Source organism: Thauera aromatica (genome assembly GCF_023093595.1).
Classification (GTDB): domain Bacteria; phylum Pseudomonadota; class Gammaproteobacteria; order Burkholderiales; family Rhodocyclaceae; genus Thauera; species Thauera aromatica_A.
In genome coordinates, this window is the sequence record NZ_JALLIK010000092.1 from 1 (window position 1) to 57,671 (window position 57,671).

The window sequence follows — 57,671 nt, forward strand, 5'->3', positions numbered from 1 at the left end:
CGCCACCACCGTCGAACACTTCGAGGCTCTCCTGCCCTGGAATCTCAAGGCTGAGCAGTTGATCACAGCGTAGCGAGCCCAGGAAGGATGGGGTTCGTGGAGCGCTTACAGTCATGTGGGCCGAACTTGGCGAGTGACTTCCCTTCCTTCTGCGCCAGCCGATACGTCAGCGTCAGCACCTGGTTGAGCGTGGCGCTGCTCATGGGTAAGTCCGAGTCATACCGCGATGGCAGCACGTAGTCCGATCCACCCGCGAACGTTTTCAGGGCAATGAAGATGTCCAGCGCCTGCCGGGACAGGAACACCAGGTGCGGATTGCGTCGCTTCATCCGCTCCTTCGGGATCGTCCAAAGCGCATCACTGAAATTGATCTCGCTCCAGGTCGCATTGGTCAGCTCGCTCTTGCGCACCATCGTCAGCAACAACAGCTTGGCCGCCGCCCGGATGGATGGCGTCGTGCCGATGCGTTCCATGTACTGGTACATCAAGCCGATTTCGTCCGGGGTCAGCGCACGGTCGCGCGGCTCGAACTTGGCAATGCTCGTCGGGCGCACCAGCTCTGCCGGGTTCTCAACCTTCTGGCCGCGCTCGATGGCCCACCGATAGACCTGCAACACCACTTCACGGGCATGCACCGCGGTTGCCGGTGCGCCTCGCTCCACGATGGCATCGGTCAGCGCGCGCAAGTCCTCGTGGGTAATCTCCACCAGCTTCTGATTGCCGAATTTCGGCTTCAGCTCGCGCTCGTAGACTGAGCGGCGCATGTCGCGGGTGGAATCGGCCATCTGGTAGCCGCGCAGCCACTTTTCCGCCCAAGCCCCGAACGTCTCCGCGTCCTTGACACGGGCCTTGTCCCGCGCCTTCTCCTTGGCTGGCGACTTCCCGGCCGCGATCATCTTCTTGGCCTCGCCCAGCCGCTCGCGGGCTTCCGCCAGGCTGATGCCCCCAACACCGTAGCGGCCGAAAGTGATGGTCTCCTGCCGGCCGTGGATTGAGTAGTTGTAGCGGAATGAGATCGCCCCGGCGGGCGTGACGGCCACATAGAGGCCATCGCGATCGTTTTCCTTGTAGAGCTTATCCCTCGGCTTGAGGTTGCGCAGCTTGGTATCGGTCAGCATGGTTCTAGCCCTGGTTCGGCTCAAATACCATGATCTAAAAGCAGCCCCATCTTTGAGAAAAAACACAATAAAATCATTGCATTACATCATATTGATACCATGACAACCAGAAAGATAGCTACATGGTATCGATGGAACCTCATGGCATCGAAGCATTCAATGCCATTCATCATGCCATGAAAAATCAGTGCTTGGCGATACCGAAGATTGCCAGACAGTGCCAGACGAAATCACAAAAAAGCCCGCAGTGACGCGGGCTTAGGTGTGTTCTAGTGCTACTAGGTGCCAGCCGATGCCAGACGCCCAATCACTCCCACTCGATCGTCGCCGGCGGTTTGCCCGAGATGTCGTACACGACGCGGTTGATGCCGTGGACTTCATTGATGATCCGGTTGCTGACCTTACCCAGCAGGCTGTGCGGCAGTTCTGCCCAGTGCGCGGTCATGAAGTCCTGGGTTTCCACCGCACGCAGCGCGACGACGTATTCGTAGGTGCGACCGTCGCCCATCACGCCCACGCTCTTGACCGGCAGGAACACGGCGAAGGCCTGGCTGGTCTTGTCGTACCAGTCGGCGGCGCGCAACTCGTCGATGAAGATCGCATCGGCGCGGCGCAGCAGATCGGCGTATTCCTGCTTCACTTCGCCGAGGATGCGCACGCCCAGGCCAGGGCCGGGGAAGGGATGGCGATAGACCATGTCGTGCGGCAGGCCGAGCGCCACGCCGAGTTCCCGGACTTCGTCCTTGAACAGGTCGCGCAGCGGTTCGAGCAGGTTCAGGCCGAGAGTCTCGGGCAGACCGCCGACGTTGTGGTGGCTCTTGATCGTGTGCGCCTTCTTGCTCTTGGCGCCGCCGGACTCGATCACATCGGGGTAGATCGTGCCCTGGGCGAGCCACTTCGCGTTCGGGAGCTTCTTGGCCTCGGCCTGGAAGACCTCGACGAACTCGCGGCCGATGATCTTGCGCTTCTGCTCGGGGTCGGTGACGCCCTTCAGATGCCCCATGAACTGTCCGGAGGCATCGACATGGACCACCTTGGCGTGGAGCCGGCCGGCGAACATCTCCATGACCATCCGGCCTTCATTCAGGCGCAGCAGGCCGTGATCGACGAACACGCAGGTGAGCTGGTCGCCGATCGCGCGGTGGATCAGTGCGGCCGCCACGGAAGAATCGACCCCGCCCGACAGGCCAAGAATCACCTCTTCGTCACCGACCTGCTCGCGGATCTTCTCCACCGCCTCCTCGATGTAGTCGGGCATGTTCCAGTCGTAACCGCAGCCGCAGATGTCGTGCACGAAGCGCGCGATCATCTCCTTGCCCTTGATCGTGTGCGTGACCTCGGGGTGGAACTGCACGCCGTAGAAGCGGCGCGCCTCGTCGGCCATCGCCGCGATCGGAGTGGATTCGTTGCTGCCGATCACCTTGAAGCCAGGCGGCAGCCCGGTGACCTTGTCGCCGTGGCTCATCCACACGTCGAGCAGTCCGTGGCCTTCGGCATTGGTCCGATCCTCGATACCCTCGAACAGCTTCGAATGGCCGCGGGCGCGCATCTCGGCATAGCCGAACTCGCGCGTGGCCGAGCTTTCGACCTTGCCGCCGAGCTGCGAGGCCATGGTCTGCATGCCGTAGCAGATGCCCAGCACCGGCACGCCGAGTTCGAACACCGCCTGCGGGGCGCGCCAATCTTCGGCTTCATAGACCGAGTTCGGCCCGCCGGACAGGATCACCCCCTGGGCGCCGAAGCCACGCACGAACTCGTCCGACACGTCGAAGGGATGCAGTTCGCAATACACCTGCTGCTCGCGCACCCGGCGGGCGATGAGCTGGGAGACCTGGGAGCCGAAGTCGAGGATGAGGATTTTCTGGTGAGCCATGAGCGCAAAGGTCTCCAGCGTCGAAAAAAGGAAAGGCGGCCTGTGACAGCCGCCCGTCGTTGCGGTCAGCGCCGATCAGCTGATCTGGTAGTTGGGCGCTTCCTTGGTGATCTGCACGTCATGAACGTGGGATTCGCGCATGCCTGCCGAGCTGATTTCGACGAACTGTGCCTTGGCGTGCAGGGTCGGGATGTCGGCACTGCCGAGATAGCCCATGGAGGCGCGCAGCCCGCCGATAAGCTGATGGATCACGGCAGTGACCGGCCCCTTGTAGGGGACCCGGCCCTCGATGCCCTCGGGCACGAGCTTGTCGATGTTGCCGGTGTTCTCGTCCTGGAAGTAACGGTCGGCCGCCCCTTTCTGCATCGCCCCGAGCGAACCCATGCCGCGGTAGGCCTTGTAGGAACGCCCCTGGAACAGCACGGTCTCGCCCGGTGCCTCTTCAGTACCGGCGAACAGGCCGCCGAGCATGACCACGTCAGCCCCGGCCGCGATCGCCTTGGCGATGTCGCCCGAGAAGCGGATACCGCCGTCGGCAATCATCGGCACACCGGTGCCGGCCAGCGCATTGGCCACGTTGTCGATCGCGGTGATCTGCGGCACGCCGACCCCGGCGACGATGCGCGTGGTGCAGATCGAACCCGGGCCGATGCCGACCTTGACGCCGTCGGCCCCGGCATCGACGAGCGCGCGCGCGGCATCCGCAGTGGCGATGTTGCCGCCGACCACCTCGATCTGGGGGAAGCGCTTCTTCACCCAGTTCACGCGGTCGAGCACGCCCTGCGAGTGCCCGTGCGCGGTATCGACCACGATCATGTCGACGCCCGCGTCAGCGAGGCGTTCGGCGCGTTCTTCGGTGCCTTCGCCAACGCCGATCGCGGCCGCCACCCGCAGCCGGCCTTGCTCGTCCTTGGCCGCGAGCGGGTGCTCGGTGGCCTTCATCATGTCCTTTACGGTGATCAGCCCGCACAGCTCTCCGGCATCGTTCAGGACCAGCACACGCTCGAGGCGATGCACGCGCAGCAGTTCCCGCGCTTCATCCAGGCTCGCTCCTTCGCGCACGGTGACCAGGCGGTCCTGCGGCGTCATGACCGCCGACACCTGCTGGTCGAGCCGGGTCTCGAAGCGGGTGTCGCGGTTGGTCACGATTCCCACCACCTTTCCCCCGGCTACCACCGGCACGCCGGAAAAACGGTGCTGGCGCTGCAGCGCGATCGCCTCGCCGACCGTCATCGTCGGGGCGATCGTGATCGGATCCTTGAGAATCCCGGACTCGTGGCGCTTGACCTTGTGTACCTCAGCGGCCTGCTCGGCCGGAGTCAGGTTCTTGTGCACCACCCCGATGCCTCCTTCCTGCGCTAGCGCGATCGCAAGGCGGCTTTCGGTGACGGTGTCCATCGCAGCGGACACCAGCGGAATGTTGAGACGGATACGGCGCGTAACCTGGCTCTGCAGGCTGACATCGCGCGGAAGAACCGTGGAGTGGGCAGGAACGAGAAGGACGTCGTCGAAGGTCAGCGCCTTCTGAATCACTCGCATGGCTTTTTTCCTTTCGGCCAAATCCGCATTATACAGAGCCCCCTACCACCATGTAAGCGGCCCCATCCGGAGATCGCCGACGATCCGAGCACACGCTTCCCGGCGCTGTCTTGCGCGCTGGTGCGCAGAGCCAGGACGGGAAAGGCAGCGGAACCCGCCTGTAGCAGCAGGAGGGCGAACTCTACCCATGGCGAAGGCCAGGCATGTCCTTCAGCACTCGCCCTCGGCGGAGCCGCCGCCTTTTTTCATCACTTTGCCTTCGTCCGCCCGCTTCTTGCGCACCGCCTTGGGGTCGGCGATCAGCGGCCGGTAGATCTCGACCCGGTCGCGGTCGCGCACTTCCGCATCCGCTCTAACCAGGCGGGAGAAAATACCCAGCTTGTTCCGCCGCTCCAGCTCGATGTCGGAATATTTGTCGAGCAGACCGGAAGCCGCGATCGCATCCCGCACGGTCGCGCCTTCGGGCACACGGACCTGCACCAGTTCCTGGCGCTGCGGCAGCGCATACACCACCTCGACGTGGATCATCGCGCTCATCTTCATCCCCTTCCGTAGACCTGCCCGGCACGCTTCACGAAAGAATCGACGAAGGTATTGGCGATGTGGTTGAACACCGGCCCCAGCACTTTTTCCAGCAGCTTGCTGGAAAACTGGTAGTGCAGGCTGAACTCGATCTTGCAGGCCGTATCGCCGAGCGCAGTGAATAGCCAGTGCCCATCAAGGTGGGTGAACGGCCCGTCGGTGAGGCGCAGCTTCATTTCGGTCGGGTAACGCTTGGTGTTTTCTGTGCTGAAATGCGCCTTGATGCCGTGGTAGTTGATGTGGATGGTGGCCGCGGTCAGCGTATCGGTTCGCACGTGGACCTCGGCACCGCCGCACCAAGGCAGAAACGAGGGGTAGTCCTCGCAGCGATCGACGAGCCCGAACATCTGCGCGGGAGTGAATTCGATCAGTACCAGCTTCTTGACGTCGGCCATGGAACAATCGCGGAGCGGTGCGCGCATCGGGCAGAACGAGAGCGCATCCGAGCTGTTAAAATGCGCGATTCTACCGCATGCAGGCATACCCGTCCGCGAGGCGTGCGCTGGGTCCGAAGGATTTCCACATCATGAGCATCATCGACAACCGCAAGGCCCACCACGATTACTTCATCGAGGAAAGGCACGAGGCCGGCATCGTCCTCGAGGGCTGGGAAGTCAAGGCCATCCGTGCCGGCCGTGCGAACATCAAGGAATCCTACGTCGTCATCCGCAGCGAGGAAATCTTCCTGTTCGGCATGCACATCGCGCCGCTCACCACGGCATCGAGCCACGTCGGCCACGATCCGACGCGAACCCGCAAGCTGCTGCTGCACAAAAAGGAAATTGCCCGCCTGATCGGCAAGGTCGAACGGGCGGGCTACACCCTGGTCCCGCTCGACCTGCACTACGTCAAGGGCCGCATCAAGCTGGAGATCGGCCTTGCCAAGGGCAAGAAACTGCACGACAAGCGCGAAGACGAGAAGAAAAAGGACTGGGAACGCGAAAAGCAGCGCCTGATGCGGGTCAAGGCCTGAGCCTCACAGCAGCCACAGCGGCAGCACGCCGACGACGACGAGCAGCAGCCACGCCAGCACACCGAGGCTGGTCACCTGCACCGCCATATCGGTGGCATCGACATCCTCGCGCACCCGCAGCAGGCGCCGCACCCCGTGATGGATCAGCACGCCCGACGCCGCCAGCGCCAGCAGCGCGAACATCACCACCAACCAGGGCTGGTCCAGAAACAGCGCCAGCGACGACAACCACAGCGGCACCGGCGAGATCGACGCCACCATGTAGGCATCATGCAGATTTCCGCTCGCTCCCTTGGCGATCGAAGCCTGGCGGATCGAGCCGGCCATCAGGGGAACACTAAGATGCTCGGCGATAAAGAAAAACATCGCCGCCAGCAGCCAGTTTTCATGGCTGGCATCGGGAAACACGCTCGCACCGACGCCGGTGGATGCATACACGATCATCAGCGGCGGCAGCAGGGACAGCGGCAGCACCAAGCACAGGAACATCGTGCCCATCTCCGGCCGGAGACGCTCGACTTCATCCCAGCCGGCATGGGTCGAAACCAGCATCTGCGGAAATTGCATCAGGTTCATGGCCATCCCCTCCTTGCGTCGATCGACTCTTGATGTACCGGCGGAAACCCGGCAAGACACCGCCCGAGGCAGATACATCATACTTTGATGTTAGACTTCACTCCTGTAAATGCAAGGACAGCTTCGCAAGCCGGCCCCCTGCGATTAAAATTTCGGCATCATGGAAACCCAACTCGAAAAAGCAGAATTCGAGACACTCGCCGACTTCCGCTATCAACTGCGCAAGTTCCTGCGTTTTTCCGAACTACTGACCCGCCGCCACGGCATTACCAACCTGCAGTATCTTCTGCTGCTGCAGATCAAGGGCTTTCCCGGCCGCGACTGGGCCCAGGTCGGAGAATTGGCCGAGCGCCTCCAGGCCCACCAGCACGGCGTGGTGTCGCTGATCTCCCGCTGCGAAAAACTCGGTCTGGTAGAACGCCGGCCGGGGCGTGAAGATCGCCGCGCCGTCGAAGTCCACCTGACCGCCGCCGGAGAAGCCCTGGTGACCCGCATTGCCGATCGTCACCGCCAGGAGCTGAAGGAGCTCGAAGGCGTGTTCCACGAAGTGGTCACTCACCTGCACTGAAGACATCTGCGCCGGGGTGGCGCACCGCAGCCTACCGGGAGGACGTCAGGTGTCGGGCGTCTGTACCAGCCCGTTTTCCACCGCATAGACGGCAGCCTGCACCCGACTGCTCAGATTGAGCTTGCGCAGCATGTTCTGGACATGGATTTTGACTGTGCTTTCCGCCACATCGAGGGCACGGGCGATTTCCTTGTTGCTCTGGCCGCGGGCGATGTACTGCAGAATCTCGCGCTCGCGCGGCGACAACTTGTCGAGATCCCCGCCTTCGACCGCTGCCGCCGGCGCAGCACCTGCAGCGCCGCGCTCGATCCGTGCGCTCCCTCGCGCCTCCTGAGCAGCGGCGCCGCGCACTCCGTTGAGCAGTTTGCCCATCATCTGCGGCGACACCACCGACTCCCCCTGAGCCGCGGTATTGATCGCGGACACCAGTGTCTCGGCCTGGATGTTCTTCAGCAGATAGCCGCAGGCGCCGACGCGCAGGGTATCGATCAGGTCGTCCGCATCCTCGGACACGGTCAGCATCAGCACCCGCGACCCGGGGGACTCCTCGAGGATCAGCCGGGCCGCCTCGCATCCCGACAGGCCGGGCATGTTGAGATCGAGCAATACGACATCGGGCCGGAACTGTGCGGCCAGGTGGATGCCTTCGCGACCATCGCCCGCTTCGCCGACCACCTCGAATTCCGGATAGCTCTGCAGCAGCGAACGGATGCCGCTGCGGAAAAGCGTGTGGTCGTCGACCAGAAGGACACGAATCGAGCTTGCCTTCATGCTGCTACCTTGTTGTTGGTCCTGGGCAGCTGCAGGCGCAGCTCGGTTCCGCGCCCCGGCGACGAGCGCACGGCAAAGTGACCGCCGATCCGCAGCGCGCGCTCGCGCATGATCTGCAGGCCGATGTGCGCTTCGCCGCCATCATCGGCCGCCCGCCCTTCGACGAAACCAACCCCGTCATCGCGCACCGTCACCGACAGCCCGTGCCGCCCGCGACGCAGGCTGACCGACACCGAGCTCGCATTGGCGTGCTTGCGCACGTTGGACAGCGCTTCCTGGACGATGTACAGGACTTGGGTCTCGGCTTCGGGGTCGAGCGGCGCACCGTCGCCCTGGACCTCGAGATCGGTGGCAACGCCGGTCTGCTCGGCGAGCCGGCGCAGCGCCGCGGCGATCGCGGCATCCAGATCCTGCTGCTCGACGCGGGTGCGAAAATGCACCAGCAGCTCCCGCACGTCCTCGTAGCTCTCCTGGATTCCGCGCCGCAGCATGTCGACCGTATTGCGGACGTCCTGTTCCTTGTTTTCGGCCAGCGCGCGCTCGAGCATCTGCACCTGGAGGTTGAGGAAAGCCAGCCCCTGGGCGATCGAGTCGTGCAGTTCGCGTGCGAGCAGGTTGCGCTCTTCGGAGACCGCGAGTTCGCGCTCGCGCGCATGGAGGCGCTGGTTCTCGATCGCGATGCCCAGCTGCTGCCCGAGGGTTTCGAGGAGCTGCGAGTCCTGCTCACTGATCGAGGTTGGAGTCGCGAAAAACAGGTTGAACACGCCCAGCGGGCGCTTGTTTGCCGTGATCGACGTCGCCGAGACGGTCTGGAACCCGGCGCGAGCGCACGCGTCGCGTGTCATGTCGAGGCTCCCTTCGCGCACATCGAGCGCCAGCGAACGTCCCCCCTGCACCACTTCTCCACACACGCATTCACCGCACGCGAGCACTTCCTCGCGGTCGAGGAAATCATCGGCGAGACCATCGTGCACGATCATGCACAGGTTGCGCGACTCCAGATCGAGCAGGCGCGCCGAACCCGCCGTGGCCCTCATGGTTTTCTGGACGCGCTCAAGAAAGCCGCGGCACAACGAATCGACGTCGTTGGGCTCGCGCAGGAAGCCGACGATGTCGTACAGGATCCTGAGCTCGCGATTCCGGCTTTCGAGACTGCGGGTCTTCGCGTCCACGCGCTCTTCGAGCGTGGCATAGAGGTCCTGGAGGTGTGCCGCCATCTGGTTGAAGCCCGCGGACAACTCGCCGAATTCGTCATTGGCGAGCACCGGCACACGCGCATCGAAATCTTCCGTTTCCATCCGCTTGACGCCGACCTGCAGTTCGTAAAGCGGGCGGATCACGGTCAGGAAGAAAAACCGCAGCAAGACGAACGTGCCGATCACCGCCAACACCACCAGCACCACCTGGGAAGCGCGCAGGATGTTGGTGTTGCGGCCGTAGCTGTGTTCCATGCGCAGCACGATGTCGTCGATCGTGGCTACCGCGGCCGCGACCTGGGCGTCGAACTCGAGTGCCCGTGCATGGAGCATCGCCGGCGTCGGCGTATTCACGACCTCGTCGAGGATCGGGCGCAGGCGCGTTCGCCAGTCCTCATACAGGCGCTCGACATCCTCCGGAATACCGTCGTCGCGGGGCAGGAAGAGCGGGCGCTTGGGGTCGCCTGCGCGCAGATTGGCGAGTACGTTTTCGAACTCGTCTGCCCGCTGCCGTAGGTCGGCGGCAAACGTCGCCGAAGGAATCTGGCCGAGCTCGTCGGTACGGGCGAGGTGATGGGCGAGCCGGTACATGCGCATGCGCAGACTGCCCGCGTCGTTGATCGCCGCGGCGGCGCCTTCCAGGTGCCAGGAAATGAACAGCGTCAGCCCGATTGCGGTCAGCGCGGCCAGGAAGAAACCGAGCAGGATCGCCGTAATCTTGACCGACAGCCCGGAGCCGCGCAGCAACATCAAAGTGGATTGAGTCGAATTCATGCGCGCAAGCTAGGGCCAAACCGCCCGAAAGGCAAGACGCGCGACGGTAAATCCGCCGCACGCCCTGCCCTGCCTGCGCGAAAGATCAGGACTGGCGCGCTTCGATGCGACGCTTGGTCCGGACGATCTGGTAGGCACGGCCCAGATAGTTGAACGGCGCGGTCAGGATGTGAACCAGGCGGGTGAAGGGGAAGGCCAGGAACACCGTCATGCCGAAGAAGATGTGGGCGCGGAAGATCGGGTCCACCTGCTCCATCAGTTCGGGCTGCGGGTTCAGCAGCAGGACGCTCTTGACCCAGTCGGCCAGCGCCAGCATCACCGCCGGATCGCCGTTGTTGGCATGACCGATCGAGAACGGAATCGTGCTCAGCCCCAGGATCAGGGTGATCATCAGCCAGGTGATCACGAACACATCGCTACGACGGCTGTTGAGGCGGATGCGAGGATTGTACATGCGGCGGTACCACAGGAAGCTGCCGCCGAGCAGGCACATCGTACCGAACACCAGACCGGCCCAGATCGCGATCCACTGGTGGGTCAGGTCGGACACGCCGAGCGCCAGCCACAGGCCGTGCGGCAGCACCAGGCCGGCAAAGTGGCCGAGGAAGATCATCAGGATACCGACGTGGAACAGGTTGCTCGCCACCAGCATGCCCGACTTCGACAGCAGCATCGACGAGTCGGTCTTCCAGGTGTATTGCTCATTGTCGTAACGGATCCAGCTGCCGATCACGAACACGGTCAGACAGATGTAGGGGTAGACCCCGAAAATCAGTTTGGTCAAAGACATGTTGCTCTCCTCAGGCTGCCAGTTTGGCGAGCGAGCTGTGGTTTTCGATGACGCGGATGAGCGCGGCGTACGGGCTCTCCGCCTTTTCCAGGTTGGACGCGAGCACGTTGAAGACCTTGACGGCATCGGTCAGGAAGACCCGCGCCTCGGTTTCCTCGAGTTGCGAGACGAACTCCAGCATCATCGGCAGATAGTCCGGAATTTCGTGCTCGTCGTGCTGCAAACCGAACGACTTGTAGTACTCCGACAGGTCGATCAACGCCGGGCCACGGTTCTTGTCGTCGCCGAAAACGTGATGGGTCAGGTGCAGGCTGTGCTCGGGGGTCAGATCGAAGGTCTTGACGTAGCTGCCCTCGAGCTCGGTCTGATCCTGGGCCAGAGCCCAATCGATGAAGCCCGCAATGCGCGCGTGCTCATCGGCCGAGAACAGCCGATCGCGATCGATCGACTCGACCAGCCCGAGCGCGCCGCCCTTCTCGGCGGCGGCGCTGCGCAGGTCGTCGATGATCTCGCCGCCCGGGTAATCGAGCAGCACGGCCAGCAGTTTGTAGGTTTGCATCGCTGCAACTCCTTTCTCAGTAGTGCTCGCCGGTGACGTCGTGCTCGGTGGCATTGGGAGCCATCAGGCGCGACTCGACCGTATCCTTGCGGCGCTCGGGGAACAGCGAGTTCGGCGAGATACCGACCGACGACTCGTTGCCGAAGCTGAAGCCGACCTGGCCCTGGAAACCGTAGTAGTCGTCCAGACGCATCTCTTCCTTGGACGTCGGGATGACGAAGCGGTCTTCGTAGTTGGCGATCGCAAGGTAGCGATACATTTCCTTCGCCATGTCCTCGGTCATGCCGATGGCGCTGAGCGCACGGGTATCGGCCTTGCCTTCGACGTGAACCGAGCGCTGGTAGGAGCGCATCGCGATCATGCGGTTGAGCGCATCGACGATCGGCTTTTCCTCGCCAGCGGTCAGCAGGTTGGCCAGGTACTGCACCGGCAGGCGCATCGCCGAGGCTTTCGGGATGACCCCGTCGGCTTCGGTCGGCAGCGCTTTCTGGTCGATCTGCGACTGCACCGGAGACAGCGGCGGCACGTACCAGATCATCGGCAGGGTGCGGTACTCGGGGTGCAGCGGGAAGGCGATCTTCCACTGCACGGCCATCTTGTAGATGGGCGACTTCTGCGCGGCGAGGATCCAGTCTTCGCTGATCCCGTCCTTCTTCGCCTGCTCGATGACCTTCGGATCGAAGGGATCGACGAACATGCTCAGGTGCTGCTGGTAGAGATCGGTGGTCTTGTCCGTGCCGGCAGCGGCCGAGATCTTGTCTGCATCATAGAGGATGATGCCGTTGTAGCGGATGCGGCCGACGCAGGACTCCGAGCACACCGTCGGCAGACCGTTCTCGACGCGCGGATAGCAGCCCACGCACTTCTCGGCCTTGGACGATTCCCAGTTGAAGAACACCTTCTTGTACGGGCAGCCCGAAATGCACATCCGCCAGCCGCGGCAGCGGTCCTGGTCGGCGAGCACGATACCGTCTTCCTCGCGCTTGTAGAGCGCGCCCGACGGGCAGGAAGCGACACAGGCCGGGTTCATGCAGTGGTTGCAGATCCGCGGCAGGTACAGGTGGAAGGTATTCTCGAACTGCTTGTACATTTCCTTCTCCATGTTGGAGAAGTTCTTGTCACGCGCACGGGAAGCAAACTCGCCGGCGAGGTCGTCTTCCCAGTTCGGCCCCCAGGTGATCTTGTCCATCTTCTCGCCGGTAATCTGCGACACCGGACGCGCGGTCGGCGCTGCTTCGGACAGCGGCGCGTTCTGCAGGCGGGCGTAATCGTAGGTGAAGGGCTCGTAGTAGTCGTCGATCTGCGGCAGGTTGGGGTTGGCGAAGATCTGCACGATCTTCCTCAGCCGGCCGCCGGCCTTCAGTTCGAGCTTGCCGTTGACCTTGGTCCAGCCGCCCTTCCACTTTTCCTGGTTTTCCCATTCCTTCGGGTAACCGATGCCGGGCTTGGACTCGACGTTGTTGAACCAGGCGTATTCGACGCCCTTGCGGTTGGTCCACACGTTCTTGCAGGTCACCGAGCAGGTATGGCAACCAATGCACTTGTCGAGGTTGAACACCATCGCGAATTGCGCGCGGATTTTCATGTGTTTCTCCAGTCTGGGGCGAGCGTCCGGGCGCCGGGATTCCCCCTGCACGCCGACTCTCACCCGAAAGCTCTTACGTTTGCTGATTCCTGGAGGGGGGTGCGGCGGGATGTTCCCCGTCGCACCTCGACCCTTGTTCCTTATTTCTTGCCGATCCCCACCGGGTTGCGCTGGGCTTCGCGTTCAGGCGTCAGCGGACGCTCCAGCCAGTCGATGTCCTGGTCCTCGATCTTGTGGATCACCACGACTTCGTCACGCTGGCAACCAACGGTGCCGTAGTAGTTGAAGCTGTAGGACAGTTGCGCATAGCCGCCGACCATGTTGGTCGGCTTGACGATGACGCGGGTCACCGAGTTCAGGATGCCGCCACGCTTGCCGGTGGTGTTCGAGCCGGGCACGTTCACGTTCTTTTCCTGGGCGTGGTACATGATCGCCATGCCACGCGGAATTCGCTGCGACACCACCGCACGGCACACCGTCGCGCCGTTGCCGTTGATCGCCTCGACCCAGTCGTTGTCCTTGATGCCGATGCTCGCCGCCTCGTCCTCGGACAGCCAGACGTACGGGCCGCCGCGGAACAGGTTGAGCATGCGCAGGTTGTCCTGGTAGCTGGAGTGGATGCCCCACTTGGAGTGCGGGGTGATCCACGACAGGGTCAGGTGCGGCTTCTTCTTGACGCTGTCGGGCACCATCTCGTGCGCCTTCAGGTCGACCGGCGGCTTGTAGGCGCAGAAGCCTTCGCCGAAGTCGAGGAACCACTCGTGGTCCTGGTAGAAGTGAGCACGGCCGGTCAGGGTGCGGAACGGGATGTGCTCGTGGATGTTGGTGTAGCCGGCGGTGTAGGACACGGTCTCGGACTCGATCCCCGACCAGGTCGGCGCGGTGATGATCTTGCGCGGCTGGGCGACGATGTCGCGGAAGGTGATCTTGTCCTCGTGACGGCCGGCATACAGGTGGTGGTGGTCGATGCCGGTCTTCTTCGACAGCGCGCTCCACGACTTGTGCGCCACTTCACCGTTGGTTTCCGGCGCCATGCGCATCACCGAGTCGCAGACGTAGATGTCTTCCTCGAGCGAAGGCATGCCCTTCGAGACGCCTTCGACCTGCACCGGGTAGTTGCACTTCTTGAGCTCTTCGTATTCCTGGGTGGTATCCCAGTCGATGCCCTTGACATTGTTGCCGAGCTTGACCATCAGCGGGCCGAGCGCGATGTACTTGTTGTAGATCTGGCTGTAATCGCGCTCCACCAGCTTGAGCAGCGGCATCGTCTTGCCCGGGATCGGCTCGCACTCGCCGTGCTTCCAGTCCTTGCCCACGCCCATCGGGGTGGCCAGTTCCTGTGCCGAGTCGTGCTGCATCGGCAGCGCGACGATGTCCTTGCGCGTACCGAGGTGCTTCGCCGCGAGGCCGGTGAAGGTCTTCGCCAGGGTGCGGAAGATCTGCCAGTCGGACTTCGACTCCCAGCCCGGGGTCACCGCCTCACCCAGCGGGTGGATGAACGGGTGCATGTCGGTGGTGTTGAGGTCGTTCTTCTCGTACCAGGTCGCCGTCGGCAGGATGATGTCGGAGTAGGCGCCGGTCGAGTTGAGGCGGAAGTTGATGTCCACCATCAGGTCGAGCTTGCCGGTGGGGCCGTGCTCGCGCCACTTCACTTCCTTGCAGTTGTTGCCGGCGCCGCCTTCCTGCATGACGCCGTTCTGGGCGCCGAGGAGGTGCTTGAGGAAGTACTCGTGGCCCTTGGCCGAGGTGCCGATGAGGTTGGCGCGCCACACGATCAGGTTGCGCGGCCAGTTTTCCTCGGCGTCCGGGTCGGCGAAGGCGACGTCGAGCTTGCCCGACTTGAGCTGATCGACGACGTACTTCGACACGCTCGCCTCGTCGCTGGCGCCGGCCCGCTCGGCTTCGGCGGCGAGTTCCATCGGGTTGCGGTTGAAGTGCGGCGCCGACGGCAGCCAGCCCATGCGCACCGCCTTGACGTTGTAGTCGGCGAGCGACGAACCCTTGTTGCGGTTCGGGCCGGCCGGCGACAGCAGCTCGTCGGCGTTGATGGTCTCGTAGCGCCACTGGTCGGTATGGAAATACCAGTAGGAGGTCGAGTTCATGTGGCGCGGCGGACGCTGCCAGTCGAGGGCGAACGCGATCGGCGCCCAGCCGGCCTGCGGACGCAGCTTTTCCTGGCCCACGTAGTGCGCCCAGCCACCGCCGGTCTGACCGACGCAGCCGCACATGTGCAGCAGGTTCATGATCGAGCGGTAGGCAAGGTCGTTGTGGTACCAGTGGTTGATCGCCGCCCCCATGATGACCATGGACCTGCCCTTGGTCTTCGAAGCGTTGTCGGCGAATTCACGGCCGGTGCGCTCGAGGTCGGCGGCTTTGACGCCGGTCTGCTTCGCCGCCCAAGCCGGGGTGTAGGCGACGCTGGCGTCGTCGTAGGACTTGGCGACGTTGCCGCCACCGAGGCCGCGATCGATGCCGTACTGGGCGATCTGCATGTCGAACACCGAGGTGACGAACACCTCTTCGCCGCTCGCCAGCTTCAGGCGACGCACCGGCACGTTGCGGTACAGCAGTTCCTTCTCGCCCGGCACGAAGTGGGGGAAGCCCACCGAGACGACGTCGTCACGGCTGTCGATGCACGACAGTTCGGCTTCGGTTTCGCCCTGCTCGGCACCGGCCTTCTCGAGCAGGTTCCACTTGCCTTCCTCGCCCCAGCGGAAACCGATCGAGCCGTTGGGCGCGACGTAGCGGCCGCTCTTCTTGTCGAAGACGATGGTCTTCCACTCGGGGTTGTTGGTTTCGCCGAGGCTGCCGTCGAAATCGGATGCGCGCAGGTTGCGATCGGAAACGTAACCTTCGCCATGCTTGCGCAGGACGACCTGCATCGGCAGGTCGGTGTACTTGCGCGCGTATTCCTGGAAGTACGGATCCTGCTTGTTGATGTAGAACTCTTTCAGCGCGACATGGCCCATCGCCAGGAAGGCGGCGGCGTCGGTGCCCTGCTTGACCGGCATCCAGAGGTCGGCGAACTTCACGTACTCGGCGTAGTCCGGGGCCATCGAGACGATCTTGGCGCCCTTGTAGCGCACTTCGGTGGCGAAGTGGGCGTCCGGGGTACGGGTCATCGGCAGGTTCGCGCCGGTGATGATCAGGTAGGTCGAGTTGTACCAGTCGGCCGCTTCGGGCACGTCGGTCTGCTCGCCCCAGGTCTGCGGCGATGCGGCCGGCAGGTCGCAGTACCAGTCGTAGAACGAACCGCAGGCACCGCCGATCAGCGACAGGTAGCGCGCGCCGGCGGCGTAGGAAATCATCGACATCGCCGGAATCGGCGAGAAACCGTAGATGCGGTCCGGGCCCCACTTCTTGATCGTATACACGTTGGCTGCGGCGACGATCTCGGTGACCTCGTCCCAGCTCGTGCGCACGAAGCCGCCCAGGCCGCGCACGTGCACGTACTTGTCGCGCTTGGCCGGATCCTTCTGGATCGCTTCCCAGGCCTCGACCGGGTCGCGGCCCGCCTTGCGCTCGGCACGATAGAGATCGAGCAGGCGGCCACGGATCATCGGGTGCTTGATGCGGTGCGGCGAATACAGGTACCACGAGAACGAGGCGCCACGCTGGCAGCCACGCGGCTCGTGGTTAGGCAGATCCTCGCGGGTGCGCGGGTAGTCGGTCTGCTGCATCTCGAACGACACCAGGCCGTTCTTCACGAAGATCTTCCACGAACAGCCGCCGGTGCAGTTCACACCGTGGGTGGAGCGCACCACCTTGTCATGGCGCCAGCGGTTGCGGTAGGCATCCTCCCAGTTGCGGTCTTCATTGGTGATGATGCCATGCCCGTTCGAGAAGGTGTCCTTGACCTTGTCGAAAAACCTCAGGCGATCGAGAAAATGACTCATGGTTTACTCCTTTCAAGTCGTCGTTCCGATACGGAAGGGCGATCGGTGATCCGAAGGGTGAAAAATGTTCAGGGATTGCGGATGTAGGCGTTCTTGCGCAGGTAGAACCACCAGTTGATGACCACGCACAAGGCGTAGAACACCGCGAAGCCGTACATCGCGTTCTCCGGCGAGCCGGCCTTGATCTGGCCGCCGATGACCACCGGTGCGATGAACGAGCCGTAAGCCGCCACCGCCGAGGTCCAGCCCAATGCCGGACCGCGCTGATCCTGGTCGAAGACGAAGCCGATGGTGCGGAAGGTAGAGCCGTTGCCGATCCCGGACGCGGCGAACAGAACCACGAACAGCGCCATGAACGTGAAGAAGTGCTCTTCGGGCGTCGCCGACTGATAGGCGAGGAACATCACGTAGCCGGTCGCAGCCGAGGCGATGACGAGCACGATCGAAATCCACTGGGTGACGATCGAGCCGCCCAGCTTGTCCGAAATCCAGCCACCCACCGGACGGATCAGGGCGCCGACGAAGGGGCCGATCCAGGCGTACATCAGCGCCGAGGGTGCGTTCGGGTTCTTCGCATGGACCCAGGCCTGGGTGCCGGCGTCGAACACGTGGGTGTTGCCGAAGATCACCGTGATCGACAGCGGCAGCGCCATCGAGAAACCGATGAAGGACCCGAAAGTGACGACGTAAAGCGCGGTCATCGACCAGGTGTGCTTGTTGCCGAAAATCGCGAACTGCTTGTTCAGGTTGGCCTTCATCTCGCCGCTGGCGACCGCTTTCATGCCGTACAGCGTGCCCACGATCACCAGTGGCAGCACCACCCACATGCCGTTGCCCGAAAGCAGGCCGGAGCCGCTCGGCGCCGGCAGGTAGAGGTACAGGCCGATCGCCGACACCACCAGCGCGATGCCGTAGAACAGAACGATCTTGCTCATTGCCGCGCCGGTGGAGCCGATGTTGGGCGACACCGTCAGCAGGTTGTTCATGCCGAACCAGCCGATCACCGCCAGCGGCACCAGCAGCAGCAGCCAGACGAAGCCGGCGTTCTGGACGAAGGTCGGCGTTCCCGCGGCGATCTTGCCGATCAGCGTCGCCGAATCCTTCACCAGCGGAATCGCATCGCCGCCGATGACGCCGAACAGGCCGACGGTCATCACCGCCGGAATCAGCAACTGCATGGTGGTAACGCCGAAGTTGCCCAAGCCGGCATTGAGCCCGAGCGCGGTCCCCTGCAGGCGCTTCGGGAAGAAGGTGCTGATGTTCGACATCGAGCAGGCGAAGTTACCGCCGCCGATCCCCGAGAGCAGCGCCAGCAGCTGGAATACCCACAGCGGCGTAGACGTATCCTGCAGCGCGACCCCCGTACCGAAAGCGGGAATCATCAGCAGCGCGGTCGTGAGCCACACCGTATTGCGCCCGCCGCAGATGCGGATGAAGAACGAAGCCGGAATGCGCAGCGTGGCACCGGAGAGGCCGGAAATGGCCGCAATGGTGAACAGCTCGTCCGGTTTGAACGGGAAGCCGGCATTGGCCATCTGCACCGTGATGATGCCCCACATCAGCCACACGGCGAAGCCGCACAGCAGGCTGGGGATCGAAATCCACAGATTGCGGTTGGCGATCCGGGCTCCCCGCTCCCGCCAGAAGGCTTCGTCCTCCGGCCGCCAGTCGGCGATATCGACCGAACTAGTGCTGACCGGCGCTACCGCGGTGGCGGCGTTCGCTGCTTTCATGTAACCGACTCCTCGTTGTCGTAATTGTTTGAATCAGGCCTTGCCCGGTTGCTGCGCGATCTCATGACCATCGAGCACGTCGGCACGGCGGACTTCGGTGAGATACATCCAGATCAGCGACACCCAGGTCACACCGTAGAGCAGCATGAAGGCGCTCGAGCGTACGCCGGTCAGATCGAGCAGCGCGCCGAACATGATCGGCAGCAGGAAGCCGCCCATGCCGCCCACCAGACCGACGATGCCGGAGACCGCGCCGATGTCGCGCGGAAATTCATTGGAGATGTACTTGAACACCGAAGCCTTGCCGAACGCCCAGGCCACGCCGACGATGAACATCAGCAGGGTGAAGAACCACACGTTGTGGTGAATCTCGAAGCTGCGCACGCCATCCACAGTGCGGATGCTGAACTCGGTGTGCGGATAGGACAGCAGGAACAGGCAGATCCACGACACCCACATCACCCACCAGGTCACCTTGTGCGCGCCGTACTTGTCCGACAGCCAGCCGCCCACGGCACGCAGCACCCCGCCCGGCAGCGAGAAGCAGGCCGCAAGCAGCGCCGCAACCTCGAGTCCCAGGCCGAATTCGGCCACGTAGTACTTGGTCATCCACAGCGCGAGCCCGACATAGCCGCCGAACACGATGGAGTAGTACTGGCAGTATTTCCACACCCTGGGGTCCTTCAGCACCCGGAGCTGGTCGCGAAAGGTCACCGACGAATGAACACGATGCTCGGGATCGTCGTAGGAGAAGAACCAGAACGCGAGCGCGGTGACCAGCATCGCCGCGGCATAGACTTGGGGCACCACCTGCCAGCCGAAGGCGACCACCAGCGCCGGGGCGACGAACTTGGTGAGCGCTGCCCCCGAGTTGCCGGCACCGAAGACCCCCATCGCAAAACCCTGGTTCTGGCGCTCGAACCAGCGCGCGCAATAAGCGATCCCGACCGAGAAGGAGCCGCCGGCCAGACCGACGAACAGACCAGCGACGAGGAAATGCCAGTACTCGGTGCTATGCGCGATCAGGTAGATCGGCAGCACGGTGCACAGCATCAGCACGAAGAACACGATGCGCCCGCCGTACTTGTCGGTCAGCATGCCGAGCGGCAGGCGGATCAGCGAACCGGTCAGCACCGGCGTCGCCGCCAGCAGGCCAAACTGGGTTTCGTTGAGCGCGAGGATTTCCTTGATCGGAATACCGATCACCGCGAACAGCATCCAGGCCGCGAAGCAAACCGTAAATGCGAAAGTGCTCATGATGAGCACGGATAGCTGCTGACGCTTGCGAGAAACCATCGTATTCCCTCTCCTGTCGCTCCCAGGACGCTCCCCGGGTCACTGCGCGGCAGGATAGGCGCATAGCCCGGCCGCGGCCATTCGCCAAAAGCAGGAGAAAACGAGCGAGTCATCGACAGGAACTAGTTCCAAGTAACTAGGGAACCCCTGATCAATTGACGTTTTGAGCACGATCACCCAAGCCAGCCGGATCCACTGACCCCGATGATCGATTTTTCCGCTTCTACCGCTGTTTTTCGAGGCCTTTTCGGCCCCGAGCGCCCGTTTTCGGGCGCAGCGGGCGGATTTCGCCCATCAACTCATCAAGGCGCGTCTCGCAAGATAAAGATTGGTCAAACCGATCAGCGAGAACACCTGTGCGGCGTTCTTCGCGATCCCCTTGTAGCGCACCTTCGTGTAGCCGAACTGGCGCTTGATGACGCGAAACACGTGCTCGACGCGCGCACGGATCGAGGACATCTTGTGGTTGAAGCGCTTGTTCGCCTCGGTCAGTGGGTGGTGCTTGCTGGCCTTGAGCGAGACGCCCCAGAACAGGCCCGCCTCGCGCGCCACACGCTTGAGCTTGTTGTTCACGTAGCCCTTGTCGCCGAACACCGCCCGGTCATCTTCGCGCACCAGGTGCGGCAACTGGTTGATGTCCGGAACATTGGCAGGCGTCACCGAAACGGTATGCACGAGCCCGGAATTGACGTCGGCACCCACGTGGACCTTCATGCCGAAGTACCACTGGTTGCCCTTCTTGGTCTGATGCATCTCGGGGTCGCGCTGCTTGTCCCGGTTCTTCGTCGAGGGGGGCGCATGGATGATCGTGGCGTCGACCATCGTGCCGCCCTTGAGGAGCAGCCCGCGCGCCTCGAGCGTGTCGTTGATGGTGTTCATCATTTGCCCGGTCAGCGCATGTTTCTCGAGCAGGTGGCGGAACTTGAGGATCGTCGTCTCGTCGGGCATCGCGTCGTCGGTGAGGTCCAGACCGGCAAAGCGCCGCATCGACTCGACCTCGTAGAGTGCATCTTCCATCGCCGGATCCGACAGCGCGTACCACTGCTGCATGAAGTAGATCCGCAGCATCGTCGCCAGCGGCATCGGCGGACGGCCACGCCGGCCCGTCGTCGGGTAGTGCGGCTCGATTACTGCCAGCAACGCTGCCCAAGGCACGACCTTCTCCATCTCGGCCAGGAAGCGCTCCCGGCGGGTCTGTTTCTTCTTCCGTTCAAACGCCAGCGAGGCGAAGGTCGTTTGCTTCATGGTGGCAGCGCGATTTATGACCTCAGTATTTTACCGTCTCTGAATAGATCAGAGCTTCCCTAGTCCTCGCCGACGCGAGAGGTATTCAGGAAAGAGGCATCAGCACGAATCGGGCCACTGCAGCGATGGTCCGCCTCATGAATCACCGCAGGATGGGCGAACGGGGAAGACTCAGCCGGCTGGCGCGCTCGGGTCGGCGGCGGTCATGCGGCGCAGTTGGGTACGGCTGCGGATCCGGATGCGCCGCCCGCTCACGGTCAATACACCCTCGTCGCTCATGTTGCGCAGTACGCGCGACAAGGTTTCGGGCGTCAGGTTGAGCAGGGACGCGATCGTGTTCTTCGGCGCCGGCAGGACCAGGGGGCCCTCGGGGCGCGCGGCGCGCTCATCGAGTTCGAGCAGGTAGGAGGCGACCCTCGCCGCCGCACCGCCCGAAGAAGTGCAGCCGATGCTATCGACCAGCCGCTGGATGCGCGCGCACACCGCGGACAGCATGCGGTTCGACAGCGGATTGTCGATCGCCACCGCCTGCACGACGCGCTCGCACGGGACATGGATCAGCACTGTCCGCCCGACTGCCTGCGTCCAGGTGCGATAGCGCTGGCCGGTAAACACGCCGATTTCACCGAACATCCCCCCCGGCTCGAAGATCTCGACCACGCGCGCGCGCCCATCCGGCCCGAGCGCCATCAGGCGGACGGCGCCGGAATAGACCAGGAAGAGGCCGGTCGGCAGGGATTCGCGCTCGAAGATCGAGTTCCCCGATGGCACCGATACGAACTCGGCGCCATCGGCGAGCAGATCCAGCGTTTGCGCCCCGGCGGCGCGCAAAATGGGCATTTCGGCCAGCGCGTTGCGAACGCAGACCGGCGGAGCGATCTTGCGCAGATGATAAGTCCCTTCGACGGGCTGCCTGAGGGCGACGCTGGGCACGGAAACGCTCCATTAATAGGGTAATAATAAAAAAGGATACCTCTTTCAGCGGATCCATTGTGCAGGTTTTTGCATCCGGGCGTAGGCCGAAAGAACTAGTCACCCGGATGAAAGAGAGGTGTCGCAGCCACCGCGCCGGAGGGCGGAAGCCACGACACCCGATCAGGAACTGCACGACAACATCGAGCAGCCGGGCTTGTCGCGCGCCCAATCCGGGCGTTTCCCGGCGAAGCGTTCGCCGCCCGGCTGCTCGGTATAAGGGTGGCGCAGCACTTCAAGCCATCGCTCGAGCACGGACAGGTCCCCTGCCTCGGCCGCATCGATCGCCTGCTGTGCAAGGTAGTTGCGCGGCACATAGAGCGGATTGACCCGGTTCATGCGCTCACTGCGCAGCGCCTGCGCAACCCCCTCCCCGTCCACCCTCGCTGCATAGCGCTGCAGCCACTGCTCCAGTTCGCCGGCACTCGCCTCGCGCCGGGCGGCATCGTAGAAGACGTCGTCGAACAGCCCCGGCTGCACCGCCGCGGGGTCGAACATGGCCAGGCGGCGGAAAAAGAGGGTCATGTCCATTTCCCCATCCCGCAGCAAGCGGTGCAGATCGCCCAGCAGCGCTTCATCCGCGCCACCGGCCCCACCCTCTTCCCCGTCCAGCCACCGTGTCAGCCCGAGCTTCTCCCACATCAGGCGGCGATGCTCGGCCTCGTACACCTCGGCATAGAGTGCGAGCCCGCGCTCGAGCGCGCCCACATCCCGGACCACCGGATAGATCGCATTGGCCAGCTGCCACAGGTTCCAGTGCGCGATCCGGGGCTGTTCGCCGAAGCGGTAGCGGCGGTGGAAGGCGTCGGTGGTATTCGGCGTCCAGTCGGGGTCGAAGTCGTCGATCCAGCCATAGGGGCCGTAATCGATCGTCAGGCCGAGGATCGACATGTTGTCGGTGTTCATGACGCCGTGCACGAAACCGACCCGCATCCAGTGCGCGACCATCACCGCGGTGCGCCGGCACACCTCCTCGAACCAGCGCACGCGGCGCGATGCGGGGTCGGTCTCGTCGGCCAACCCGGGAAAGTCGCGTGCGATGGTGAACTCGATCAGACGCTCGAGCACGCTTTCCTCGCCACGCGAAGCAAAGATCTCGAAGCTGCCGAAACGGATGAAGGAAGGCGCCACCCGGCACACCACCGCGCCCGGTTCGGGGCGGGGGTGACCGTCGTAGAGCATGTCGCGCACCACCTCTTCGCCGCTCCCGACCAGGCTCAGCGCGCGTGTGGTCGGCACCCCCAGGTGATGCATCGCCTCGCTGCAGAGGAATTCGCGCAGCGAGGAGCGCAGCACCGCGCGGCCATCGGCGTGGCGCGAATACGGCGTGGGGCCCGCGCCCTTGAGCTGCAGTTCCCAGCGCTCGCCGCGCCGGTTGATCACTTCGCCGAGGGTGATCGCCCGCCCGTCGCCGAGCTGCCCCGCCCAGTTGCCGAACTGGTGGCCGCCATAGCAGGCGGCGTACGGTTCCATGCCGGGCAGCAGGCGGTTGCCGGCGAATACTTCGGCGAACTCGCGGCTGCGCGCGTCCGTCTCATCGAGGCCGAGCAGCTCGCCGACCTCGCGCGACCAGGCCAGCAGCGCCGGGGCGCGCACCGGCAGCGGGTCGACGCGGGAGTAGCAGGCCTCATGCACCGGGCGCACATGGCGCCCGCTTTCCGGATCGCCCGGCAGCTCATGGACGAAGCGGTTGTCGAACTTCAACGCTCTCATCGGGGGATGTCCTGTATGTATTTTATCGGCCGGCCGCATGCGTTCCCGCCCGCAGCCCTTGCCGCCTGCGGGCAGTCACCTTCGGTGAGAGTCGCCGCGCCCGCTCGTGGTTCTGGATCGCCGCTCTGCGGGGGCTCCGGCAAAGGCTAGCGGCGGGGGTCGAACGCATCACGGACGACATCCGCGAACAGGTTCGCCGCCAGCACCAGCACGAACATGAACACGAAGGCCGCCGCCAGCGACCACCACACCATGGGTTCGCGGGCCAGCTCGGCGCGCGCCATGTTGATCATGGTGCCGAAACTGATCGTGGTCGGATCGACTCCGATACCGACGTAGGACAGCACCGCCTCGGCCAGCACCAGCCCGGAAAAGTCCATCACCAGCGCGATCGTCACGATGTGCATGACGTTGGGCAGGATATGGCGGCGCAGGATGGCTGGCGTGCCGACCCCGAAAGCACGCGCCGCCTGGACGTACTCCAGCTCGCGCAGCTTCAGCGTCTCGCCCCGCAGCAGGCGGGCGAGCCCGGTCCAGCTGGTGATGCCAAGGATCAGGCACAGCGCCAGCAGGCGCGCGTCCGAGCGTTCGGCGGCGGTGTCGAACCACTGCGGGTGAGTGTCGATGACGACCTGCATCATCAGCACCGCAGCAGCGATCAGCAGCACGCCGGGAATCGCGTTCAGCACCGTGTATGTATATTGCACGGCGTCATCCACCCAGCCACCCAGATAGCCGGCAGCGATTCCCAGCGCCACCGCGAACGGCAGCATCACCAGCGTCGTCAGGGTGCCGATCACGAGCGCGGTGCGCACGCTCTTGAGCGCCAGGTAGAGCACGTCCTGCCCGACCTTGTCGGTCCCCAGCACGTGGTAGGCCGGTGCAAGCTGCAGGCAGAGCGTGGCGATGAGCACGAGGATCCCCAGCGTGAGCAGCGCCGCGCGCCAGGCGAGCACCGTACGCCCTGCGGCCAGGGCGCACGCGGCCTCGCCCCAGCCCAGCCCATTGCCGCGCCGGATCAGGCCGACGAGCAGCGCGACACCCCCGGCCCAGGCGAGCAGCGCCTGGCCCAGCGCGGCCAGCATCCGGGTGGCGATGTCGCCGGCACGCTCCGCCTCCGGGTCGACGAGATGGGCGCTGCCGTGCGCAAGGCGGGGGTAGGCGCGGATCTGCCGGCCATCTTCCAGCTGCACGATTTCACGCTGGTACAGGGTCGATGCGAACGGTGCCGAATACGTCTTCTCGGTGTGCGCACGCAGCGGCGCCAGCAGGGCGTCGAGGAGCGACAGCACCTCGGTCGAATACACCGCAGCGGGCAGCGCCGCCGCCCGCCGGCGTTCTTCCCCATCCTCGATTTCCGCCCCGTTTCCGATCGCCGCCGAGGCCGCATCGGCACCCGGATCGAGCACGGGCAGCGGCGGCAGTTGCGGACGGTAGTGCAGGCTGTCGAGCACGCCGAGGGCGACGAAGACGAGCAGCATGGTCGCCGCCGCCATCCCCGCGGGGCGCCGCCCCACCTTGCGCCAGGCCGCGCGCAGCGGCGGCTGGCGGCGCGCATGCAGCGCCCCCAGCAGCGCGACGCCGATCAGCGCGAACAGCAGCAGGTCGGTCCACAACAGCACCGGCTGGAAGCCCATCGACGCATTCATTCCAGCCTCACCCGGGGGTCGACCAGCGTATATGAGAGGTCGGTCAGCACCAGGCCGACGATGTACAGCACCGAGCCGATGAACACCATCGCCCGCACCACGGCGAAGTCCTGCGCGTTGATCGCGTCGATCGTGTAGCTGCCCAGGCCCGGAATGGCGAAGAAGGACTCCACCAGCAGGCTGCCCATGAACAACAGCGGAATGACGACGACGACACCGGTGAGGATCGGGATCAGGGCGTTGCGCAGGACGTGGCGGAACAGCACAGCGAGCTCGGACAAGCCCTTCGCCCGCGCGGTGCGCACGTAGTCCCTGGAAATTTCCTCGAGGAAGATCGTGCGGTACCAGCGCGCACTCGAGCCGATCCCGGCGAGCACGCTGATCAGCACCGGCAGCACGAGGAAGCGCGCCGCATCCAGCCCCGGCGCATAGCCCGAGATCGGCACCAGGGCCCACATCTTCGACACCAGCCACTGCCCGCCGATGATGTAGAACAGGCTTGAGATCGACATCATCGCCACGCACAGCACCACCCCCCAGAAGTCGAGATAGGTGGCGCGGAAGAACACCAGCAGCAAGGCGAAGCTGATCGCGGCGACCAGACTCAGGACGAAGGTCGGCAGCGCGATCGCCAACGACGGCCCCATGCGGTCGCGGATCTCCTGGCCGATGTCGCGGCCGTCGTCGGCGCGGCCGAACTCGAGCGCGAACATGCGCAGCGACTTGTCGAAGAAGATCGTTTCGGTGAAGCGCGCGCTGCCATGCGCTTCGGCATTGACGAACATCGGCTTGTCGTAGCCGCGCTCGGCCTTCCAGCGCTCGATCGCCTCCGGGGTGGCGCGCTTGACGCCGATCTGCATGCGCGCCATGTCGTCGGGCGAATTGACGACGAAGAACAGCACGAACGTCAGCAGATTCACCCCGATCAGGATCGGGACCGCATACAGCACGCGGCGCAGCAGATACGCCAGCATCAGCGCCCTCCCCCGCCTTCGCCCGCGCCGGCCGGCGCCGCGGTCGCCGCCTCACGCCGCCGCCAGTGGATCAGCGCCGGCGCGACCAGCGCGGCGAGCAACAAGGCGAGCAAGGCGAGCGGCCACAGCACCGGCCGGTTCCACTGTGCACGCGCGGCGGCGCGACGCGCGACATCGATACGCTGGTACTTCATCGTGTTGCGCACCATCGCCCCCGGCTTGCGGTTCTCCACCCAGCCGTGCTGCAGCGAATACGACATCGGGTGAAAGCCGAACACCCACGGCGCATCGTGCTGCAGCAGCGCCACCATGCGCTCGATGATCCGCTGCCGGGCCGGACCGTCGGGCATCGCCTTCATGCGCTCGAACAGCGCGTCGTATTCGGGGTTCTCGTAGTTGGCCGCGTTCTGGCCGTTGAACTTGACCTTGCCCTGGGGGCCATGGAGCAGGAACAGCAGATTCTCCGGGTCGGGGTAGTCGGCGTTCCAGCCGAAGAAGAACAGCTGCGCATTCCCCTGGCGGATTTTGTCCTGGAAGCGGTTGAAGTCGGTCGGGCGCACGACGAACTGCACTCCGAGTTCGCGGAACTGCTTGGCCAGCCAGTTCGAGCGCGCCTTGTCGCCCAACCCGCCCGGGGTGGTGTCGAGGTGGATCACCAGCGGCTCGCCGCTCTGCGCATCGCGGCCGTTGGGCCAGCCGGCCTCGGCCAGCAGGCGGCGGGCGACCTCGATGCTGCGCCGCTGCGGCCGTCCCCCATCCACCCCCTCGCCGTCGCGCCATTCGTACACCGTCGGGTTCATCCCCGCCTGCCCTGCGCGCGCGCCGAAGATTCCCGGCGGCAGCGGGCTCATCCCCGGCAGGCCGCGACCGTTGAGGAAGATCGACACGAACTCTTCCATGTCGAGCGCGATCGAGATCGCCTGGCGCAGCTTGCGCGCCTTCTCCTTGCCGGCGCTCGAAGGCCCGCCGCCGACGAGCGGATCGAGCATGTTGAACCCCAGATAGAAGATCGACGGCGACACCGAAGTCAGCAGGCGGATGCCATGCGCCTCCATCTCGTCCGACAGTGAAACTTCACCCTGGCTGGTCAGCGTCACCGCCTGGTCGAAGTTGTCCGAGGACACCCCGGAAGCGTCGTAATACCCCTGCAGGAACTTGTTCCAGTACGGAATGCCCTCGCGCTCGCGGGAGAACACCACGCGGTCGACGAAAGGCATGGCCTTGCCGCAGTCCGCCAGCAGTCCGCTTTCGGCATCGCCCGGCTCGCCTTCGCAGGGATAGGAGTCGGTCCGGTAGTTCGGGTTGCGCACCAGCACCATGCGCGCGTTCGGATTGTTCTCGACCAGCATGTAGGGGCCGGTGCCGATCGGCCACCAGTCCAGAGTCAGGTTGCGCTCGGCCATGCCGGGCTGGCTGAAGAAGCGGTCGGCCTCGGGCGGCACCGGGCTGAAGAAGGGCATCGACAGCCAGTAGAGGAACTGCGGGTAGGCCCCCTGCAAGGTGATGCGGTAGGTGTGGCGATCCACCACCTCGACGCCGGGCAGCTCGAAGCGGCGCAGATCGAGCCAGGGCGAAGCCGGCTCTGCCCCGTCGCCCCCTTCCTGCAGGCGCAAGGCTGCGGCCAGTTCGGCCTGTAGCGTCTTCAGCCCGGGCAGGTACTCGGCCATCAGCTCGAAAATCGGCGAATGCAGGCGCGGATCGGCGAGACGCTTGATCTGATAGACGTAGTCGCCGGCCTCCAGCGCGCGCGTGCCGGTCGCGGTGAAATCCCCCAGTGAGCGAACCGTGCGCAGATCGCCCGGTTTGAGATCCAGGTAGCGTGGGCGGCCATCCTCGCCGGCGGCAAAGGCCGGGTGCGGCTGGTAGAGAATGCCGGAGCGGATGCGCACTTCGACCACCGTGCGGGCGACCGCCGCCGCATCGGTGCCGGCGGCAAGCTCGCGCCCGGAGCGATCGTAGCGGCGCAGCACCGGCATGCCGTCGGCCGTCGCCGGCTCGAGCACGTAAGGGCGCTTCAGGTAGTGGTACTGCAGCGGAGGTTCGACGATCTGGTACAGAAAGCTCGCCTCGTCCTCGCTGTAGGACTGCACCGGGTCCAGATGCTTGGGGCGCTCGGTGAACGCGGTATACAGGATATTGTCCCCGCGCTCGTGCGCCGGATAGGGATCGTTCCACGCCGAACCGCAGCCCCCGAGCAACGCCGCCACCGCCAGCACGGGTAGCGCGGCCGCGAGCGCACGCGCCGGAACGCGGCCGCGGGCCTCGGCGCCGACGCGGCGAAGTGGGCAAGGAAGGCTGAGAAATCGGCGCACGCGCAAGCCGTAGAATCAAGAACAGGGCGGATTCTGGCAGGTTTTGGACGGCGGTGCGATCGGAAGGACATGCCGCGGGCAGGGATTTGGCTATAATCCGCTCCTTGTCATTCGGAGTCTCACCCATGGGCTTTCTCGCCGGCAAACGAATCCTCATCACCGGGCTGCTGAGCAACCGTTCGATTGCGTTCGGCATCGCCAAAGCCATGCACCGCGAAGGCGCGGAGCTCGCTTTCACCTACCAGAACGAGCGCTTCAGGGACCGCGTCGCCAAAATGGCGAGCGAATTCGGCAGCGAGCTGATCTTCCCGCTCGACGTCCAGGACGATGCCCAGCTCAGCGGTCTGTTCGAACAGCTCGGCCAGCACTGGGACGGGCTCGACGGCCTGGTCCATTCGATCGCCTTCGCTCCCAGCGAAGCCCTCGAAGGCGATTTTCTCGACGGCCTGACCCGCGAAGCCTTCCGCATCTCGCAGGAAGTGAGCACCTACAGTTTCCCGGCGCTGGCCAAGGCCGCCCGCCCGCTGATGAAAGGCCGCAATGGCGCGCTCCTGACCCTGTCCTACCTGGGCGCGGTACGCACCATGCCCAATTACAACATCATGGGCCTGGCCAAAGCCAGCCTGGAGGCCGCGGTGCGCTACCTTGCCGTCACCCTCGGCCCCGAAGGCACCCGCGCCAACGCCATCTCCGCCGGCCCGATCAAGACCCTGGCGGCCTCCGGAATCGGCAGCTTCGGCAAGCTGCTGTCGTTCAACGAGCACAATGCGCCGCTGCGCCGCAACGTGACGATCGAGGAAGTCGGCAACGCCGCCGCGTTCCTGTGCTCGGATCTCGCCAGCGGCATCACCGGCGAGGTGATGTACGTGGACGGCGGCTTCAACACCACCGCACTAGGCAACGCCGCGCCTCTGCCGCAGTAGTCCTTGCCACGGCAAACCCGCTGCAACAATCGAAATGGGGGCGGTCAGGACAACTGACCGCCCCCATTTCGTCGCCCCCTCGGTGCCGCCCCCACCCGACGATCCCCGACGCCGGCAGGGCGGCACCGGGGCTGCCGTTACTGGGACTGGGCCTGCAGCGCCGCGGGCTTGATCTCGACCTCGTAGCGCTGGCGCAGCGAGGCCAGGAAAGCACCGAAATCGCGTGCCGCCAGCAGTTGCCCGTACTGCGCGGCGACCGCGCCGATACGCGGATCATCCGCGGCGATTTGCGGACGCTCGACCGCCTCGATGCGGTAGATGACGTAATCCCCTTCGGCCAGGCTCACGCCGACGTGGGCGGGCAGCGCCGTGGACGGCGCGGTAAACACCGCCTGCATCGCTGCCGCCGGCAAGCCCGGAGCACCGCGCTGCACGGTCCGCTCCTCGCCCCAGGCGGCCTTCACCGGCTCGCCCTGCTGCAGCCGGGAGAGGGTTTCGGCCCCCTGCTCGGCAGCCAGGCGCTGGCCGCGCTCACGGCGCAGCTCGTCGACGATGCGCCCGCGCACCTCATCGAGCGGCAGGCGCTGGGCTGCTTCGAAGACCTTGACCCGGGCCGACACCAAGGTCCCGTTTCCGACCTCGATGGCCTCGGTGTTGCGTCCATTTTTCACCGCCTCGTCGGAGAACACGGCTTCGAGCAGGCGCTCGTTGGTAAACGGCTCACTGCCACTGCTGCGCGAGATCCAGTCGCTGCTTCGAAGCTCCAGGCCGAGCGCCTCCGCCGCCGGCGTCAGGCTGTCGGGCTGCTCGTACACCGTATTGGCGAACTGCTCGGCCAGCTCGGCGAAGCGACGGCCGGCTTCCTGCGCCCGCAGCTCGGCGCGGATCTCCTCGCGGACCTCTTCGAAGGGCTTGACCGAGGCCGGCTTGATGTCGGTGACCTGGATGATATGGATGCCGAATTCGCTTCGCACCGGATCGCCGATCCGGCCCTTTTCCTGCGCGAAGACCGCATCCTCGAACGGGCCCACCATCATCCCACGGCCGAAGAAGCCGAGGTCGCCGCCGCGCCCGGCCGAACCCGGGTCCTGCGACTTGTCACGGGCAATGTCGGCGAAGCGCGAGGGGTCGCTGCGCAGCGTATCGACGAGCGCACGTGCCTCGCCCATGACCTTTTCCACCGTCGCCTCGTCAGCCCCGCTCTCGAGCGCGAGCAGGATGTGACGGGCCTGGCGCTCTTCGGCAACACCGAAACGGGCCGGGTTGCCTTCGTAGAAGGCGCGGACCGCGTCGTCGCCGACTTCAACCCGGCCTTCCACAGCAGCCCGGTCGAATACCAGGTATTCGGCCTGCAGCCGGGCCGGACGCTCGAAACGCGCCGGATTCGCGTCGTAGAAGGCCGTGACGTCCTCGTCCGCCACGGCGATATCGGCGGCCAGGCGCGCGACCGGGAAGCGCAGTTCGCGGACCCTGCGCTCCTCGAGCTGTGCATTCATGAAGCGTTCCGCCGAAGCCTTCGGCACCAGGCTGGCATCGCCGATCGCAGTCACGATCTGCTGCACGCGCACGTCCTGGGCGAGGCGGGCTTCGAAGTTCGCCGGAGTCATGCCTTGGGCACGCACCACCGCCTCGTAGCGTTGCAGGGAAAACCGCCCCCCCTCCTGGAACGCCGGCACCGCGGTGATGGTTTCCTGCAACTGCTGCGGCGTGACCACGAAGCGGTTTTCCGCCGCGTACAGGGCGAGCGCGCGCTGATTGATCAGATTGTCGAGCACCGCCCGGCGCAGTTCGGCCGACTCCAGCAGCGCGCGATCGAGCTGGCCGCCGGCACTGGCGCGCAGACGGTCCTGCTGCTCGCGCAGGGCCTGGTCGAACTCGTAGGCGCTGATCGCGGTTCCGCCCACGGTGGCGACCTCGCTGCCGGTGGGCGAGTCGCTGAAATAGGCATCCATGCCGAAGAAAGCGAAGGGAACGATGAGGATTGCCAGAATCAACTGGGCAACCCGCTTGTTGTTGCGAATGGCCTCGAACATCGCGGTTTCCGTAGAAGGGAACAAGAAAGATGGGCGCGCGGCGGCGCCCACAAGGGCGGCAGTTTAGCGCATCCGCCGCGGTTTCTGCCCCTGTCCCGGCGCCCGCGCGGGCTTGTCGCACCGGCGGGGGCCGCTCCCGGTCACGGCTTCACCCCGCGTCGACGAGCCCGCAAAGAGCACCGTACGGCTCAGCACTTCAAAGCTCAGGGAGTGGCGCCTTCGAACACGAGACGGCCGTCCCGGGCATCGACCCGCACCCGGTCCCCGGCACTGAACTGCCCTTCCAGGATCGCCTTCGCGAGCGGATTCTCGATCCGCTCCTGGATCGCGCGCTTCAGCGGCCGGGCGCCGAACACCGGGTCGAAACCGGCCTCGGCGAGTTCGCCGAGCGCCGCGTCGCTGACTTCCAGCACCATCTCCAGCCGTGCCAGGCGCTTCTCCAGATGCTGGAGCTGGATGCGCGCGATGCCGGCGATGTGCTTCTCGTCGAGGGCATGGAACACCACCACCTCGTCGATGCGGTTGATGAACTCGGGACGAAAATAGGTTTTGACTTCGGCCATCACCGCGAGCTTGATCACGCCGTAGTCGTCGCCCGCCATCTGCTGGATCATCTGGCTGCCGAGGTTGGAGGTCATCACGATCACGGTGTTCTTGAAGTCGACCGTGCGCCCCTGACCGTCGGTCATGCGACCATCGTCGAGCACCTGGAGCAGCACGTTGAAGACGTCCGGGTGGGCCTTTTCGACCTCGTCGAACAGGATCACGCTGTAGGGCTTGCGGCGCACCTGCTCGGTGAGATAGCCGCCTTCCTCGTAGCCGACATAGCCCGGCGGCGCGCCGATCAGGCGCGCGACCGAGTGCTTCTCCATGAACTCGCTCATGTCGATGCGGATCAGGTGCTCCTCGGAGTCGAACAGGAAGCTCGCCAGGGTCTTGCACAGCTCGGTCTTGCCGACGCCGGTGGGGCCGAGGAAGAGGAAGGAGCCGTAGGGCCGGTTCTCGTCCGAGAGGCCGGCGCGCGAACGCCGGATCGCGTCCGACACCAGGCGCACCGCCTCGTCCTGGCCGACCACGCGCTGGTGCAGCTTGTCTTCCATCTGCAGCAGCTTCTCGCGCTCGCCCTGCATCATCTTGCTCACCGGGATGCCGGTGGCGCGCGACACCACTTCGGCGATCTCCTCGGCGCCGACCTGGGTGCGCAGCAGCTTGTTCGGCGTCGCGTTCTCGCCCGCCTGCTCGGCGAGCTTGAGCTGCGCCTCGAGTTGCGGCAGCTTGCCGTACTGCAGCTCGGCGACCTTGTCGAGCTGGCCCTTCCTCTGGAACTCGGCCATCTGCGCGCGCAGCTGGTCGATCTCTTCCTTGACGTGGGCCGAGCCGGCGGCCTTCGATTTCTCCGCCTTCCAGATCTCCTCGAGATCGTTGTACTCGCGCTGCAGCTTGGCGAGTTCGTCCTCGATCAGCTGCAGGCGCTTCTGCGACGCTTCGTCCTTTTCCTTCTTCACCGCCTCGCGCTCGATCTTGAGCTGGATCATGCGGCGGTCGAGCTTGTCCATCACTTCCGGCTTGGAGTCGATCTCCATCTTGATCCGCGCCGCGGCCTCGTCGATCAGGTCGATCGCCTTGTCGGGCAGGAAGCGGTCGGTGATGTAGCGATGGCTCAATTCGGCGGCAGCGACGATCGCCGGGTCGGTGATGTCGACGCCGTGGTGGATCTCGTACTTCTCCTGCAGGCCGCGCAGGATGGCGATCGTGGCCTCGACCGTGGGCTCGTCGACGAGCACCTTCTGGAAGCGGCGCTCGAGCGCGGCGTCCTTCTCGATGTACTTGCGGTACTCGTCGAGCGTGGTGGCGCCGATGCAGTGCAGCTCGCCGCGCGCGAGCGCGGGCTTCAACATGTTGCCGGCGTCGATCGCGCCTTCGGCCTTGCCCGCGCCGACCATCGTGTGCAGCTCGTCGATGAAGACGATGATGCGCCCTTCTTCCTGGGCGATCTCCTTCAGCACCGCCTTCAGCCGCTCCTCGAACTCGCCGCGGTACTTGGCGCCGGCGAGCAGCGCCGCCATGTCGAGCGAGAGCACGCGCTTGCCCTTCAGGGTCTCGGGCACTTCGTCATTGACGATGCGCTGGGCGAGACCTTCGACGATCGCGGTCTTGCCCACGCCGGGCTCGCCGATCAGCACCGGGTTGTTCTTGGTGCGCCGCTGCAGGATCTGGATCGCGCGGCGGATCTCGTCGTCGCGACCGATCACCGGGTCGAGCTTGCCGCTGCGGGCGCGCTCGGTGAGGTCGAGGCAGTACTTGGCGAGCGACTCGCGCTGGCCTTCGGCGTCCTGGCTGGCCACGCCGGCACCGCCGCGCACGGCCTCGATCGCGGCCTCCAGCGCCTTGCGCGTCAGGCCGTGCTCCTTGAGCAGGCGGCCGGCCTCGCCCTTGTCCTCACACAGCGCGAGCAGGAACATCTCGCTGGCGATGAACTGGTCGCCGCGCTTCTGCGCCTCGCGGTCGGTGACGTTGAGCAGGTTGTTGAGATCGCGCCCGAGGCTGACCTCGCCGCCATGGCCCTCGACCTTGGGCAGGCGGCCGATCGCCTTCGCCACCGCGTTCTTCAGCGGCGGCACGTTGACGCCGGCGCGCTGCAGCAGCGAGACCGTGCCGCCGTCGTCCTGTTCGAGCATCGCCTGCAGCAGGTGAAGCGGCTCGATGAACTGCTGGTCGTTGCCCACGGCGATGCTCTGCGCATCCTGCAGGGCCTGCTGGAACTTGGTGGTGAGCTTGTCGAAGCGCATGGAGGGCGTCCTCAGGAACGGTTGACTGACTCGTTATGTGGGGCGCGTTCGGCGCGCTTCAAGAGCCGCGACCAAAGCGCACCGGGCACACGACACAGAGTGCGGCGATGTTAACGAATGTCAATATCGCCGGCGCGCTTTCGGCATAGGCTGCAGACAGGGAGGCAGGCTATCGATCGGGAGCACGCCATGAGCAATCGCAACGTTTCATTCATCGTCAAGGATCAGAATCCGTTGATGTTGCGCCCTGCAGATACGGTGCAGACGGCATGTCGGAAAATGTGCGAACGCAACGTCGGTGCAGTGCTGGTTACCGATGCCCGCGCCCACCTGAAGGGGGTGTTCACCGGCCGCGACGCGGTGCAGATGATCGCCCGCGGCGGCAATCCCGCCAGCGTCAGGCTGGCAGAAGCGATGACACCGCACCCCGACACCATCGCACCGGAGCGCACGGCGATCGAGGCCCTGCATATGATGTGCGATGGCGGGTACCGTCACCTGCCGGTAGTGGTGGAAGGCAAGGTCGTCGGCATCGTCTCGCGCAGCGACTTCAAGGGCCTGGAGCTGGACCGCTTCGAAGACGAACAAGGCCTCTGGGAACGTATCTGCTGAAGCGGCAACGGCCTGGGCAGGCCGGCTTGCGCCCCGGCGCCATACGTCCGAATGTCGGCGGAGGGGCCGCGCCGTAGCTTACTCTTCCCGCTCCGGGTAGGGCTGCAGTTCCGGATAGCGCACGTAATCGACCAGATCCTGGATCTCCCGCGGCGGCGGCGCGGTCAGCAGGCTGACGACGACGATGGTCACGAACCCCAGCGGTACCCCGAACACGCCGGCCGAAATCGGATTGATGTCGAACCAGGCATTGGCCATCGAGCCGCCGAAAAACGGATGCGTCTGCACCACGTAGATCAGCGTCAGCGCCAGGCCGGCGAGCATGCCGGCGACGGCTCCGGGGCGGTTCGCCCGCTTCCAGAAGATGCCCAGAACCAGCGCCGGAAAAAACGCCGACGCCCCGATCGAGAATGCCAACCCGACCATGAACAGGATATTGTCCGGGCGCATCGACGCCACCCAGGCCGCCACCACTGCGACCACCAGCAACTGCGACTTGGAAATGACCAGCCGGCGGTGGGTGGAAGCCTGCGGATTGACGACCTTGTAGTACAGATCGTGCGACAGGGCGTTCGAGATCGTCAGCAGCAGGCCGTCGGCAGTCGACAGCGCCGCCGCCAGCCCCCCCGCCGCTACAAGGCCCGACACCACGTAAGGCAGGCCGGCGATTTCCGGGGTGGCGAGCACGATTACGTCAGTGTCCATGCGCAACTCGGCCAACTGCAGGATGCCGTCCAGGTTGAGGTCCTCGATCTTGACCAGACCGACCTTGCCCCACGAGCTGACCCATTCGGGCAGGATGCTGATGCTCGAGCCGACCACGTTGTGATACACCTCCCACTTCGCGAACACCGCGTAGGCCGGTGCCGTCACATAGAGCAGGAAAATGAACAACAGCGACCAGGCTACCGAACGCCGCGCCTCGACCACGCCGGGGGTGGTGTAGTAGCGCATCAGGATGTGCGGCAGGGCCGCGGTGCCGACCATCAGCACGAACATCAGGGCGAGGAAGTTGTTGCGCGCGACGGTGGATTCGGCGGCATTCGCCCCCGGATGCGCCTGGGCATGGCGCGGGGGGGGGCGCGAGCGCTCCAGTGCCTCGGCGCGCGCCCGGCTCCACATCTGCTCGGCCTCGGTCGGCGTGCGCGGGAGGTCGCGCAGAGCCCGCTCGGTGAGGGCGATCTCGCGTGCCGAGGCGTTTCCCAGGCGCAACTCGTTCAGGCGCTCGATCAGCGCACGACGCTCGGTTTCCAGCGAATCGGGCAACGCGGCGATCTTGGCCTGGTAATCCCGCGCACGGGCGGCGTACAGGGTGCGCACTTCGACCTCGGAAGGCGCATCGAACAGAGCGTCTTCGCGGACGACAATTTTCTGCAGCACGCTGCCGTAGGCAGCCTGGGGCAGCGGGATGCCCGTCAGCTTGTAGGACAGGATCACCACCGGCACCAGGTAGGCGATGATCAGGATCACGTACTGCGCCACCTGGGTCCAGGTCACCGCCCGCATGCCACCGAGAAAGGAACACACCAGGATGCCGGCGAGCCCGATGAACAGTCCGATCTCGAACTCGACGCTGACAAAGCGGCTGGTGACCAGGCCGACGCCGTAGATCTGCGCCACCAGATAGACGAAGCTCGCCAGCACGGCCGCACCCAGCCCGACCAGGCGCACCACGTTGCCCTGGTAGCGTGCGCCGAGGAAATCGGGAATCGTGTATTGGCCGAATTTGCGCAGATAGGGCGCGAGCAACAGGGCCACCAGCACGAAACCGCCGGTCCACCCGGTGACGAAGGCCAGCCCTTCAAAGCCGGAAAAATAAAGCGTTCCGGCCAGGCCGATGAAGGACGCCGCACTCATCCAGTCGGCGGCGGTGGCCATGCCGTTGAACATCGCCGGCACCCGGCGGCCGGCGACGTAATACTCGGACACATCGGTGGTGCGGCTCATGACGCCGATGGCGGCATAGATCGCGATGGTCACGAACAGGAAGACGTGGCCGATCACCGGCTGCGACAGCCCCAGGTATTCACCCATCGCCAGCAGCAGCACGAACAACACGAACACGACCGTATACCAGCCGTAGTAACGCCGCAGGCGGCGGGCAAAGGCGCGATTGCGCTTCATGACCACACCCGCGGACTGGAACGGACACTCGTCATCAGTAGCGGATCCGCGCGTAATACGATTTTTCCGCCGCCTTGCGGGCGTCGCGCAGGGTGTGGATGCCCATGTCGGCGAGCAGCGGGACCAGCTTCAGGAACACTTCGGCGGTGACGATCGCATCGCCTAGCGCAGTGTGCCGGCCGACGATGGTCAGGCCGAGCCGTTCGGCAATGGCCTCGAGGCGGTGCGAGGCCTGCTGCGGGTGGACCACCGCCGACAGCAGCAAGGTGTCGAGCACCGGCTGGTCGAAGCGCAGCCCGGTCTGCGCTTCCTTGAGCTGCAGGAAGCGCATGTCGAAAGCGGCGTTGTGGGCGATCAGCACGGTATCTGCAGCAAAGGCGTGGAACGCGGGCAGCACCTTGTCGATCGTGGGCTGGCCATGCAGCATCTCGGCGCTGATGCCGTGCACCTTGGCCGACTCGGCGCTCAGCGCCCGCTGCGGGTCCACCAGTTGCTCGAAAGACTCGCTGCGCAGCAGCTTGCCATTGACGATGCGGGTGGCGCCGATCTGGATGATCTCGTCGCCCTGCGAAGGGTTGAGCCCGGTGGTCTCGGTGTCGAACACGGTGAAGGTCAGCTCGGTGAGCCGCCGCTCTTCGAGTTCGTGCGATTTTTCCGACCAGGCGAAGAGGTCGAAATCGTAGTATTCCGGCCGGCCTTCGCCGCGCAGGTGGATCCCGGACTCGAGCACCTCGCGGGGGGCCGCTGCCGGCAGCAGGATGCGGAAGAAGGCGCGGTGGCGGACCTTCTCGCGCTCGAGCCACATCTCGCCATCATGGCGGTCGATGACGTCGCGCACCGACAGCGGACTGCTCTCGCCCTCGAAGCGCATCGACTCGAGTTCCCAGCCCATCACCGTCTCGGTGCTCATCGCCTGCCCCGACCAGATCAGGTCGAGGTGGGCGAGGCGGCCCGCGGCGCTCAGCCGGAAACGCACCTCGCGCACCCCGAATTCATCGGAGAGGCGGCTGGCGAGGTAGGTGATGGCCTGGATCAGCGAGAAGCTGTCGACCTTCACCCACAAGCTTACGTCGATGTCCTCGAGCTTGGTCGGCAAGCCGATGCACTGTTCGATGCGGCGCTGGGCCGCCGCGATCAGGTCGGCGCCGAGCATGTCCTCGAGTGGCCAGCGCACTTTGAGCGCGTCGGCGAACTCGGTTGCGGTGCGGTCCAGGCGCGCGCTCATCGCCTGCACCTCGTCGCGGATCACTTTGCGAAAGCGGTCGCGCAGGTCGTCGGAGAGGTCTCCGTACTCGAGCATCTCGACCGCAGCCCGCACATTGGCGAGCGAGGCCCGGTTGCCTTCGGTGAGTTCGTGCAGCATGCGGTCGCGGCGCGACTCGACCTCGAAGTTGCGGGTGATGTTGTCCAGCATCAGGATGAAGCCGGTCAGCACCCGCCCCGTATCCTCCCCCTCTTCGGGCCGAGCTTCGCTGCCCTGCCCGGACACCGCGTGCGCGGGCTCGGGCTCGGCGGTCGACAGCACCGGCGCCATCTGCACCCGCAACAGCTGGCCGGCGCGGGTCGTGGTCACGAAGTTGGCCTGCACTTCACTGTCGCCACGGCGCAGTTGCACCTGGATCGTGTCGAGCGCGTGGGCGATCAGGTTGCGCTCGAACACTGCATAGATCGAACGCCCGAGGCCGATCAGCTCCCCCCCGCCGGCCACCCCCGGGGCTTCGGACAACGCCCGGAACTGAGTGCGCGCACGCTGGTTGTAGAGCAGCACCCGGCCGTCGAGATTGCACACCACCACGCTCTGGGTCAGTTCGGACATCAGCGCGGCGAGGCGGTTTTTTTCCAGCTCGAGCGACTCCTTGGCACGCCCGATCTGCGCCTCGACATCGACCATCAGCGCATCGCGCTGGCCCGCCAGCTCGTTCGCCGCCTGGGCCAGGGCCTGGACTTCGGGCGGCCCCTCGGGCTGGACCCGGAAGCCCCTGTTCGCCCCCAGCATCAGCCCGAGGTGCTCGGCCATGCGCAGCAGACCCTGGACGTACTGCCGGAACAACATCCGCACCACGCCTACGCCGGCAGCGAAGCCGAGCGCGGTGAGCACGAAGCCCAGCGTCAGATGCGGACTCAGCACCTGCACCAGCAGCGCCCGCCCCGACTCCTGGGTTTCCGTCCAAATGATCAGGGCGGTGAGCAAGAACGGACCGGTCATCAGCAAGAACAGCACGATGACCGCGAAGGCAAAGCGCACGCGCGCCGGCATCGATCAGGACTCCAGCAGGCTGCGCACCTTGTCCACCAGTTCCCTGGTCGAGAAAGGCTTGGTCATGTAGGCATCGGCCCCCAGGGCGAGCCCCTTGGCGACCTCGGTGTCGCGCCCCTTGGCGGTCAACATCAGCACGCGCACCGCAGCCAGCGTCGGATCGGCCTTGATCTCCTGGCACACTTCGAAGCCGCTTTTTTTCGGCATCATCACATCGAGCAGCACGAGATCCGGGCGCTCGGCACGAATCCTCCGCACCGCCTCCTCGCCGTCGTGGGCGATCGACACCTCGAAGCCTTCGCGCTTCATCAGGAATTCCAGCGAAATGACGATGTTCTGCTCATCGTCAGCGATCAGAATCTTCTTGTGCATGCACTGTTTCCCCCCTCGGCATCATTCTAAGTCATCCGCCATCGGACGCAGGCGCCAGCGGCAGTTCGAACGAAAAGCGCGCACCTTCGCCGGGCACCGACTCCAGCCACAGGCGGCCGCCGAAATGCTCGACGATCTGCCGGCTGATCGGCAGGCCCAGTCCGGTGCCTTGCGGCCGCGAGCGCTCGTCGCCGCCCTGGCGGAATTTCTGGAAGATCACCGGCTCGAGCGCCGGCTCGATACCCGGCCCGTTGTCCTTCACCTCGACGCGGACATGGCGGCTGTCGCAGCTCAGGCGCACGTCCACTTTCCCCGTGCCCGCGGGCACGAATTTGGCAGCATTGGACAGCAGGTTCAGCATCACCTGCAGCAGGCGGTCATGATCGGCGCGCAGCAGCGGCACCGCATCGGGCACCGACACCCGCACTTCGGCGCCGCGGTCGCGAAACAGTTGCAGCGTGGCTTCGACCGAATGGTTCACCAGTTCGCGCATGTCGATGTCGGTGTTGTGCCACTCGGCATGACCCGATTCGATTTTCGCCATGTCCAGGACCTGGTTCACGAGCCGGGTCAGGCGCACGGTCTCGGACACGATGATGCCCAGGAAGCGCTGGCGGTCGGCAAGCTCGATCCCGGGATCATCGACCATCATTTCCGAAAGCGCCCGGATCGAAGTCAGCGGCGTGCGCAGTTCATGGGTCACCGACGACATGAAGTCGTCCTTGAGGCGGTCGAGTTCCTTGAGCTGTTCGTTGGCCGCGCGCAGTTCGGAGGTCGCCACCTCGAGAGCACGCGACTTCTCCTCGAGCTCGCGCGAGTAGGCACGAACCTGCGAGGCCTCGTCGAGAATGTCCATGACCTCGCCCAGGCCGAGGCGCTCTTCCTGCACCACGGTCGCCACCATCACCCGCGCCGAGGCGCTGCCGATCGCGCCGGCGAGCAGGGATTCGGCGAAATGCACCAGTTCAGGATCGGCTCTGAGCTGCTCGATGTGCTCGACGCCGTGCGCCCGGGCATAGGCGCCGAACGCCTCTTCGGTGCGGCGCTGGCCGAGAAAGCGCGCAACCAGCGGCAGCAGATCACGCACTTCGGCGCCGCCGCGCCAGAAGCTCGCCGGCGGCGCCGCACCGCGCCGGAACACATCGACGAACAACGCGCCCTGGGTCGCCTCCGAACCGGTCGGCACGCGCAACAAGGATACGATCACGTAACAGCCGATATTCGCGAACAGGCTCCAGAACAGCGCATGGCTGATGTTGTCCCAGCCGCCGATGCCGAACAGTTGCTCGGGCTTCAGCCACCACAGGTCGAACAGGCCGTATTCGAGAAAACGCGCATCGAGCCAGCCCGACTTGGCGAAAGACGGCAGCATCAAGGTGTAGCCCCACACCAGGAAGCCGGCGAGCAGGCCGGCGAACGCCCCTTCGCGCGTGCCGCCCCGCCAGTACATGCCACCGAGCACCGCCGGGGCGAACTGCGCCACCGCGGCAAAGCTGATCAGGCCGATGCTGACCAGGGCATAGGCCTCGCCGGCGAGACGGAAATAGAGGTAGCCCAGCAGCAGCACGCCCAGGATCGCCCCGCGCCGGATCCCCAGCAGCAGGCCGGTGAGATCGCGCTCGCGGGTCAGGTCCAGCCGCCGGCTGCGCAGCAGCATCGGCATCACCAGGTCGTTGCACACCATGGTCGACAGCGCGATCGCCTCGACGATGACCATCCCGGTCGCTGCCGACAGTCCGCCGACGAACACGAGCAGCGCCAGGGCGGCGTTGTCGTGTGCCATCGGCAGCGTCAGCACGAACGTGTCGGGGTCCACCGTGCCCTGGCCGAAATGCAGCAGGCCGCCGAGCGCGATCGGGACCACGAAGATGTTGATCGCCAGCAGGTAGGCGGGAAAGACCCAGGTCGCGCGGCGCAGGTGCTGTTCGTTGACGTTCTCGACCACCGCGATCTGGAACTGGCGCGGCAGGAAGATGATCGACAGCATCGCCAGCAGCACGTGGGCGAACCAGCCGCCGTACCCTAGCCGGCCGGCGCCGTCGAACACGAGCAGCGTCCCGAGTTCGGGCCGCGCCATCGCGCGCGCATACAGATCGGCAAAGCCGTCGTACAGCCAGTAGGTCACGTAAACGCCTACCGCGAGGAAGGCGAGCAGTTTCACCACCGACTCGAAGGCGATCGCCGCCACCATGCCTTCGTGGCGTTCGGTGGTGTCGAGGTGGCGGGTGCCGAACAGGATGGTGAACGCGGCCAGCGCGAGCGCGATGTAGAGCGTGCTGTCCTGCCACCAGGCGGCACTCGCGGCCTCGACCCGGAACACGATATCGTGCTCGCCGATCATCAGCGCATAGGCGCTGGAGATCGCCTTCAGCTGCAGCGCGATGTAGGGCACGATGCCGATCACCGCGATGATCGTGACCAGACCGCCGAGCAGGTGGCTCTTGCCGTAGCGCGAAGCGATGAAATCGGCCACCGAAGTGATGCGGTAGCTGCGGGCGATGCGGATCATCTTCAGCACCACCAGCCAGGCCAGCGTCAGCCCCAGGGTCGGCCCCAGGTAGGTGGGCAGGAACCAGATCCCGCCTGCCGCAGCACGCCCGACGCTGCCGAAGTAGGTCCACGCAGTGCAATACACCGCCAGCGAGAGGCTGTAGACCCAGGGATTGGCAATGATCGAACGCCCCTGGTCGGCGCGGCGGTCGCCGAAATACGCGATCGCGAACAGGATCAGCAGGTAAGCGAACGAAGCTCCGACGATCAGCCAGCCAGGCAGCATCGAGATCTCCGGCTCAGCGCGCGCCGCGCTCGACGATCCAGGCCACGACCACCACCAGGCCCAGCCACATTCCGAACAGATAGACGTGGAGCAGCGGCAGCCCGAACACGCTCAGCGGCCGGTCGAACAAAGACAGCAGCGGGTAGTTCAGCAGCAGCAGGCCGGCGATGAACACCGCCACCAGGCGCTGCCCGGCAAGTCCCTTGCGCATCATGCAGCTCTCATGACGTCCGCCGCGGTAAATGCTGGACGAAGGCGCCGCCCGCTCTTGTCGGCGGATTCGGCGCTTCGCACCGACAGGGGGCGCGCAGGGCGCGCCCGGTCTCCCTCCCCTTCCGGCCCGGCGGCGTGGCCGGACCTTCTCCTGTCACTCCTCATGCCGGGCGAAGCCCCGCCCGGCGCGGCGATCAGCCCTTGAGCTGTTCGAGGATCGCCGGGTTTTCCAGCGTCGAGGTGTCCTGCGTGACGTCCTCGCCCTTGGCAAGCTGGCGCAGCAGGCGACGCATGATCTTGCCGGAGCGGGTCTTGGGCAGGTTCTCGCCGAAGCGGATGTCCTTCGGCTTGGCGATCGGGCCGATCTCATGGCCGACCCAGGTCTGCAGTTCCTTGACGACCTTCGCCGCCTCCTCGCCGGTCGGGCGCGGCCCTTTCAGCACCACGAAGGCCACGATCGCCTCGCCGGTGACGTCGTCCGGACGGCCGACCACGGCCGCCTCCGCCACCTTTTCGTGCGCCACCAGGGCCGACTCGATCTCCATCGTGCCCATGCGGTGGCCGGAAACGTTGAGGACGTCGTCGATGCGGCCGGTGATGGTGAAGTAACCCGTCTCCGCATCGCGGATCGCACCGTCGCCGGCAAGGTAGAGCTTGCCCTTGAAGTCGTCCGGGTAATAGGTCTTCTTGAACCGCTCGGGGTCGCCCCACACGGTGCGGATCATGGCCGGCCACGGCTTCTTGACCACCAGGATGCCGCCCTGCCCCCAGGGCACTTCGGTGCCGGTTTCGTCGACCACCGCGGCGATGATGCCCGGGAAGGGCAGCGTGCACGAACCCGGCACCATCGGCGTGGCGCCCGGCATCGGCGTGATCATGTGCGCGCCGGTCTCGGTCTGCCAGAAGGTATCGACGATCGGGCAGCGGCCGCCGCCGACATTCTCGTAGTACCACTCCCAGGCCGCCGGGTTGATCGGCTCGCCGACCGAGCCCAGGATCCGCAGACTGGACAGGTCGTACTGCTTGGGATGCACGGCCGGGTTGTTGTCGGCGGCCTTGATCAGCGAGCGGATTGCGGTCGGCGCGGTGTAGAAGATGCTGACCTTGTGGTCCTGGATCATCTTCCAGAAGCGGCCGGCGTCCGGGTAGGTGGGCACGCCCTCGAACACGATCTCGGTCGCGCCGCAGGCGAGCGGACCGTAAGTGATGTAGGTGTGGCCGGTGACCCAGCCGATGTCGGCGGTGCACCAATAGACGTCGTCGGGCTTGATGTCGAAGGTGTACTTCATCGACAGCACGGCATGCAGCAGGTAGCCCCCCGAGGAGTGCTGCACGCCCTTCGGCTTGCCGGTGGAACCCGAAGTGTAGAGAATGAACAGCGGATGCTCGGCCTCGACCCACTCCGGCTCGCAGGTTTCCGACTGGCCCGCGACCACGTCGTGGTACCAGCGGTCGCGCCCCGCGACCATGGCGGCATCGGCGCCGGTGCGCTTGACGACGATGACATTCTTCACCGAATCGCAGCCGCCCAGGGCCAGCGCCTCGTCGGCGATCGGCTTCAGCGGCAGGGCCTTGCCGCCGCGGAACTGGCCGTCGGCGGTGATCACCGCCACCGCACCGGCGTCCTCGATGCGGTCGCGCAGGGCCTGGGCGGAGAAGCCGCCGAACACGATCGAATGGGTCGCGCCGATCCGGGCGCAGGCCTGCATCGCGACCACGCCTTCGATCGACATCGGCAGGTAGATGATGACGCGGTCGCCCTTCTTGACCCCCATGGCGCGCAGGGCGTTGGCGAGCTTGCCGACGCGGGCGAGCAGATCCTTGTAGGTGACGCGGGTGACTTCACCGCCGTCGGCCTCGAAGACGATCGCGACCTTGTCGCCGAGACCGTTATTGACGTTGCGGTCGAGGCAGTTGTACGAGACGTTGAGTTTGCCATCGGCGAACCACTTGAAGAAAGGGGCGTTCGACTCATCGAGCACCTGGGTGAAGGGCTCTTTCCAGTCCAGCAACTCCTTGGCGCGACGGCCCCAGAAACCTTCGTAGTCGTCCTCGGCTTCCTTGCACAGCGCGCGGTAACCGTCCATGCCGGACACTGCGGCGTTCCTGACCATTTCCTGGGGGGGGGTGTAAATGCGGACTTGCTGCTCGTTTGACATGCTCGCCTCTCCTCAACGATTCGAATGGTTGAAGCTGACCCTCACGGGTCCGGCTGGTTGGTTCCAGCCTTGAACGGGCCTGGGCGACACGCCCACCGGGAGACGGTCGCGGTAAAGCCCTGGATGTGCCGGCATTTAAGGGCATTTATCTTACACAGGACTTACACCGCCCCACCCGCGACGGGCGCGGCGGCGCGGTGCTAGAATTCCGCTCCTTGGCGGACCCCGGTCCCGCCGCACCATTCTGCCCCCTTGTCATCCCGGAGACCAAGCGCCATGACGATGATTCGCGAAGAAGACCTCATCCAGTCGATTGCGGATGCGTTCCAGTACATTAGTTATTATCACCCGCTCGACTACATCAAGGCACTCGGCGAAGCCTGGGAGCGCGAGGAAAGCCCTGCCGCCAAGGACGCGATCGCGCAGATTCTGACCAACTCGCGCATGGCGGCCGAAGGCCATCGCCCCCTGTGCCAGGATACGGGCATCGCCGTGGTCTTCCTCAAGGTCGGCATGAACGTGCAGTGGGACGCGAAAATGAGCGTCCAGGACATGGTCAACGAAGGCGTGCGCCGCGCCTACACCAACCCGGACAACAAACTGCGCGCCTCGGTCCTGCTCGACCCGGCCGGCGCCCGCATCAACAGCAAGGACAACACCCCGGCCGTAGTGCACTACGAGATCGTGCCCGGCGACGGCGTCGAGGTGATCTGTGCGGCCAAGGGCGGCGGCTCGGAGAACAAGACCAAGATGGCGCTCCTCAACCCCTCCGACTCGATCGTCGACTGGGTCCTCAAGACGGTGCCGACGATGGGCGCGGGCTGGTGTCCGCCGGGCATCCTCGGCATCGGCATCGGCGGCACACCGGAAAAGGCGATGCTGCTGGCCAAGGAGTCGCTGATGGCGCCGGTCGACATCCACGAACTGCGCGCCAAGGCCGCCGCCGGCGCCGCGCTGACCCGCGCCGAGGAACTGCGCCTGGAGCTGATGGACAAGGTCAACGCGCTGGGCATCGGCGCCCAGGGCCTGGGCGGACTGACCACCGTGCTCGACGTCAAGATCCTCGACTACCCGACCCATGCCGCGAGTCTGCCGGTGGCGATGATCCCGAACTGTGCCGCCACCCGCCACGTGCATTTCCACCTCGACGGTTCCGGCCCCGCCCACCTGCCCACGCCCAGGCTCGAAGACTGGCCGCAGATTACCTGGAAGGCCGACACCAACGTCGCCACCCGGGTAAACCTCGACACCCTGACCAAGGAAGAGGTCGCCTCCTGGAAGCCGGGCCAGATCCTGCTACTCAACGGCAAGATGCTGACCGGGCGCGACGCCGCGCACAAGCGCATCCAGGACATGCTCGAAAAGGGCGAGAAACTGCCGGTCGATTTCACCAACCGGGTGATCTACTACGTCGGTCCGGTCGACCCGGTGCGCGACGAAGTCGTCGGCCCTGCCGGCCCCACGACCGCGACCCGGATGGACAAGTTCACCCGGATGATGCTGGAGCAGACCGGGCTGATCTCGATGATCGGAAAATCCGAACGCGGCCCGGTCGCGATCGAGGCGATCAAGGACAACCGCTCGGCCTACCTGATGGCGGTCGGCGGCGCCGCCTACCTGGTGTCGAAGGCGATCAAGGAAGCCAGGGTGGTCGGCTTCGAAGATCTCGGCATGGAAGCGATCTACGAATTCACCGTGCAGGACATGCCGGTGACGGTCGCAGTCGACGCCCAGGGCAGCAGCGTGCACAACACCGGCCCGCGCGAATGGCAGGCCCGGATCGGGAAGATCCCGGTCAGCGTCGCCTGAGCGCCCCCCGCTCGCTCCTCCGGCACCGGCGCCGCAAGGCGCCGGTGCCATTCGGAACGGATTCAATTCGGCCCCCATTCCGCCCCTCCCCGGCGTGCATCGACCAGACGCTGGATCCGCGCATGCACCGTACGCAGCTGTCTGCGGGCAAGATCGAGGGCGCGCACCATCCCCGCACGATCCTGCCTCCAGTGGCACTCGAGCAACGCCCCGACACGGGCATACAGCAGGCGGCATTGATCCGCGATTTCATGCCCGCCCCGCCCCCCGCTCCCGACCTGCAGGCGCTCCAGCCACTGCAGCAGGCGCCCGTCACGAAATACCGGCGGCGGCGGAGTGCACGAATCGTCCGCGACCCACGCTGCAAGCCGGTTCATCATCGCGCGCTGCTCCACCTGGGCGCGCAGGAGCACGGCGTAATCGTGCTCCACCGGGTGGCGGTCGCGCCAGGCGACCGGCAAGGACCAGGCCGCTGCCCACAAGGGCACCGCATCGCCGGCCAGCGGGCGGCTGATGCCGTAGCCTTGCCCCAGCTCGCATCCCAGTTGCAGTAAGAGCTTGCCGTGCTGCACGCTTTCCACGCCTTCGGCGATCACTTCGCGCCGGAATGCGTGCGCCAGCCCCAGGATCGCTTCCAGGATGGCCAGATCATCGGGATCCTCAAGCATGTTGCGCACGAAAAGCTGGTCGACCTTCAGCTTCGCCGCCGGCAAGCGCTTCAGGTAGGCGAGCGAGGAATACCCGGTGCCGAAGTCGTCGAGGGCGAACGACACGCCGATTCCGGCACACTCTTCGACGATCCGCGATACCTGGCTCATGCTCTCGAGCGCGCTGGTTTCGAGCACCTCGAGTTCCAGGCTGCCCGCCCCCAGTTCGGGATGCGCGATCAGCATCGACTGCAGGCGCGGCATGAAATCCGGCGACTGCAGATGGCGGGCGCTGATGTTGACGCTGACCTGCACTTCGAAGCCGACCCGTTTCCAGCGCCCCATCCGCTCCAGCACGTTCTCGATCACCCATTCGCCAAGCTCGACCGACAGGGGATGGTCCTCGAGCACGGGAAGGAAGGATGCCGGCTCCAGTTCGCCCTGCTCGGGATGCCGCCACCGGATCAGGGCTTCGAGTCCGCTCAGCAGGCCGGTGCGCATATTCACCTTGGGCTGGTACAGGAGCATGAACTCGCCGGCTTCCAGCCCCTGGCGGATACGCGCCAGGCTCTCGTGGCGGCCGCGCTGGCAACGGTCCTGGGCAGTATCGAAAATGTGGTAGCGGTTCTTGCCGGCAAGCTTGGCCTGGTACATCGCCAGGTCGGCCTGGCGCAGCAACTGGTCGGCATCGACCTCCTCGCTTTGCGGATACAGCGTCAGACCGATGCTGGCGGACACTTTCAGAACCCGCCCGCCTGCCGGAACGCTCTGCGCCACAGCCGACAGCAAGCGCTGGATCAGGTGCAGGCCGGCTTCGAGATCGGCAAGATCGACCAGCACCGCGACGAACTCATCGCCTCCCAGGCGTGAAACGCTGTCGCCCTCGCGCAACACGGCCTTCATCCGCGTGGCCAGAACGGTCAACAGCTGGTCTCCTACGCGGTGGCCGTGCACGTCGTTGATCGCCTTGAACCCATCCAGGTCGATATAAGCCACGGCCAGCTGCTGCCCGCGGCGCCGCGCCTGCACCATGCCGCGCTGCAGCCGGTCGTGCAGCAGCACCCGGTTTGGCAGCCCGGTCAGCGCATCGTAATGGGCGATGTACTCGAGCTGGGACTCGTGTTCTTTCTGCGCCGTGACATCGTTCAGCGTCCCTGAAATGCCGACGATGCTGCCGCCCGTGTCGGTGATCGAGCGGGCATTGACCTCGACCCAGCAGAACCCGCCCCCGATCCGCAAATAGCGCACGACCAGGCAGCAGGCCTGGACTTCGCGCCGGATCAGGCGCTCGAACCAGGCACGGTGCTGCTCGCGGTCGTCGGGATGGACGTAATCGAGAAAGCGGGTTCCCAGGGTCATGCCTACGCGATGACCGGTGACGTCCGCCCATGCGCTATTGAGAAAAGTCCAGCAGCCGCCGGCATCGGTCTGAAAGATGACCTCCTTCACGCTCTCCACCACCAGACGGTAGCGCGCCTCGCTGTCGCGCAGGGTGTCGTGCGCACGCTTGCGCTCGAGCACTCCGGTGATGGCGTTGCCGGCGAGGGTGAGCAGCGTCTTTTCCTCGTCCGACCAGACCCGCGCGGTACGAACGCTATCCAGTCCGATGAAGCCGATGAGCCGCCCTTCGGCCGCCATCGGCACCGCGAGCAGCGACTGAATCGATTGCGAAGTCAGGATCTTGCGGTCGAGACCGTTTTCGTCGGCAAGGTCTTCGACCCGCGGAATATCGACGATCTCGAAGCGCCGCATGCGCCGGCTGAACATCAGCCGGTCGTCGAACGGGATGCCCTGCAGATTCTGCCGCTGCGGCTCGATGCCCGGCGCGCACCACTCGTGCGTATTGTCGACCGCCCCGCCGTCGGCCGTCAGCTGGAACACATAAACGCGGTCGGCGGCGGCAAACACGCCGATTTCGCCCAGGGCGTGAGTGAGCACGGCATCGAGTTGCTCCGGGCAGGCGAGGATGAGCTCGGAGGCCACCCCCGACACCAGGCGCTCGAAGGCGACACGCCGGGTCAGGGCCGCTTCGGCGCGTTCACGCTGCATTTCGGCGCTGACCCGGTCATCGAAGAGCTCGATCAGGGCACAGACATATCCGCAGTCGCGCAGCGGACGACGCCCCAGGCCGACGATCAGGCCGAGCGCGCTGCCGTCGCGGGCGAAAAGCGGCACCCCGCAGTAGGACTCGATGCCGTTCGCGGCCAGTTCCGGGTCATCGGGAAAGCGCGACGCCACCCCCGCGGGGTGGATGCAGGTCGCCCAGCCGACCACCTCGGCACAGGGCGTGCCTTCCAGGCGGTAGGAATACGGCGCCAGCGGTTCGCCGAAGGCCCAGCCCGCAACCACCGCCACGGTCTCGCCACCGGGCTCGAGCCGCCCCACGCACACCCTGTCGAGTTCGAGCGCTTCGGCCAGGTGCCGGCACACCGCCTGATAAAAAGCCGTGCCCGAAAGCAGCGCAAAATGGCTGGCAAGACAGTCGAGCGCCTGCATCTTGGCGTGCAGCAAGCCCCTGTCCCGGCTGGCAGCACCGCACGATTGTTCCGATTGCGCCCGCGGATCATCACTCATCATGAACCAGCCCGTTCAAGGACGGGCACATTATGCGCTCGTTCCGGCCTGGTGCATTATCGCCACTGCAGACGAAAAAACCGCCCCGAAGGGCGGTTCAGCTGCCATCTGCGCCGCTGTGACCAGCCTTACTGCTGGCGGTGCGCGGCGAGCTTGAGCCAGGTATCGACCACGGTGTCGGGGTTCAGCGAAATGGTCTGGATGCCTTCGTCCATCAGCCACTCGGCGAAATCCGCATGATCCGACGGCCCCTGGCCGCAGATGCCGACATACTTGCCGAGACGGTTTGCCGCCTGGATCGACATCGACAGCAGCTGCTTCACCGCCGGGTCGCGCTCGTCGAAGGCATGCGCCACCAGGCCCGAGTCGCGGTCCAGGCCCAGGGTGAGCTGGGTGAGGTCGTTGGAGCCGATCGAGAAGCCGTCGAAGTGCTGCAGGAACTGCTCGGCCAGGATCGCGTTGGACGGGATCTCGCACATCATGATCAGCTTCAGTTCATTGACGCCGCGCTTGAGGCCGTGCTCGGCGAGCAGCTCGACCACGCCCGCCGCCTCTTCGACGTTGCGCACGAAGGGGATCATGATCTGCACGTTGGTGAGGCCGAGTTCGTTTCTCACCTTCTTCATCGCCGCCACTTCCATTTCGAAGCAGTCGCGGAAGCTGTGGGCGATGTAGCGCGAGGCGCCACGGAAGCCGAGCATCGGGTTTTCTTCTTCCGGCTCGTAGATCTCGCCGCCGAGCAGCTTGCGGTACTCGTTCGACTTGAAGTCGGACATGCGCACGATCACCGGCTTGGGGTAGAAGGCCGCGGCGATGGTGGCGACGCCCTCGACCAGCTTCTCGATGAAGAACTGCTTGGGCGTGGCGTAGCCGCGCGAGCGGCGGTTGATCTCGTCGCGCAGGCTGGCCGGCACCTGGCCGAGGTCGAGGATCGCCTTCGGGTGGATGCCGATCATGTTGTTGATGACGAACTCCAGGCGCGCCAGGCCGACGCCGCCGTTGGGAATCTGCGCGAACTCGAAGGCAAGTTCCGGATTGCCCACGTTCATCATGATCTTCACCGGAATCTCGGGCAGGTTGCCCATGTCGGTGGTAATGACCTCGAACTCGAGCTTGCCCCGGTACACGTAGCCGGTATCGCCCTCGGCGCAGGACACGGTGACCGATTCGCCTTCCTGCAGCACTTCGGTGGCGTTGCCGCAGCCGACGATCGCCGGGATGCCGAGTTCGCGGGCGATGATCGCCGCGTGGCAGGTGCGCCCGCCGCGGTTGGTGACGATCGCGCTGGCGCGCTTCATCACCGGCTCCCAGTTGGGGTCGGTCATGTCGGTGACGAGGATGTCGCCGGCCTGGACACGGTTCATCTCGGAGGCATCGCCGACGACGCGGACCACACCGGCGCCGATCTTCTGGCCGATCGCACGGCCGTGGGTCAGCGCCTTGCCGTACTGCTTGAGACGGTACTTCTCCATCACCAGGCCGCTGTCCTGGCTCTTCACCGTTTCCGGGCGCGCCTGCAGGATGTAGAGCTTGCCGTCATCGCCGTCCTTGCCCCACTCGATGTCCATCGGCCGGCCGTAGTGCTGTTCGATGATCACGGCGTAGCGGGCGAGTTCGAGCACATCGGCGTCGGTGAGCGAGAAGCGGTTGCGATCGGCTTCGGGCACATCGACGGTGCGCACCGACTTGCCGGCCACCGCCTTGTCGGTAAACACCATCTTGATCAGCTTCGAGCCCAGATTGCGGCGGATGATCGCCGGCTTGCCGAGCGCCAGCGTGGGCTTGTGCACGTAGAACTCGTCCGGGTTCACCGCCCCTTGCACCACGGTTTCGCCCAAACCGTAGGAAGCGGTGATGAACACCACCTGATCGAAACCCGATTCGGTGTCGATCGAGAACATCACCCCCGAGGCCCCGGTGTCGGAACGCACCATGCGCTGCACGCCGGCCGACAGCGCCACGTCGGCATGGGCGAAGTTCTTGTGCACGCGGTAGGCGATGGCGCGGTCGTTGTACAGCGACGCGAACACTTCCTTCATCGCGTGCAGGATGTTCTCGTAGCCGTGGATATTGAGGAAGGTCTCCTGCTGGCCGGCGAAGGAGGCATCCGGCAGGTCTTCCGCAGTCGCCGACGAGCGCACCGCGAAGCTGCCCTCGCCCTCGGCGGTGATCGCCTCGTAGGCGGCCTTGATCTCGGCTTCGAGCTTCGCCGGGAACGGCAGCTCGACAATCCACTGGCGGATCTGTGCGCCGGTTTTCGCCAGCGCATCGACGTCATCGACGTCGAGCGCGTCGAGCGCGGAGTTGATACGATCGGCAAGGCCGCCGTGGGCGAGGAACTCCCGGTAGGCCTCGGCCGTAGTCGCGAAACCACCCGGAACCCGAACGCTGGCAGGCAGCTGGCTGATCATCTCGCCCAGCGAGGCATTCTTGCCGCCGACCTGTTCGACGTCGGTCATGCGCAGTTCGTTGAAGGGGATCACGTAACGGGTCATGGGTGGCCTTCCGAAAATTTTGGATAGAAAGCAAAATGCAATTCTAACGTTTTTTTGTGCTGCGCCGCACCGCAGGGTTTGCCCCAATGCCGCAGCAAACCGGATGCCCCAGCCACAGGACAGACACCATGAGCGACACTCGCCCGCGCACCATCTTCTTCGTCTCCGACGGCACCGGCATCACCGCGGAAACCCTTGGCCACAGCCTGCTCGCCCAGTTTCCCGAGCGCAGATTCAAGCAAATCCGCGCCCCTTTCGTGGACAATCTCGACAAGGCCATCGAGTGCGCCAGTCAGATCCGCGAGGCCGCGGCCGAAGACGGCGTGCGCCCGATCGTGTTCAGCACCCTGGTCAACGAAGACAGCATTGCTGCACTGCACCAAGCCGACGCCCTGTTCCTCGACCTCTTTGAACGCTTCATCGGTCCGCTCGAAACCGAACTGGGCGAACGCTCCACCCACGCCGTCGGCCGCTTCCACGGCATCGCCGACAGCATCAACTACAAGCACCGCATCGAGGCGATCAATTTCGCCATGGCCCACGACGATGGCATCTCCAGCGACGGTGAGCTGGCCGAAGCCGACGTCATCCTGGTCGGCGTGTCGCGCTCGGGCAAGACGCCCACCAGCCTGTACCTGGCGATGCAGTTCGGCGTCAAGGCGGCCAACTACCCGCTGATCCCGGAAGACTTCGAACGCAACAAGCTGCCGGGAGAGCTGCACCGCTACCGCAACAAGCTCTTCGGCCTCACCATCGCCCCCGAGCGCCTGTCGCAGATCCGCCAGGAACGGCGTCCCAACAGCCGCTATGCCGCACTCGACAACTGCCGCTACGAGATCGAAGCGGCACATAAGCTGATGCGCCGCGAAAACATCCGCTGGCTGGAATCCACGGCCAAGTCCATCGAGGAAATCTCGGCGACCATCCTCCAGACCATTCGCCTCGACCGTCCCGGCTTCTGACTCTCCAGAGCCTCTCCGGGCGGGGCGCGGACTCGACTCCTGTACCTAGCGCCCTTCGCCGGCGCGGACACGTCCTTCGGCTAGAATACGGGTTCACGCGGGCCGGGCTCGCCCCGCCCGCCTCGAACAGCAACAGGACATTCCATGAAAAGAACGCGCATCAAGCGCCGGGGCGGCCTCGGTCGTATCGCCGAACAACTCGTCTGGCTCGCCAACGGCCTGGCCGACTCGGGCAGCCGGGTCGAAGACCGGTACTGGGACCAGCAACTGGCTGCCGACCTTGACGAGGCACTCGCGCACGGCGAGGAAAGCGCCCTCAATGCCGCACTCGACCACCTCTACGGCACCGGGCCGCGGGCCTACGACGAGCTTGCCGACCAGATCGAATCGCGGGCCGAATGCGCCGCGGGCACCTTCGATGCGCACGAAGTCGTCCTCATCGCTGCACCGGTACTCGCCTGGTCGCGTTATCGCATTCCCGCCACTTCGATTCCGCCCGCGGTACTCGCCAATCTGCGCGTGCATCTCCAGGCCCACGTGCTGGCAAAAGGGGCACGGCTGTCGGTCGCCGATTTCCTCTTCAGCCCCGACCAGCTGCCGCAGGGCTATTGCGCCACGACCGAGTTCGCCAAAGCGATCGGCGGCGCGGCGCTCGACGACCACGACTTGCATGTCGACACCGAAGGCATGCCCGAGACCGCGCAGTTCCTGTCCGACACCCGCTACCTGCTCGCCGCGGTCGCCGTCCCCCACGGCCAGGCCCTGTTCCGCTGGCAGGAAGCCGACGGCAGCCGGGAAACCGCGCGCGACCAGTGGCGCACCCAGGGCGGCGCCTGTCTGGCGCCCCTGCTTCCGGGCTGCGCCATCGAACTGGTCCTGCCGGAATCCTATTTCGCCGCCAGCCGCACCGCCGACACCGATAGCCGCCCGTACTCGGTCCGCGCCTCGGTCGCGTTCCTCGCCACCACGCTGGAAACTCCGGCGGCCAATCTGCGCGCCGTGATCGCGCCGTTCTGGGAGCAGGATCTCGAGGAATACCGTATCGGTCTGAGCGTGCGCGGGCACGAGCAGGTCGTGCATGGGGTCGTCTGGCCCCTGCTCGGTGCCGAAGACGAAACCACCGACGGCTCTGCGCAAATCGAAGCCGTACTGCGCGAATCCGGGGTCAGCGACATCGTGACGCTCGACCACCAGTTTCCGCTCGAGTACTGCGACGACTGCGGCGCCCCCCTCTACCCTTCCGCCGAAGGCGAAATCGTCCATGCGGAAATGCCCGAGGGACATTCGGAACAGATGCCGCGGCATCTGCACTAGACGATGAGCCGCAAGATCGAAAAAAGCGCCGCCGAATGGCGCGCCCAGCTCACCGACCTGCAATACCGCGTCGCCCGGGAAAAAGGCACCGAGCCCGCCTTCAGCGGCGCGTACTGGGATGTCTGGGACAAGGGAGAGTACCGCTGCGTGTGCTGCGGAGCGCCGCTGTTCCGCTCCGAGCACAAGTTCGATGCCGGCTGCGGCTGGCCCAGCTTCTGGACGGCGGCCGAGCCCGGCAACATCGACACCGCGGTCGACCGCAGCCACTTCATGGTGCGCACCGAAGTGCTGTGCCAGCAGTGCGGCGCCCACCTCGGCCATGTCTTCGAAGACGGCCCCCAGCCCACCGGCTTGCGCTACTGCATCAACTCGGCATCGATCAGGCTGGAAAAGGATCCGGCCGCGGAATCCTAGCGCGCGCCGCGGGCCACCTCGAAAACAGGCCGCATAAACGGAAAAACCGCGCAAGCCTTGCAGCCGCGCGGTTTTTTCGTGGGTGGAAAGTACGCTTACACGCGTTCCCACACCGTGGTGATGCCCTGGCCGCCGCCGATGCACATGGTGGCGAGGCCATAACGGCCGTTGCTGCGGATCAGTTCGTGGAGCAGCTTGGTGATGATCACCGCGCCGGTCGCGCCGACCGGGTGGCCCAGCGAAATGGCGCCGCCGTTCGGGTTGACCTTGCTCGCATCCAGCTCCAGGCCACGATTCACCGCGATCGACTGGGCGGCGAACGCTTCGTTGGACTCGATCACGTCGATTTGCTCCAGCGTCAGCCCGGCGCGCTGCAGCGCGAGCTTGGTGGCGGGAATCGGCCCCTCGCCCATCACGTCGTTCGGCACCCCGGCGATGGCATAGGAAACCAGGCGGGCGATCGGCTTCTGGCCGGCCGCGGCGGCTTTGGCGGCATCGGCCAGCACCAGGAAGGCGGCGGCGTCGTTGATCCCGGAGGCGTTGCCGGCGGTGACCGAGCCGTCCTTTTTGAACGCCGGCTTCATCTTCGCCAGCGCTTCCAGGGTGGTCATGCGCGGATGCTCGTCGGTGTCGAACACCACGGTACCCTTGCGGGTTTCGAAGGTGATCGGAACGATCTGGCTCTTGAAACGGCCGTCGGCGATCGCCGCCGCCGCACGCTTTTGCGATTCCAGCGCGAACGCGTCCTGCTCTTCCCGCGAGATACCCCACTTGGTGCACAGATTCTCGGCGGTGATCCCCATGTGGCCGACACCGAAGGGATCGGTCAGCACCGCCACCATCGCATCGATCGCCTTCGTGTCGCCCATGCGTGCGCCACTGCGCAGGGTCGGCAGCAGATAGGCACCGCGCGACATCACTTCCACGCCGCCGCCGACGGCGTAGTCGGCGTCACCCAGCATGATCGCCTGCGCGGCGCTGACGATGGCCTGCTGCGCCGAACCGCACAGGCGGTTCACCGCGAAAGCCACCGAATCCATCGCCATGCCGGCGTTGACCGTCGCCACGCGGGCAACGTACGGATAGCGGGAGTCGGTCGGAATGCAGTTGCCAACGGCGGCAAAAGACACGGCCTTCGGGTCGACGCCGGCGCGGGCGAACGCTTCCTTCGCCACCACCGCGCCCAGTTCGCAGGGTTCCATGTCTTTCAGCGAGCCATTGAAGCCCCCCACCGCGGAACGAGCCGCACTCAGAACAACGACTTCACGATTTGCCATTACCAGCTCCCTATCAGGAAAAAGGGCGTTACCTGCCCACCCACCCGGCCGCGCCGAGCAAGGCAAGCAGGAACAGACACACGAGCAGTACCCGCCATACTAGGCCTACTGTGCTTTGCATGTGATCGACGTTTGCATCGTCGCCCAAGCCCATCTCGGGCCGGTCGACGATTGCGCCGGATTCATGGACCGGCATGCCGAGGCGTACCCCCAGCGCGCCGCCGCCACAGGCAATTAGTATAGCCGACGACCTCTCCGGCCACAGCACCGCCTGCGAACGCCAGCAGTAGATCGCATCCTCGAAATTGCCCATCACCGAGAACACTGCCGCGGTCAGGCGCACCGGCGCGGCATCGATGAAATCGAACCCACGCTGGGCGAACCCTTTACCCGCACCCTCCCCGGCAACACGCCCCCAGGCGTCCGGCTCTTCCGCCAGGAACCGCGCCAGCCGGTACATCAGCGCACCGCTCGGGCCGGGCAGAAGCACGAACCAGAATCCCACACCGAACACCGTGCGATGTGCCGCCACCAGTGCCTTTTCGATCGCCAGCCGGGCGATTTCGCTGGCGCTCGCATCCGGATACTGGCTGCCGCGCCACTGTCCCAGCAGCGTGCGGGCACGATCGATCTCGCCCAGGCGCAAGGCGACGTGAATCTCGGTGAAAAAACGGCTTTCCTGGCGAAAGCCCATGGCCGAATACAGCACCACGACATTAAAGCCGAAGGCGAGTGCCGGATGCAGTTCCCACAGCAGCCAATACCCCAGCGCAGAACCCAGCGTGCCCGCAGCCATCACCGCGAGCCATATTGTCCGGGTCGCCCGCGGCGGTGCGTCGCCGCAGCGTCCGCCGAGCGTGGCCATCCCCCTACCCAGCGGAACGAGCACCCAGCGCCGTACCGGCAATGGGCGCGCCTGCTCCAGCAGCAGTGCGAGGATCAAGGTCAACAGCGTCATGTGGGGTGGGAACGGAAAACGGCCAGCGGGTGCATGCAGGACGAAACGGCGCGGAAGATATCACAAAGCCCGGCGCTCACCCTTCGTCCCGCACCGGCATCGCCGCCTCCCCGCGCAGGGCCCGGTACAGAGACATCAGGATTCCCGCGGTCGCGCCCCAGATGTAGTACCCCTTGTACGGCATCGCATGGTAATAGCGCAGGTGTCCTTCATAGACCATGCTGTGGCGCTGGTGGTTGGCCGGATCGAGGAAATGCGACAAGGGCACC

41 protein-coding genes (1 of these 41 running past the window's edge) are annotated in these 57,671 nt (G+C 65.2%); 8 read left to right on the plus strand and 33 right to left on the minus strand.

The features are described from left to right. Nucleotides 1–62 precede the first annotated feature (62 nt). The 5 genes from MXC99_RS06140 to MXC99_RS06160 form a co-directional block, all read right to left on the minus strand. On the minus strand, nucleotides 63–1,118 hold the full coding sequence (locus MXC99_RS06140; protein WP_432654235.1) for a tyrosine-type recombinase/integrase: 1,056 nt from the start codon (nucleotides 1,116–1,118) through the stop codon (nucleotides 63–65). 307 nt (nucleotides 1,119–1,425) lie between these two features. Continuing rightward, nucleotides 1,426–2,991 (minus strand): glutamine-hydrolyzing GMP synthase, encoded by a 1,566-nt coding sequence (gene guaA, locus MXC99_RS06145; protein WP_247724611.1) that lies wholly within the window; start codon nucleotides 2,989–2,991, stop codon nucleotides 1,426–1,428. A 75-nt stretch (nucleotides 2,992–3,066) separates the two neighbouring features. Then, a complete protein-coding gene (gene guaB / locus MXC99_RS06150) occupies nucleotides 3,067–4,530 on the minus strand; it encodes an IMP dehydrogenase (protein ID WP_247724612.1) in 1,464 nt (487 codons plus the stop codon). Between the two features lie 210 nt (nucleotides 4,531–4,740). Continuing rightward, the gene (locus MXC99_RS06155; RefSeq protein ID WP_247724613.1) at nucleotides 4,741–5,067 is read right to left on the minus strand and encodes an RnfH family protein; all 327 of its coding nucleotides are present in this window, start codon (nucleotides 5,065–5,067) and stop codon (nucleotides 4,741–4,743) included. Between the two features lie 2 nt (nucleotides 5,068–5,069). Then, nucleotides 5,070–5,507 carry a type II toxin-antitoxin system RatA family toxin gene (locus tag MXC99_RS06160; protein ID WP_247724614.1) on the minus strand — a complete coding sequence of 146 codons (438 nt, stop codon included), beginning with the start codon at nucleotides 5,505–5,507 and terminating at the stop codon, nucleotides 5,070–5,072. A gap of 131 nt (nucleotides 5,508–5,638) precedes the next feature. Between MXC99_RS06160 and smpB the strand changes: the two genes are divergently transcribed. Beyond that, complete coding sequence (smpB, locus tag MXC99_RS06165; RefSeq protein WP_107220866.1) at nucleotides 5,639–6,085, plus strand: SsrA-binding protein SmpB; 447 nt, start codon at nucleotides 5,639–5,641, stop codon at nucleotides 6,083–6,085. A gap of 3 nt (nucleotides 6,086–6,088) precedes the next feature. On the opposite strand, the gene MXC99_RS06170 is transcribed toward smpB, so the two are convergent. Further along, nucleotides 6,089–6,667: a YIP1 family protein gene (locus tag MXC99_RS06170; protein ID WP_247724615.1), complete on the minus strand. Its 579-nt coding sequence runs from the start codon at nucleotides 6,665–6,667 to the stop codon at nucleotides 6,089–6,091. 154 nt (nucleotides 6,668–6,821) lie between these two features. Between MXC99_RS06170 and MXC99_RS06175 the strand changes: the two genes are divergently transcribed. Next, on the plus strand, nucleotides 6,822–7,229 hold the full coding sequence (locus MXC99_RS06175; protein ID WP_247724616.1) for a MarR family winged helix-turn-helix transcriptional regulator: 408 nt from the start codon (nucleotides 6,822–6,824) through the stop codon (nucleotides 7,227–7,229). Between the two features lie 45 nt (nucleotides 7,230–7,274). On the opposite strand, the gene MXC99_RS06180 is transcribed toward MXC99_RS06175, so the two are convergent. The 14 genes from MXC99_RS06180 to MXC99_RS06245 all read right to left on the minus strand — a co-directional run bounded on the left by MXC99_RS06180 (nucleotide 7,275) and on the right by MXC99_RS06245 (nucleotide 28,598). Beyond that, nucleotides 7,275–8,000 carry a response regulator gene (locus tag MXC99_RS06180; protein ID WP_247724617.1) on the minus strand — a complete coding sequence of 242 codons (726 nt, stop codon included), beginning with the start codon at nucleotides 7,998–8,000 and terminating at the stop codon, nucleotides 7,275–7,277. Beyond that, nucleotides 7,997–9,970 carry a type IV pili methyl-accepting chemotaxis transducer N-terminal domain-containing protein gene (locus MXC99_RS06185; protein ID WP_247724618.1) on the minus strand — a complete coding sequence of 658 codons (1,974 nt, stop codon included), beginning with the start codon at nucleotides 9,968–9,970 and terminating at the stop codon, nucleotides 7,997–7,999. The genes MXC99_RS06180 and MXC99_RS06185 overlap by 4 nt, the downstream gene beginning before the upstream one ends. Nucleotides 9,971–10,055: 85 nt before the next feature. Continuing rightward, nucleotides 10,056–10,760 (minus strand): respiratory nitrate reductase subunit gamma, encoded by a 705-nt coding sequence (narI, locus tag MXC99_RS06190; protein WP_247724619.1) that lies wholly within the window; start codon nucleotides 10,758–10,760, stop codon nucleotides 10,056–10,058. 10 nt (nucleotides 10,761–10,770) lie between these two features. Next, nucleotides 10,771–11,319 (minus strand): nitrate reductase molybdenum cofactor assembly chaperone, encoded by a 549-nt coding sequence (gene narJ, locus MXC99_RS06195; protein ID WP_247724620.1) that lies wholly within the window; start codon nucleotides 11,317–11,319, stop codon nucleotides 10,771–10,773. A 16-nt stretch (nucleotides 11,320–11,335) separates the two neighbouring features. After that, complete coding sequence (narH, locus tag MXC99_RS06200) at nucleotides 11,336–12,904, minus strand: nitrate reductase subunit beta (RefSeq protein WP_107220860.1); 1,569 nt, start codon at nucleotides 12,902–12,904, stop codon at nucleotides 11,336–11,338. A gap of 140 nt (nucleotides 12,905–13,044) precedes the next feature. Next, nucleotides 13,045–16,800 carry a nitrate reductase subunit alpha gene (locus tag MXC99_RS06205; RefSeq protein ID WP_247724621.1) on the minus strand — a complete coding sequence of 1,252 codons (3,756 nt, stop codon included), beginning with the start codon at nucleotides 16,798–16,800 and terminating at the stop codon, nucleotides 13,045–13,047. A 68-nt stretch (nucleotides 16,801–16,868) separates the two neighbouring features. Further along, nucleotides 16,869–18,533, minus strand: coding sequence for an MFS transporter (locus tag MXC99_RS06210; RefSeq protein WP_247724622.1), 1,665 nt, complete (start codon nucleotides 18,531–18,533; stop codon nucleotides 16,869–16,871). 33 nt (nucleotides 18,534–18,566) lie between these two features. Beyond that, on the minus strand, nucleotides 18,567–19,790 hold the full coding sequence (locus tag MXC99_RS06215) for an MFS transporter (RefSeq protein ID WP_247724623.1): 1,224 nt from the start codon (nucleotides 19,788–19,790) through the stop codon (nucleotides 18,567–18,569). A 333-nt stretch (nucleotides 19,791–20,123) separates the two neighbouring features. Next, on the minus strand, nucleotides 20,124–21,074 hold the full coding sequence (locus MXC99_RS06220; protein WP_247724624.1) for an IS5 family transposase: 951 nt from the start codon (nucleotides 21,072–21,074) through the stop codon (nucleotides 20,124–20,126). A 171-nt stretch (nucleotides 21,075–21,245) separates the two neighbouring features. After that, the gene (locus tag MXC99_RS06225) at nucleotides 21,246–22,007 is read right to left on the minus strand and encodes a Crp/Fnr family transcriptional regulator (RefSeq protein WP_247724625.1); all 762 of its coding nucleotides are present in this window, start codon (nucleotides 22,005–22,007) and stop codon (nucleotides 21,246–21,248) included. Nucleotides 22,008–22,169: 162 nt separating this feature from the next. Beyond that, nucleotides 22,170–23,759 carry a protein adenylyltransferase SelO gene (locus MXC99_RS06230; protein WP_247724626.1) on the minus strand — a complete coding sequence of 530 codons (1,590 nt, stop codon included), beginning with the start codon at nucleotides 23,757–23,759 and terminating at the stop codon, nucleotides 22,170–22,172. Nucleotides 23,760–23,905: 146 nt separating this feature from the next. Then, the gene (locus tag MXC99_RS06235; RefSeq protein WP_247724653.1) at nucleotides 23,906–25,396 is read right to left on the minus strand and encodes an ABC transporter permease; all 1,491 of its coding nucleotides are present in this window, start codon (nucleotides 25,394–25,396) and stop codon (nucleotides 23,906–23,908) included. Nucleotides 25,397–25,404: 8 nt separating this feature from the next. Beyond that, entirely contained in the window at nucleotides 25,405–26,382 is a 978-nt protein-coding gene (locus tag MXC99_RS06240; RefSeq protein ID WP_247724627.1) for an ABC transporter permease, read from the minus strand. Continuing rightward, on the minus strand, nucleotides 26,382–28,598 hold the full coding sequence (locus MXC99_RS06245) for an ABC transporter substrate-binding protein (protein ID WP_247724654.1): 2,217 nt from the start codon (nucleotides 28,596–28,598) through the stop codon (nucleotides 26,382–26,384). Before MXC99_RS06245 ends, MXC99_RS06240 begins: the two co-directional genes overlap by 1 nt. Nucleotides 28,599–28,819: 221 nt before the next feature. Here MXC99_RS06245 and fabI point away from each other — a divergent pair, with 221 nt between their 5' ends. Continuing rightward, the gene (fabI, locus tag MXC99_RS06250) at nucleotides 28,820–29,617 is read left to right on the plus strand and encodes an enoyl-ACP reductase FabI (protein ID WP_247724628.1); all 798 of its coding nucleotides are present in this window, start codon (nucleotides 28,820–28,822) and stop codon (nucleotides 29,615–29,617) included. Nucleotides 29,618–29,754: 137 nt separating this feature from the next. Here the strand turns inward: fabI and MXC99_RS06255 are convergent, their stop codons facing one another. Then, nucleotides 29,755–31,650, minus strand: coding sequence for a SurA N-terminal domain-containing protein (locus tag MXC99_RS06255; protein ID WP_247724629.1), 1,896 nt, complete (start codon nucleotides 31,648–31,650; stop codon nucleotides 29,755–29,757). Between the two features lie 203 nt (nucleotides 31,651–31,853). Beyond that, complete coding sequence (gene clpB / locus MXC99_RS06260; RefSeq protein ID WP_247724630.1) at nucleotides 31,854–34,439, minus strand: ATP-dependent chaperone ClpB; 2,586 nt, start codon at nucleotides 34,437–34,439, stop codon at nucleotides 31,854–31,856. A 189-nt stretch (nucleotides 34,440–34,628) separates the two neighbouring features. On the opposite strand from clpB, the gene MXC99_RS06265 reads away from it, so the two are divergent. Further along, nucleotides 34,629–35,051, plus strand: a complete 423-nt coding sequence (locus MXC99_RS06265; protein ID WP_247724631.1) for a CBS domain-containing protein — start codon at nucleotides 34,629–34,631, stop codon at nucleotides 35,049–35,051. A 78-nt stretch (nucleotides 35,052–35,129) separates the two neighbouring features. Here MXC99_RS06265 and MXC99_RS06270 read toward each other — a convergent pair whose 3' ends face one another. The 6 genes from MXC99_RS06270 to acs all read right to left on the minus strand — a co-directional run bounded on the left by MXC99_RS06270 (nucleotide 35,130) and on the right by acs (nucleotide 44,952). Further along, the gene (locus MXC99_RS06270) at nucleotides 35,130–37,175 is read right to left on the minus strand and encodes a sodium:solute symporter family protein (RefSeq protein WP_247724632.1); all 2,046 of its coding nucleotides are present in this window, start codon (nucleotides 37,173–37,175) and stop codon (nucleotides 35,130–35,132) included. A gap of 34 nt (nucleotides 37,176–37,209) precedes the next feature. Then, nucleotides 37,210–39,432, minus strand: coding sequence for a 3'-5' exonuclease (locus MXC99_RS06275; protein ID WP_247724633.1), 2,223 nt, complete (start codon nucleotides 39,430–39,432; stop codon nucleotides 37,210–37,212). Between the two features lie 3 nt (nucleotides 39,433–39,435). Further along, nucleotides 39,436–39,804: a response regulator transcription factor gene (locus tag MXC99_RS06280; protein ID WP_247724634.1), complete on the minus strand. Its 369-nt coding sequence runs from the start codon at nucleotides 39,802–39,804 to the stop codon at nucleotides 39,436–39,438. Nucleotides 39,805–39,835: 31 nt separating this feature from the next. Further along, nucleotides 39,836–42,580: a sensor histidine kinase gene (locus MXC99_RS06285; RefSeq protein WP_247724635.1), complete on the minus strand. Its 2,745-nt coding sequence runs from the start codon at nucleotides 42,578–42,580 to the stop codon at nucleotides 39,836–39,838. A gap of 13 nt (nucleotides 42,581–42,593) precedes the next feature. After that, nucleotides 42,594–42,791 carry a hypothetical protein gene (locus MXC99_RS06290; RefSeq protein ID WP_247724655.1) on the minus strand — a complete coding sequence of 66 codons (198 nt, stop codon included), beginning with the start codon at nucleotides 42,789–42,791 and terminating at the stop codon, nucleotides 42,594–42,596. Nucleotides 42,792–42,987: 196 nt separating this feature from the next. Further along, nucleotides 42,988–44,952 (minus strand): acetate--CoA ligase, encoded by a 1,965-nt coding sequence (acs, locus tag MXC99_RS06295; protein ID WP_247724636.1) that lies wholly within the window; start codon nucleotides 44,950–44,952, stop codon nucleotides 42,988–42,990. A gap of 276 nt (nucleotides 44,953–45,228) precedes the next feature. On the opposite strand from acs, the gene MXC99_RS06300 reads away from it, so the two are divergent. Beyond that, nucleotides 45,229–46,761 carry a fumarate hydratase gene (locus MXC99_RS06300; protein WP_247724637.1) on the plus strand — a complete coding sequence of 511 codons (1,533 nt, stop codon included), beginning with the start codon at nucleotides 45,229–45,231 and terminating at the stop codon, nucleotides 46,759–46,761. A gap of 62 nt (nucleotides 46,762–46,823) precedes the next feature. Here MXC99_RS06300 and MXC99_RS06305 read toward each other — a convergent pair whose 3' ends face one another. Both MXC99_RS06305 and ppsA read right to left on the minus strand, forming a co-directional pair. Beyond that, entirely contained in the window at nucleotides 46,824–49,919 is a 3,096-nt protein-coding gene (locus MXC99_RS06305; RefSeq protein ID WP_247724638.1) for a putative bifunctional diguanylate cyclase/phosphodiesterase, read from the minus strand. 191 nt (nucleotides 49,920–50,110) lie between these two features. Continuing rightward, nucleotides 50,111–52,477, minus strand: a complete 2,367-nt coding sequence (gene ppsA, locus MXC99_RS06310) for a phosphoenolpyruvate synthase (RefSeq protein WP_247724639.1) — start codon at nucleotides 52,475–52,477, stop codon at nucleotides 50,111–50,113. Nucleotides 52,478–52,605: 128 nt separating this feature from the next. Here ppsA and ppsR point away from each other — a divergent pair, with 128 nt between their 5' ends. The 3 genes from ppsR to msrB all read left to right on the plus strand — a co-directional run bounded on the left by ppsR (nucleotide 52,606) and on the right by msrB (nucleotide 55,167). After that, on the plus strand, nucleotides 52,606–53,439 hold the full coding sequence (ppsR, locus tag MXC99_RS06315) for a posphoenolpyruvate synthetase regulatory kinase/phosphorylase PpsR (protein ID WP_247724640.1): 834 nt from the start codon (nucleotides 52,606–52,608) through the stop codon (nucleotides 53,437–53,439). A 144-nt stretch (nucleotides 53,440–53,583) separates the two neighbouring features. Further along, nucleotides 53,584–54,753: a DUF2863 family protein gene (locus tag MXC99_RS06320; protein ID WP_247724641.1), complete on the plus strand. Its 1,170-nt coding sequence runs from the start codon at nucleotides 53,584–53,586 to the stop codon at nucleotides 54,751–54,753. Nucleotides 54,754–54,756: 3 nt separating this feature from the next. After that, nucleotides 54,757–55,167 carry a peptide-methionine (R)-S-oxide reductase MsrB gene (msrB, locus tag MXC99_RS06325; protein ID WP_247724642.1) on the plus strand — a complete coding sequence of 137 codons (411 nt, stop codon included), beginning with the start codon at nucleotides 54,757–54,759 and terminating at the stop codon, nucleotides 55,165–55,167. A gap of 95 nt (nucleotides 55,168–55,262) precedes the next feature. Here the strand turns inward: msrB and MXC99_RS06330 are convergent, their stop codons facing one another. The 3 genes from MXC99_RS06330 to MXC99_RS06340 all read right to left on the minus strand — a co-directional run. Continuing rightward, nucleotides 55,263–56,444, minus strand: coding sequence for an acetyl-CoA C-acyltransferase family protein (locus MXC99_RS06330; RefSeq protein ID WP_247724643.1), 1,182 nt, complete (start codon nucleotides 56,442–56,444; stop codon nucleotides 55,263–55,265). A 28-nt stretch (nucleotides 56,445–56,472) separates the two neighbouring features. Then, nucleotides 56,473–57,402, minus strand: coding sequence for a CobD/CbiB family protein (locus MXC99_RS06335; RefSeq protein ID WP_247724644.1), 930 nt, complete (start codon nucleotides 57,400–57,402; stop codon nucleotides 56,473–56,475). A gap of 76 nt (nucleotides 57,403–57,478) precedes the next feature. Beyond that, a protein-coding gene (locus MXC99_RS06340) for a CoA pyrophosphatase (protein ID WP_247724645.1) crosses the window boundary here: on the minus strand, nucleotides 57,479–57,671 show its 3' end. 491 nt of this gene lie beyond the right edge of the window; the window shows 193 of its 684 coding nt (coding positions 492–684); its start codon lies beyond the right edge, outside the window; it ends in the stop codon at nucleotides 57,479–57,481.

Bases quoted from the DNA above. Each gene is read 5' to 3' on its own strand.
- acs (WP_247724636.1), bottom strand. From the start codon at position 44,952: ATGTCAAACGAGCAGCAAGTCCGCATTTACACCCCCCCCCAGGAAATG.
- MXC99_RS06210 (WP_247724622.1), bottom strand. From the start codon at position 18,533: ATGAAAGCAGCGAACGCCGCCACCGCGGTAGCGCCGGTCAGCACTAGT.
- guaB (WP_247724612.1), bottom strand. From the start codon at position 4,530: ATGCGAGTGATTCAGAAGGCGCTGACCTTCGACGACGTCCTTCTCGTT.
- MXC99_RS06185 (WP_247724618.1), bottom strand. From the start codon at position 9,970: ATGAATTCGACTCAATCCACTTTGATGTTGCTGCGCGGCTCCGGGCTG.
- MXC99_RS06140 (WP_432654235.1), bottom strand. From the start codon at position 1,118: ATGCTGACCGATACCAAGCTGCGCAACCTCAAGCCGAGGGATAAGCTC.
- MXC99_RS06170 (WP_247724615.1), bottom strand. From the start codon at position 6,667: ATGGCCATGAACCTGATGCAATTTCCGCAGATGCTGGTTTCGACCCAT.
- MXC99_RS06240 (WP_247724627.1), bottom strand. From the start codon at position 26,382: ATGCTGGCGTATCTGCTGCGCCGCGTGCTGTATGCGGTCCCGATCCTG.
- MXC99_RS06235 (WP_247724653.1), bottom strand. From the start codon at position 25,396: ATGGGCTTCCAGCCGGTGCTGTTGTGGACCGACCTGCTGCTGTTCGCG.
- MXC99_RS06180 (WP_247724617.1), bottom strand. From the start codon at position 8,000: ATGAAGGCAAGCTCGATTCGTGTCCTTCTGGTCGACGACCACACGCTT.
- MXC99_RS06320 (WP_247724641.1), top strand. From the start codon at position 53,584: ATGAAAAGAACGCGCATCAAGCGCCGGGGCGGCCTCGGTCGTATCGCC.
- MXC99_RS06270 (WP_247724632.1), bottom strand. From the start codon at position 37,175: ATGAAGCGCAATCGCGCCTTTGCCCGCCGCCTGCGGCGTTACTACGGC.
- msrB (WP_247724642.1), top strand. From the start codon at position 54,757: ATGAGCCGCAAGATCGAAAAAAGCGCCGCCGAATGGCGCGCCCAGCTC.
- MXC99_RS06215 (WP_247724623.1), bottom strand. From the start codon at position 19,790: ATGAGCACTTTCGCATTTACGGTTTGCTTCGCGGCCTGGATGCTGTTC.
- MXC99_RS06285 (WP_247724635.1), bottom strand. From the start codon at position 42,580: ATGCTGCCTGGCTGGCTGATCGTCGGAGCTTCGTTCGCTTACCTGCTG.
- ppsA (WP_247724639.1), bottom strand. From the start codon at position 52,477: ATGACCCGTTACGTGATCCCCTTCAACGAACTGCGCATGACCGACGTC.
- MXC99_RS06230 (WP_247724626.1), bottom strand. From the start codon at position 23,759: ATGAGAGCGTTGAAGTTCGACAACCGCTTCGTCCATGAGCTGCCGGGC.
- guaA (WP_247724611.1), bottom strand. From the start codon at position 2,991: ATGGCTCACCAGAAAATCCTCATCCTCGACTTCGGCTCCCAGGTCTCC.
- MXC99_RS06330 (WP_247724643.1), bottom strand. From the start codon at position 56,444: ATGGCAAATCGTGAAGTCGTTGTTCTGAGTGCGGCTCGTTCCGCGGTG.
- MXC99_RS06300 (WP_247724637.1), top strand. From the start codon at position 45,229: ATGACGATGATTCGCGAAGAAGACCTCATCCAGTCGATTGCGGATGCG.
- MXC99_RS06335 (WP_247724644.1), bottom strand. From the start codon at position 57,402: ATGACGCTGTTGACCTTGATCCTCGCACTGCTGCTGGAGCAGGCGCGC.
- MXC99_RS06290 (WP_247724655.1), bottom strand. From the start codon at position 42,791: ATGCGCAAGGGACTTGCCGGGCAGCGCCTGGTGGCGGTGTTCATCGCC.
- smpB (WP_107220866.1), top strand. From the start codon at position 5,639: ATGAGCATCATCGACAACCGCAAGGCCCACCACGATTACTTCATCGAG.
- fabI (WP_247724628.1), top strand. From the start codon at position 28,820: ATGGGCTTTCTCGCCGGCAAACGAATCCTCATCACCGGGCTGCTGAGC.
- narH (WP_107220860.1), bottom strand. From the start codon at position 12,904: ATGAAAATCCGCGCGCAATTCGCGATGGTGTTCAACCTCGACAAGTGC.
- ppsR (WP_247724640.1), top strand. From the start codon at position 52,606: ATGAGCGACACTCGCCCGCGCACCATCTTCTTCGTCTCCGACGGCACC.
- narJ (WP_247724620.1), bottom strand. From the start codon at position 11,319: ATGCAAACCTACAAACTGCTGGCCGTGCTGCTCGATTACCCGGGCGGC.
- MXC99_RS06280 (WP_247724634.1), bottom strand. From the start codon at position 39,804: ATGCACAAGAAGATTCTGATCGCTGACGATGAGCAGAACATCGTCATT.
- MXC99_RS06175 (WP_247724616.1), top strand. From the start codon at position 6,822: ATGGAAACCCAACTCGAAAAAGCAGAATTCGAGACACTCGCCGACTTC.
- MXC99_RS06205 (WP_247724621.1), bottom strand. From the start codon at position 16,800: ATGAGTCATTTTCTCGATCGCCTGAGGTTTTTCGACAAGGTCAAGGAC.
- MXC99_RS06220 (WP_247724624.1), bottom strand. From the start codon at position 21,074: ATGAAGCAAACGACCTTCGCCTCGCTGGCGTTTGAACGGAAGAAGAAA.
- MXC99_RS06160 (WP_247724614.1), bottom strand. From the start codon at position 5,507: ATGGCCGACGTCAAGAAGCTGGTACTGATCGAATTCACTCCCGCGCAG.
- MXC99_RS06155 (WP_247724613.1), bottom strand. From the start codon at position 5,067: ATGAGCGCGATGATCCACGTCGAGGTGGTGTATGCGCTGCCGCAGCGC.
- MXC99_RS06265 (WP_247724631.1), top strand. From the start codon at position 34,629: ATGAGCAATCGCAACGTTTCATTCATCGTCAAGGATCAGAATCCGTTG.
- MXC99_RS06275 (WP_247724633.1), bottom strand. From the start codon at position 39,432: ATGCCGGCGCGCGTGCGCTTTGCCTTCGCGGTCATCGTGCTGTTCTTG.
- MXC99_RS06255 (WP_247724629.1), bottom strand. From the start codon at position 31,650: ATGTTCGAGGCCATTCGCAACAACAAGCGGGTTGCCCAGTTGATTCTG.
- clpB (WP_247724630.1), bottom strand. From the start codon at position 34,439: ATGCGCTTCGACAAGCTCACCACCAAGTTCCAGCAGGCCCTGCAGGAT.
- narI (WP_247724619.1), bottom strand. From the start codon at position 10,760: ATGTCTTTGACCAAACTGATTTTCGGGGTCTACCCCTACATCTGTCTG.